Genomic DNA, 57,671 nt, shown 5'->3' on the forward strand with positions numbered 1-57,671 from the left:
ACCCAACTCCAAGGCTGGTCCCGATACGGCCGGGGGAGTCCAGAGGGGGCGGAGCCCCTTTTGGCGGGGGGATTGCCGGGGGGCGGAGCCCCCCGACGCCCGGCCGGCGAGGCCAACGGGGGCAAGGGGGCGAAGCCCCCATAGTGAACGGAAACTGGCTTCAAATCACAGGAACAACAACAGGGGCACGGGGCGAAGCCCCGCAAACTCAAGTCGTCAACATCACGCCGCCATAAGACGCCGCAGCAATCACAACCCAAGAACACAACCCCAGAACGGCAACCCGCCCACCCGTACGAGCCAACGACGGCAAATGCACCGCACTACCCAGCCCGAACAACGCAGCGGCGAGCAACACTTCCTGCGCCCACGCAGCCCCGTCGAGCACCGACACCGGCACCCACCCCGTGGTCCGCACGGCAACCATCACCAGGAACCCCACTACAAACAACGGCACAAGAGGCGGCCTCTTCACACCCCCAACGCCAGCCGCCCCGCCACCGGCACCAGCACCGGCCGAACCGGCACCAGCCGAGCCCACGGCGCCAGCCGAACCCACACTCTCGGCGCCAGCCAAAGCCCCGGCGCCAGCCGAACGCCCGGCGCGAGCGGAACGCCCGGCGCGAGCCGAACCCGCAGAAACAACGCGAGCCCGAACAACAAGCACCATCCCCGCCACCAACGGAGCCAACATCATCACACGCAACAACTTCACCAGCACGGCCTGCTGAAGCGCATCAGGCCCGGCGGTCTGCGCGGTGGCGACAACCTGCCCGACATCATGGACCCCCGCACCGACCCACCGCCCAAAGCCGGAGGCATCCAGCCCCAGCGGCTGCTGCAACAACGGCAGAACGGCGATGGCCAGGGTCCCGCACAACGTGACGAGCGCAACGGACGTAGCCGTGTCTTCGGTGTCCCCCTCATAGCGGGGCCGCACCTCACTGACGGCACCGATAGCGGACGCACCGCAGATCGAGTAGCCGGTGGCGATCAGCACAGGCTGATCGCCGGGGAGCCCCAGCTTCCGCCCCAGCCACACGGTGCCGAAGAACGTGGCGGTCACCACACCGGCAACCATGAGCACGGTGGCCCAGCCGATACCCAGCACGTCACCAAGGCTGAGCTTCAGCCCGAGCAGCACGATTCCGACGCGCATGAGCCGTTTACCGGCCACCGTGAGGCCGGGCCGCGCGATCCCGCGTACGAGCCCACGCGTACCGGGCAGATGGGCCACGGCGATGCCGAGCACGACGGCGGCGGTCAGCATCGGCACGCCGGGTACCAGCAGATGGATGCCGGAAGCCGCGGCGACCCCGAACGCCGCGAGAGCGAGCCCGGGAAGCCTGCTGGGCTTCCGTACGGGCGCCCCGTCTCCGGGAGGAGACGCTCCGGGAGGAGACGCCGGCGCCGACCGCGCGGCCGAACGTACGCGAGCCCCGAGGAGTGCCATCAGGCGTCGGCCGGCAGGTCGTAGACGCGCCGGACGCTGCTGCCGAGGCGCGATATGTCGGCGCCGTAGATGTGCAGCGAGATGGCGGTGCTGTCGCAACCGTTCCACACGCGGTGGATGTCGCCGGGCGGCGCGAAGCCGCAGACGGAGCCCTCCGGGTTGACAACGTCCTCGGTGGCGACGAGACGCGCCGTACCGCCGGGGCTCTCGGCGGGCAGCAGACGGTAGCGCCGCTCGTGTTCCTCGCCCTGGTGCACGCCGGTGACGCACCAGGAGACATGGTCATGGATGGAGGTGCGCTGCCCCGGCAGCCAGACGAGCGCGACGACGGAGAAACTCCCGTCGCCCTCGGCGTGCAGCAGGTGCTGGCGGTAGCGCTCGGGATCGCCCTCGCGCTGGGCCTCGGTGAGGAGTCCTTCGGCGCCGAGATGGGGTGCGAGCTTCTCGCCGACGAGGTACGCGGTGACGTCCGGCGGCAGTCCGCGCCCGACCGCCTCACGCACGTCCTGGACGAGGGCGTGCAGACGCTCGGTCGTACGGACGGGGTACGGGTCAGTGGTAGCGGCCATACGGGCAGCGTGGCGACGCTGAAGTATCACGTCCAACGACGGTTTCTTGGACGTACCCCGCTTCCCGCTTATGGATGGGCCCGGTCACACAGCCCGGCGACGGCCGAGAGGTCCGCGACGAGCGACGCGCGGAGGCCCACAACGAGCGCCGCGACGGGCCCCGTGAACACGGGCTTCAGCAACCGCCCGGCTCAACAGCCGACCCGCCTCAGCAACCGCCCGGCTCAGCAACCGACCCGGCGCTCAGCAACGACACGCAACTCGTCGAGAACGAGCGCCGTGGCCGGTATCTCCAGGTGCTCGCGCAACACATACGCGGAGACCTGGCGCCGCGAGGCGGGGTCCAGGGCGCGGCCCGTGACCTTCTGGTGCACGAGGAAGGACAGCACGAGGCCGGGCATCATGGCGATGCCGAGCCCCTCGGCGACGAGGCTCTGCACGACGAGGTTGTCGTCGGTGGTGAACGCGATGTCCGGCGCGAAGCCCAACTCCGCGCACTCATGCAGGAAGTTGGCCCGGCAGCGCAGACAACCGGCGATCCAGCGCTCCTCGGCCAGTTCGCCGAGCTTGACGGCACGGCGCCTGGCCATCGGGTGCCCGGTGGGGAGCAGCACGGTGAGCTGGTCCTCCAGCAACGGGATCTCGACCAACTCCTCGGGCACCTGCTCGTGCAGCCCGGGATAGGTGAAGGCGAGCGTGATGTCACACTCGCCGCGCACCACCCGGCGCAGGGAGTCGGGCGGCTCGCCCTCCTGGAGTTCGATACGGACCCCGGGGTGCCGCGCGTCGAGCCCGGCGAGTGCCTCCGGCACCAAGGTGGCGCTGGCACTGGGGAACGCGCACACGCGTACCTTTCCGGCCCGCAGCCTGGTCAGCGACGCCATCTGCTGCTGTGCCGTACTGATGGTGTCGAGGATCGTCTCGGAGTGCCGCGCCAGTGCCTCGCCGGCCTCGGTCAACCGCATACGGCGCCCGACGCGGAGGAACAGGGGCGTACCGACGGACCGTTCGAGCGCCTTCATCTGCTGGGTGATCGCGGGCTGCGTGTACCCGAGTGCACGGGCAGCGGCCGAGTACGAACCGGCGCGCACCACCTCGTGGAAGGTCTTGATGTGCCGCGAGTCGAACATGACAGAACCATAAGCGGAATTTGGGTTGCACCGGCAGTCCCATCTCCAAGCTTTTGGATCAGGACACACTCCACAGGGCTCCGGCGCCGCAAGGCGCAGAAGGACCACGAGCCGCACACACAACACGGCGCGTACACACAACAAGGCACAAGTCCCGCAAGGGGCAAAGCACAAGCCGCAAGGCACAGGCCACAAGTCCCACAAGGCACAAGCCTTAAGACGCAAGCCCCACAAGGCACAAGGCACAAGGCACAAGCGCTACAAGACACAAGCCCTAAGGCACAAGCGGCAAGGCACAAGCCACAAGCGGCAAGGCACAAGCCGCCAGGCGCAAGCCTCAAGGCGAAGCTCACTTCCGAAGTCGCCCCGCGACCCCGACCCCCGCGAGGGCGACAACAGCGGACACGGCATAAATGGCCGTGAACGCGCCAGGCTGCGCGGCGCCGCCCCCCGCGGCACCGTGCGCCGCGTCGGCCGTGGCCGAGACGCTGACGGAGCCGCCCCCGAGGGCGGCGAACAGCGCGCCGGTGAGGGCGAGAAGCAGCACGTTGGACAGCCCGTCCGACAGCTGGAGCGCAGCGGAGTTGCGCCCGGCCTCCTCCGGCGCCGACAGCCGCAGCAGCAGCACGCTCAGGGAGGAGATCACCAGCCCCATGCCGAAGCAGCCCAGCGCCATGGCCAGCGTCAGCGTCCATACGGGTACGGACTCGATGAGCACCAGCGGGGAGTAGGCGAGGGAGAAGGCGACCAGCGCCATGCCGCCGCGTACCAGCCGTTCCCTGTGCGCTTCCAGCCCGGCCCTGGACTGGATGAACGAGCCCAGTGCCCAGGTCGCGCCGCCCGCCGCGAGGGTGAGCCCCGCCATGGTCACCGACAGCCCGCGCTGGGTGACGAGCATCAGCGGGATGAAGCTCTCGGCGACGATGTACGAACCGGCCGCCATGCCGCGCAGCAGCACGACGGCGGGCAGGCCGCGTGCGGCGCGCAGGGTGCCGGTGGGCAGCAGCGCCCGTACGGACGGTACGAGCAGTGCGGCGCCGGCCACAGCCGGTACCAGCGCGATCAGCCGCAGGTCCTGGCTGGCGTACTGGAGGAGCCCGGCGCCGACGGCGACGGCGAGCGCGAGGCGGATGCGCCGGGTGTCGGCGGGCGGCTGGTTCTCGGCGCCCTCGGGCGGGCCGGACGCCTTGCGCTTGAGCGGCGGCAGCATCACCACGAGGGGCACGACGACGAGTACGGGGATGCCGAGGAACACCCAGCGCCAGCCGAGGTGTTCGGTGACGGTCCCGGAGATCAGCGGCCCGACGATCGCGGGAACGACCCAGGAGGCGGCGAATGCGGCCATCACCGTGGGGCGCAGCTTCTCGGGGAACGCGCGGCTGACGGTGACGTACAGCGCGACGATCACGAGCCCGCCGCCGATGCCCTGGACGGCACGGCCGAGCACGAAGATCCACATGGTGACGGCAGTACCGGAGAGGACGAGCCCGGTCGCGAACGCGGCGATACCCGTCGCCAGCGGCGGCAACGGCCCCCGCTTGTCGCACCATTGGCCCGAGCTGACCATGCCGACTATGGAGGTGGTGAAGAACGCGGAGAAGGCGTACGCGTAGAGCGCTATGCCGTTGAGTTCGTCGGCGGCGACCGGCATCGCCGTACCCACAGCCGTCGCCTCGAAGGCGATCAGCAGGACGACGGAGACGATGCCCAGCGTGAGCGGCCGGTAGGGCCCGGAGAGCACCGTCTCCTTACCCGTCCCGCCCTCGTACGGCGGGGCCACATCCTCGGTACGCGCACCGGACCCCGACTCATCGGCGCGCGCGCCGGTGTTCCCCTCGCCAATAGCTGCCATACCCACCAAGGTAAGGGTCAGCTCACCGCAACGGCTCCTACTCAGGGCGCGGAACGGGTTCAGCCGCTTGCCCTAGGCCGCCCACCCCGCACCTCAACTCCCGCCCCACGCCATCCAGTTACTGCTGGTGACCAGGTGGCCACAGTTGTTACGGTCGGCGCGCAAGCACGCACGGTAGGTGAAAGGGCCGCCGGGAGCGTGCGGGGCGGGGACGGAGCCGGGTCCGGGAATCGGTCCGGGGATGGGGGGCACGGCATGACGAGCCGCGACGCGGAGGAGGGCCCGCGCCCCATACACCCCGAACCGGGGGCCGGTACGGACGGGCCACGGCCGGGCGAGGGGTACGCGGTGGAGATCAACTCACTCAAGAAGATCCTCCTCCCCATGGAGGAGTCGGTGGTCGCGGCCCGCAGGATCAAGAACGGCTGGGAGCCGATGGTCCGGCGCATCCACAACTCGGCCACGATCGACATCGTCGCCCCGGCCAAGGACATGCTGTCGTCCTGGGGCCTGGGCATGGGCCGAGTCGCCGACCGCACGGACGTCGTAGTGGAGACGCTCAGGAAGGTCATCTCCGCCTACATGCTGGCCGACCTCCTCAGCGCGAAGAACTTCTCGCCGACCGAGGACAACATCGCCAAGCTGCCCATGGGCAAGCACGGGCTTGAGGAGTGGCAGAAGGGGAACCGGCCCGAATTCGAAACCCCACCGAGGATCACCGGCGATCCGCTCCCCGGCGGAGACATCCCCTACGGGCCGTCGAAGAAGGGCACTCAAGAGCCTTTCCCGGGCGAAGGCGGGCCGGGACAGGGGCCGATCGCATGACTTCGCGGGACGCGGTGGACGCCGGCAGCGGCAGTGGCGGCGCCGGGGAGCGCATACCGCCGGGCGCCAAACCCGGGGACGTCATCTTCGGCAACCCGTCCGATGTGGACGACCTCGTCGTCAAACTCCGCGCTTACGCGGGTGCGTTCAAGGACGGTCACGCAAAACTGGATGTCCTCATGCTCAAGCGGTGGACGGGAGCGGCCTCGGAGGAATTCGAGGCCGCGACCAAGACACTGCCGAAGGACCTCGAATCCGCGCACACGTACTTCTCCGCCGCAGCCAACGCACTCGACTCGTACGCCGACAAACTCCGCTCGGTCCACAAGCGCGTCAAAACCGCTCATCGAGGACGCGGACGAGGCGCGGGCCGAGTCCAAGCGCTACTGGAAACGCGTCAAGACGTACAACGCGGCGCTCGAACGCGGCGACGACCCCCTGCCGGAGCGCCCGCCCGAGTCCGACCCCGGCGTGGCGGCGATGGAGTCGTGCCACCGCCGCCTCGACAGGCTGGAAGAAGAGCTTCAGTCGGTCGTCGACCCGGCGAAACGCAAGCTGGAGAAGGCTGCGGAGAAGGCCCCGAAGGGCCCGCCGGCGAACATGCTCGACAGGCCAGAAGGAAACGGGGACAAGGAATTCCTCAAGGGGTTGGGGGACTGGTACGAGGGATTCGACGGCAACGTCCGTTTCTGGGAGGAGCAAGGGCTCGGCGACGGCGCCCGCATGCGACTGGCCGGCATGAGGGACGGCGCCGCCTACGCGGTCGACAATCCCAAGGAGTTCGCCAAGGCTGCCGCCAACTGGGAGGAATGGCAGCGCAGTCCGGTGCGCGCGTTCGGCAAGATCTCCCCCGAACTGCTGCTCTTCCTCGCGACGAGCGGCGGGAGCGGGGCCCTGACCGGCGTCCGCGCTTTCCGCACAGCCGCCCAGCGCCTGGCGGGCCGGGAAGGAGCGCTGCGCAGGAACGGCAGCGCCCGTGACCGCGCGGACGGCGAACCGGCCAAGAACGACAAGCAGCAAGGGGAACGGCAGAAGACCGGCGAACCGATCGACGTGGCGACGGGCGAGATGGTCATGTCGGCGACGAACATCGCCCTGCCCGGCGCCCTCCCCCTGACCCTCACCCGGCACTACGTCTCGGGCCACCCCTGCGGCGGCTGGTTCGGCCCCACCTGGGCCGCGACCCTGGACCAGCGCCTCGAACTCGACGACGCGGGGATCGTCTACGTCGCCGACGACGGCATGGTGCTGACGTACCCGATCCCGGAGGCCGAGGTACCCGCCTTCCCCGTCTCCGGGCCGCGCTGGCCCCTGCTGTGGGACGGCAAGCCGGACGGCGCCATGACGGTCACGGTCCCGGAGCGCAACCGCACCCTCCACTTCGCGCCCCTCCCGGTGAGCCGCCGGGAACTGGCACTCCAAGCGATCACGGACCGTACCGGCGAGGGCGACCGCGTCACCTTCACGTACGACGCGGAGGGCACGCCCGTCGAGATCGCCCACTCCGGCGGCTACCGCGTGGCGGTGGACACGGACGAGGCCCTGCACCGCATCACCGCGCTGCGCCTCCTGCACGGCGAGCACCACGAGCACGGCACGCCCCTCATCTCGTACGCCTACGACGCGGCGGGGGACCTGACGGAGATCGTCAACTCCACGGGCGAGCCGCTCCGTTACCGCTACGACGACGAGCACCGCATCACCTCATGGACGGACCGCAACGGCACGTCCTTCGCGTACGTCTACGACCACCGCGGCCGGGTCCTGCGCACGATCGGCCCGGACGGCATGATGTCGGGCCGCCTCCACTACGACCCGGCGGCCCGCACGACCCGCTACACGGACTCGCTGGGCCGCACGACGACGTACGTCTACAACGAGGCGTACAAGGTCACGTCGATCACCGACCCGCTCGGCCACACCACCCACACGGAGTGGGACGCGGCCGGCCGCCGCCCGGTGAGGACCACGGACCCGCTGGGCCGCACCACCCGCCACACGTACGACGAGGACGGCAACCTCACCGCCGTCGAACGCCCGGACGGCACGGTGACGGAGGCGACGTACGACGCCTGGGGCCTACCCCTGACGATCCGGGACCCGGGCGGAGGCGTGTGGCGCCACACCTACGACGAACGCGGCGCACGCACCTCGACGACGGACCCGGCGGGCGCGCGGACGGCGTACGCGTACGACGCGGCAGGCCACCTGTCCTCGCTCACGGACGCCCGGGGCCACACGACGAGCGTGACGACGGACGGCGCGGGTCTCCCGCTGACGCTGACCGACCCGCTGGGCCATACCACCCACGTACGCCGCGGCCCACACGGCCGCATCACGGCTCTCACCGACCCCTTGGGCCATACCACCCGCCAGGGCTGGACCATCGAGGGCAGACCCGCCTGGCGCGAAGACCCGGACGGCGCCCGCGAGACGTGGGAATGGGACGGCGAGGGCAACCTCCTCACCCACACCGACGCAGCAGGCCACACCACGCAGTACACCCACACCCACTTCGACCTCCCCGCCACGCGCACCGACCCGGACGGCGCGTGCTACGCGTTCGCGTACGACACCGAGTTACGCCTTGTGGGGGTCACCAACCCCCAGGGCCGCCAGTGGAGTTACGACTTCGACGCGGCGGGCCGCCTGGTCGCCGAGACGGACTTCAACGGCGCGCAGCGTACGTACGAACTGGACGCGGCAGGCGGGCTGCTCGCCCGTACGAACGCCTGCGGCGAGACGCTGCGCTACGAACTGGACGCGCTGGGCCGCGTACAGCGGCAGCACTGCGAAGCGGACGGCGAGGTCACGACGTACGCGTACGACGCGACGGGCGCACTGACCCACACCGCGAACCCGTCGGCCTCGGTCACCCTGGACCGCGACCCCGTAGGCCGCGTCCTGACGGAGACGGTCAACGGCCGCACGGTGACGTACGCCTACGACGCAGCGGGCAACCGCACCAGCCGCACGACCCCGTCGGGCCACACCTCGACGTGGACATACGACGCGGCGGCCCGCCCCATGACCCTGGCGACGGAGGGCGGCGCCCTCTCCTTCACCTACGACGCGGCGGGCCGCGAGACCCACCGCCGCCTGGGCGAACGCGCCACCCTCACCCAGCGCTGGGACCCGTCTGACCGCCTCACCCAGCAGCACATCCAGGGCCCGGACGAGCAGATCCTCCAGCACCGCGCCTACACCTACCGCCCCGACGGCTACGTCACCGAAATCCGAGAACTCACCACCGGCACCCGCCACTTCGCCCTGGACAAGGCGGGCCGCGTCACAGGTGTCCAGGCCCACGGCTGGACGGAGCGCTACGCCTACGACGCGGCAGGCAACCAGGCGGAAGCGTCAGCCCCGGCCCACCCGTCACCGGGCAAGCGGGAACACACCGGCACCCTCATCCACCGCGCCGGCCACACCCGCTACGAACACGACGCGGCAGGCCGCCTCACCCGCAAGACCCGCCACCTCCTCAACGGCCAGACCCAGACCTGGACCTACACCTGGAGCCCCGAAGACCGCCTGACGCGGGTGGTGACACCCCAGGGCGAGGAGTGGACGTACACCTACGACCCGCTGGGCCGCCGCCTCACCAAGTCGGGCCCTCACGCCTACGGGCTGACCTTCACCTGGGACGGCACCCGCGTAACGGAACAGACAGCAACCGACAACACCACCCTGACCTGGGACTACACCCCAGGCACCCACCGCCCGCTAACCCAAACGACCCACGACCCCCTCCTGAAAACCTCCGAGTTCCACGCCATCGTCACGGACACGGTCGGCACCCCCACGGAACTCATCTCTGCCAACGGCCAGTTGGCCCACCACCCCCGCACCACCCTCTGGGGCACCCGCCTACCCGCCCCACCCGACACAGTGACCTGCCCCCTCCGCTACCCCGGCCAGTACGCCGACCCCGAAACGGGCCTCCACTACAACTACTTCCGCTACTACGACCCGGAAACGGGTCGATATGTGACACCGGATCCGTTGGGGCTTGGGCCGGGGCCCAACCAACACGCGTACGCCCACAGTCCCATGACGTGGACGGACCCGTTGGGACTAAAGAAATGCACCCACTACGAGGCCACGGCAGGTGAAACACTTGAGTTTCTTAAGCCCACGCAGAAGACACGCACATGGGAGCAAGAGGCGGGGCAAGAGAGTCTCTCGAACGAGGAACTGCTCGAAGCGATACATAACCCGAGGGATGGAGACGAGATCCTCATTCTCCGTGACGGGAGACAGCTTGGAGGGCATCACAGAATTGATGAGCTGAGAAGGCGCGTGGAAGATGGAAGGATCTCACCCGACACGCCTATAAAAATCAAGTGGTACGATCCGGACGAGGATGGATAGGAGATACCAGCAATGGAAAACGATTCGCAAATCCGTCGGCAGACGAAAGTGCGCTGGAGCGATGAGGATTTCACCATCCGGAGCGTCACCATAGAGCAGTTGCTCGACATCCAGCGTGCCGACGTCACGCAAGGATGGAGTAGGCGCTGGTCGTCAGAAGAAGAGCTGCTGCGACAGGTGTCACCAGAAAAGAAGATGTTCCTCTGTCCCCTCTTCCGAAACGGCGGCCCCATCAACTCCCCGGAGTCCTATCGTTGCTGGCTTTGGTTCACCATAAACCAAGAGGTTGAACCCAAGGGAGTCACACTTCTCGACGTGGGCAAAGATCTTTACTGGACGCTGCCCGAGATGTCCACGGAAAGCGACCTCAAACGGGTCATCAGCATCATGTTCAACGGCGTCACGCATGGGTGCCGTTTCGAGTCCATTTGGTGAGGAGTCATCCACGGATAGAGAGCCCGTTTAATGAATGACCGGGTACAAGAAATGACCTACCTCGTCATGGAATGACAGTTGATGTGACCACGTGGCTCGCGGTGCGCCACTGCAACGCGAGTAGTTCAGCATGATTCTCGACGTTACAAAGGGGCCCCAACTCACTTGCCGACACACCTCATGATTAGCACAGGGGCCACAATGCAATACGAACCTGTTCCCCCCTTACTTAAACAGGAAGCCGAAGAACGCTTTTCTGGTGGTGACTCAACGGTCATCGTTGAAACGCTTCTTTCGGTCGCACTCCATTCACCCGACCGGGACTGGGCAGAGGCATGGATCGTCCACTTCTCCCACCATGAGGCATCGGATGTGAGACGTGCCTGCGCCGTCGCGTCAGGCCACCTTGCTCGACTACACCACTGCATCGGAGAGGCCGGACTAGCGGCTGTCCGTAGGCTGACCGAAGACCCTGACGTATCCAGCTCAGCCCTCGAAGCACTTGAGGACATCGAGATCTTCACCTAGAAGTTCTCGCCTAGTATGCCGAATTCCTTCGGAACAGGCCGTCAGGCGGAATGCGGCTGCGATGTCGACCAGGCAATGGGACATCGGCGACTTCTACATCCAGGACGATGGCCAGGTAGTGAAGATCCTGGAGACCGGCATCTACGACATCTCGTGAAGGGACCGCCCCGCCCAATCCCGGCGGAGACGCCGACAATGATAAGGAACGCCACTCAAAAGATATGTGGGCAATTGAACGGGGAAGGGCATGTGAGAGTGACGGGCCAGCGCTTGCGCTGCTGCGTATGCGGCTGCGACACGGCCGACGGGACAGACTACGTGCGCCTCGAACTCACCACGGAATACGTCGCCACTCGCCAATGGCTGGGCGCCCACGCTGCCTGCCTCAATGGTGTCCTGGCCCCCGGTTTCAGCGTCGAGGTGCACCTGATGTGACGGGATACAAATGAAGTACGTCGCCGTGAAATGGGACCCAGAATTTCGCGGGTTCAGCATCGACCCCACCCACTACGAGGATGAGCTGCCCGCCCTTTTGCCCGCATTGCCCCCCCGGTGCCCGCGCCTTCGCCGCGGAACCCGGGCACTACAATTTCAGCGACCTCCGGTGTGTGAAGGATCTGCGACTTGAGAAGGTCACCACTCCCGCCACCAAGAAGGACACACTGTCCCTTCGGTTCTCTCCGAATCAGTGGAAACATGAAGAGGGCCTGCTGCTCCGCTATTTTGCCATAACCCGCTTCGAGCTGGAATTCAAGCGTGGGGCCGACTGGATGAGCGACGAAGCGATCCTCATGGACGAGATTCTGCCCCGCAAGAACGGCGGCTGCTCCCACGAGATCGAGCTCTCCGACTCCCGGATCCGTATCGAGTGCGAAGACCTAACGGCACACTGGTCCTGAACCTGAATATCCTGGGCCACGAAGAAAACTGCACTACCTCGTCGCCGAGCCCTCGTGCCTCGCCCCACAAAGAATTGCTACCGGCGCGGCTCGCCCCAGCATTCCTTTCGCCCGGCGAGGAGAGGCGTGAACACCATCCCCGCGGAGCACAGTCCTCGCGATGAGCCCCGCGTCACTTGAGGAACCCCAAGAGGCCGGCCAGCGCCTGCGGGGTGAGGGTGAGCACGTCGGACGGGGCCTCGCTCTCACGGAGGAAGAGCGCACTCGCTCCCTCAGCCACCTCTACACAGTTGGGCGCGTCCTCGTCGCTGGAGAATGACGACTTCACCCATGTCAAGTTTTCCACGTCGACACCTTTCAGAGTTCGCGGGTCAGGCCGAGCACTAGATACCTGCCCCCCCATACTGTTCACCGATTACCGCTCCGTCCCTTCAGGGAATTCAAAAGCCTTGCGAGGGCTCTTCGTTCCACATACAGAACTTGGGACGGTGACTCGCTCTCCCGAAGGAGTATGGACGCCCTCGTCGCGCCCAGTTCCAGGCAATTGGGAGCGTCACTCGAACCGGAGAACGACGACTTCTGCCACCTGATCGAGAGTGGCATGCGTGGCCTCCCGTTCGTTGTGCAGTGTTGACTGGGTGACGCTCTGGGCCCCTGGTACGTCCAGAGCCACCCGTTCCACTCTGCCGAGTAGCCCTTGGCCACCGTGAGTTGGGGCCTGTGTCCAGGGTTGCGGGCCCCATTGCCAGCGTCAACGGGAGCGGCAGTCAAGCCAGAGGACAGGAAGACCTCCGACCCACGCGCAACGGCCCTCGCAGTGAGCCCGTACTACTTGAGGAACCCCAAGAGGCCGGCCAGCGCTTGTGGGGTGAGGGTGAGTACGTCGGACGGGGCCTCGCTCTCGCGGAGGAAGAGCGAACTCTCCCCATCGGCCACCTCTAGGCAGTTGGGCGCGTCCTCGTTCCCGGAGGACGAGGACTTCACCCATCCCCGGGGTTCCACGTCGATACCTTTCAATGTTCGCGAGTCAGCAGAGGCACCAGTTATCCGCTCCCCCATACCGTTCACTGATTGCCGCTCCGTCCCTTCAGGGAATTCAAAAGCCCTGTGAGGACTCTTGGTTCCACGTCCAGAAACTGGGACGGCGACTCGCTCTCCCGAAGAAGTATGGACCCCCTCATAGAGCCCAGTTCCAAGCAATTGGGTCCGTCACCCCCACCGGAGAATGACGACTTCTGCCACACGATTGCATCTGTCATGCACTGCCTCCTAGAGATTCCGTAGAAGTGACTGGATGAAGTCCCTGGAGTGCTTTTCCTCCAGAGACATCGACTGCACTCGATTGAGCAGCCTCTGGTACCGCTTGAGTTGTAGTTCCGCATCCAGAATCGCGGCCCCATGGTCTGCGTCAAGGTGAACGGTGTCGAGCTGAGGCACGGGCCCGCCCATGTACAACAAGGAGTAGCCGATACCGGCGAACCCATCGATGTCGAAGGGGACAACCCGGAGATTCACGTGCGGGTACTCGGACATCGCAAGGATATGGACGAGCTGTCGCTTGGCAACAGCCCGGTCGGCGGCGCGGATGCGTAGGGCCGCCTCGTGGATCACCACGTCGTACGGCTTCGCCACCTCGGCACGCAGGACTTCCTGCCGACGCAGGCGGTAATGGACACGAGCATCGAGTTCACCGCGGGGCAATTCCGGCACCGAACGAGCGTAGATCGCCCGGATCTGCTCCTCCGTCTGCAACAGCCCTGGGATGCGCACGGTCTCGAACGTCCTCAAGTACGTGGCATGTGCTTCGAGTTCGGCCAAGTCAAGAAAGACGTCTGGCAGCGTTCCCCGGTACTCCTCCCACCAGCCACGCTCGCGCTCGGCGGCCATGCGCGCGAGCGCATCAATGAGGGCGTTGTCGTCACACGCGTATTGACACGCGAAGTGGCGTACGCGATCCGGGCTGACACCGACCCGCGCGGCTTCCGTGTTGGAGAGTTTGGTCTGCGCGATACCCAACGCTCGCGCCGCCTCCTGGACTGACAGCCCAGCCTTTTCCCGTAGCTTGCGCAGCTCGGCGGCAAGCCGTACCTGACGTGCGGTAATGACCTGGCGCGCTGGCATGTCCCCCTGCTCTCCCAGTGGTTGGTGCGAGCAGGTTACGCGACCAACTTGACCAGGGTCACATGTTACCCATACCTTGAGTGACGCGTCGCACACGCTGTGGAACCGCCCTGGAGCGAGCCCGGAAGCGCACCGCACCGTCACCCCATGACGGCCCGGCACTGCCACCACTCGACAGCGGGGCCACCGTTGCCCCGCACCAACTCACCCCCACCTCCCTCACGTGGAGTCCCCGCATGCCCGAAAAGCCCTGGGAATATACGCTGCACATCCCCAACGACCCCCGCGCGGTGCCGATCTGCCGCCGTACGCTCCGGCTCGTACTGGCCGCGCACGCGCTGCCGCACCTCTCCCACGATGCCGAACTGCTCGGCACCGAGCTGGTCACCAATGCCGTCACCCACACCAAAGGACCCGTCGCGTTGCGGGTCCGCTGGACGGGAGCCGCTCTCCGCGTCGGCGCGTGGGACGCGGAGCCAACTCCGCCCATGCCAGGCCCCTTTGGCGTAAGGGCAACCGGCGACGGGGCCGAGGCCGGGCGTGGGCTCGCGCTTGTGCGGGCTTGCGCGGATGACTGGGGGTGGCATCGGCTGACCTACGCAGGGAAGTACGTGTGGTGCGAGTTGGCGGGCGTTGCGCCTCGTACCGGGGCGTCCGCGAACCGTACCGGGCCCAGAGCCTGACGAAGCGCTACTGGGCCCGGTAGGGGGCGTACCGCGTGGGGTTCAGCCGGTTCAGCCTGTGACCAGGCCCATGTAGGTGTCCCAGTTCCAGTTCGGGCCCGGATCGGTGTGGTCGTTTCCGGGGGCCTCGCTGTGGCCGATGATGTGGTCGCGGTCGAGGGGGATGCCGTGCTTGTCGGCGAGGTGGCGGGTCAGCTTGGCCGAGGAGCGGTACATGGCGTCGGTGAACCAGGACGGGTCGTCGACGTAGCCCTCGTGCTCGATGCCGAGCGAGGACGCGTTGGCGCTGCGCGCGTGGTACGCGGTGTCCGCGTCGCGGACCATCTGCGTGACCTCGCCGTCGGAGGAGCGCACCACGTAGTGCGAGCTGACCTGCGCGTCGGGGTTCTGGAACCAGCTGATGGAGCCGGCGTACGAACCCTGCGTCACATGGATCACGATCTTGCTGAGCGCCTCGGCGCGGCCCGCGGCGAAGTTGTTGCCGTCGGCGGGGACCCACACCGCGTCGGGGTAGTCCTCGCTACGGGTGCGCGGCCCGGAGGAGCCGGTGCCCTTCTTGACGGGGTCGACGTCCCGGGCCGTGACGGAGATCCGTTCGCCGCCGGGCGCCGTACCGCGTACGCCGTCGGAGAGGAACGTATAGACGCTGTCGGCGTACATCCGCGCCGCCGTACCCTTCGCGCCGCTGTACCGGGCGACGACCGGGTACCACGCGTCCACGTCACCGCGTTCGGCCGCCTTGAGCCCGAGACGGTCGGCGTGCTCGCGCAACACCGCTGCTCCGCCCTTGATGTTGGTGTCGGTGTCGCGCCGCAGTTCGGCCACGGGGCGGCCGGTGAGCTTCGCGGCCTGTTCGAGCGTGTTGCGTGACGGGTTGCTGACGAGGTGCATCACCCCGTACCCGTTGGCCTGGCTGGGCTTTCCTGCGTGGCCGTCGAAGTGCGTCTCGCCGTAGCCGACGGCGGCGAGCACATCGCGCGGAACGCCGTACTCCTCGGCCGCCGCATTGAAGGACTCGTTCATCGTCGGGGCCTGCGCCGGAGGTTCTGCCGTCGCGGAGGGGCCGGTGGCGAGGACGGCGGCTGAGGCGAGCACGGACAGTGCCGTGAGCACGGTGGCGCGGCCGGTCCTTCTTGTGCCGTCTCTCGTACTCTTCCTCGTGCTGGTGACTCGGGGCATGGCTGCTCCTGCTGGTGGTGGGGGGAGCCGGCGGGCGCGCGCGCCGCCGACCTGTGGGGGGGGGGATGGAGCTGGGCGCCTGAGTCCGGTCAGGGTACCGATGTGGTAGGAGCATGACAACGACATCTACGCGCGTCCTGCTGTTCTCCGCCCCATCGTCCCATCGCCCCACCAACGAGTGACGGCACGTCAACTCCGCGCCGGGCGCGGCGCCCTTGGCGACCGCCGCGCCACTTCGCCACTCCGCCATCGCCCCGTTCCGCCGTTCCGCCGCCCCACCCACCACGCGCCTGACCCCCGTACGCCGTCGGGAACGGTGTACGGGGGTCAGGGAACGGTGTACGGGGTCAGGGATCAACGCCCGCGCGCTTGCGAGGCACCTCCGTGCGCATGCGAGGCACCTCGCTGTGCGCTACCTCGCTGCGCGCTACCTCACACTGCGCGAGGGTCCTCAGTGTGCGAAGGAGTCGCCCAGTTCGGCGCGCTTCTCGGGGAGGCCGAGCGTGGCGGGGCCGTAGGAGACGACGCCGTCGGTGGTGAGCCCGGAGGTGCTGCCGCGCAGCACCCAGACGGCTCCGGCGTCGACGGCCGAGGCGCCCGCGCCGTCCTCGCCGGGGGCGCCGACCGCGAGGTCGTCGCGTCCGTCACCGTCGGTGTCGTGGAGGGACAGGGCTGAGCCGAATCCGTCCCCGCCCTCGACGGCGCCGGGCACACCCGCGGTGCCCTGGTCGTAGTTCTTGGCGCCGGTGCCGGACAATCCGCCCTTGCCACCGAGGAGTTGGACCACGGCGCCGGCGTCCTTGCCCGCGGCGCCGCTGCCGATGTCCTCGCCGGGCACGCCGACGGCGATGTCCGCGTAACCGTCGCCGTTGACGTCACCGGCGCTGAGCGACTTGCCGAACTCGTCGCCGTCCTCGTTGACTCCCGGCACGCCGGCGCTGTTCTGGGTGAGCGTGGTGGCCCGCTTCGCGCCGGGGCCTTCGGGCGAACCGTAGAGGACCTTCACCGTGCCGTGGTCGTACGGCAGGTCCTCAAGGACGCCGCCGGGGACGGTACGGATGACGAGGTCCTCGTAACCGTCCTTGTCGACGTCCGCGATGACAGCGGTCGCGGCGTCGTCCACCTCCTTCGGCTTGTTGACGAGGCCGGTCTTGGAGCCGGTGAAGAACTCGCTGCTCTCGGACATCTCCTCGAAGGCGTGGGTGGAGACGAGGTCGTCGATCCCGTCGCCCGTGATGTCGCCCGCGACCAGGTCCTCGGGGTTGAACGTGTGCCCGGGGGTCACGCTGGCGGTCCGCGCCGACTTGCCGTCGCGCGTGAACGGTCCGTACATCGTCTCCACGTCGCCGCCGGAGGTCGAACCGGCGATGTCGGGCGTGCCGTCCCCGTCGAAGTCGCCGCTCGTGATGCTGCCGCCGCCCTTGCTGTCCTGGAACGCGCTGCTGGACGTGAGGCCCTTGCCCTTCTCGCCCCACAGCACGTGGAGGGTCCCGCCCGAGTTGACGGCGAGATCGGTGATGCCGTCACCGTCGAAGTCCCGGGCCAGGCTGCGGCCACCGAAGTTGTCGGTGCCCGGCATACCGAGGCTGTCGGAGGCGATCACCTGGCGGTTCGCGGTGTCGGCGCCCTTGGCCGAGCCGTAGGTGATGGTGAAGACGCCCACGCCCTTCTTGCCCGCGACCGTCGCGCCGGGGGCAGCGGCGACCGTGTCGGCGTAGCCGTCACCGTTGAAGTCGGCCTTCTCGGCGGCGGCGCCGGCCTTCTTGGCCTGAGCCTTCTTGGCCTGGGCAGCGGCTGCGGGCTTGCCGTCGTCGGTGGCCGCGCCCGCCTGGGTCATGGCGAGGGCGGAGCCCGCCACCAGCGCGGTCACTCCGACGACGCGCGCGACGGTGAGAGCAGCGGAGTTCCGCTGACGGGCCCTGTTTCCTTGACGCACTTGATCCTCCTGTGATCGACGCGCCGGCCCTGGGCAACAGGCCGACGGGAGTCTGCTGCAGAGGGACACCCGAGGGTCGGTGCGTGCACGTACGCCTGTGCCCGCCGCATGGACATGCATGCGAGCACTGACATCACGTGAGACACATGAGGCCCTCGCGTGGTTGCACCTTTGGCCCACGGTCTCGCCCCGGCAAACTGGCACCTATGCCGCACTTCACCTCTTACGACGGCACGCAGCTCGCGTACCGCGTCCTGGACGACTCCCGCGACGGCAAGCCCCCGCTGGTCTGCCTCGCCGGCGGGCCCGCGCGCGACGCCGCCTACCTCGGCGATCTCGGCGGGCTCAGCGCGTTCCGTCCCCTCGTCGTCCCCGACGCACGCGGTACGGGGGGCTCGCCGCCCGCCGACGATCTCGGCGCGTACGCCTTTCCCCGGCAGGCCGACGATGTCGAGGCCCTCCGCGCCCACCTCGGCCTGGACCGCTTCGCGCTGCTGGCACACGACGCGGCGACCGCCACGGCACAGGCGTACGCGGCCACCTACCGCGACCGCCTCACCCACCTCGTACTGCTCAACCCGGGCTCCCGCCTCCAGGGCGAACTCCCGGACGACGCACGGCAGATCTTCGAGTCACGCGCAGCCGAAGCTGACTGGTGGGAGGACGCCTACGTCGCCGTCCAACTCCTCGCACACGCCACCGACCTCGACGAGATCCGCGGCCTCCTCCTGCGCGCCGCCCCGCTGGCCTACGGCCGCTGGGACCCGCCCCAGCAGGAACACGCCGCTGCGGAGGGCGAACAGCTCAACCCCGTGCCGCGCGCCGCCTTCTGGCAGGGCGTCACCGAGGAAACCCGCCTCGCCCTCCTCGGCCGTCTGCGCGCTGCCCGCGTCCCCGTACTCGTCGTCACCGGCGACCTGGACGGCGTCACGGGCCTCCGCACGGGCGAGGCCGTCGCCGCCTCCTTCCCCCACGCCCGCCTCCGCCCCCTCCACGGCGTCGGCCACTACCCCTGGGTCGACGAACCGGAGATGCTCCGGCCCCTGGTCGAGGACTTCCTCACCGACACCCTGGAGCTGTGACGCCGCCGACGCCCTGGGCATGTGACACCGCCGACGCCTTGGAGCTGTGACGGTCCGTGGTACGCGCTCAGCCAGCACACCGACTCGCCCTCGGTATCGGCCAGTTGTCGGTATCGGCCAGTTGTCGGCGTCGGCCGGTTGACAGTCGGACAGCGGCGCCCGTGGGATTCGGACCCTGCGGAGGGCCCCCGGCCCCTGGGGGGTCATCGTCCGGAGGGCGCCCGGCAGCCGTGCCGTTCGGCCGAAGCGGTGGCGAAGGCCGACAGCGCCCTCTTCTCCAGGGGCGGGTCCGCAGCCGCGAACCGGTCTCCGTCGTCCAACGGCTCGATCACGTAAAGGGCCTTGCTGCCGGGGCACGTGGCCGATGTCCAGTACGTGCCGTCCTTGCCGCCCTTGCCGTCCTTGCCGCCCGACAGCCCCTGGAGCGTCGATCCTCTGATCGTCTCCGAGCGGACCGCGTTCACGTACGGGCCGTAGGAGGCGGAGAGCCGGAACCGTGGGTTCCCTTTCGCGTCGGCCAGCAGGCAGTCCTCGATCGGCGCGCTCCCGTCCGCGGCCGTCTCGTAGCCCCTCGATCCGGTGCCCGCGCAGGTGCCGGTCATCTCGGGGGCGCGCTTGAGCTGACGGACGGTGTCCTTGGGCACATGGTTCACCGGGCTCGCCCCTGGGGCCGGACAGCCCTGCCGGTTCGCGGCGCTCCTGAGGGCTCCTGTCACCGTGCGTGCCAGCGAAGCGCGCTGGTCAGGAGTGTTGAGGGGCTGCGCTGAGGGATCCCTGTGCGCGGCGACGCTCACCACGAAGTCGTCGCCCGTGCCCTTGTCGCAGGCGAGATACGCCCCGGCGTACGCGCTCTCGTCCCCCGTGTTGAGCACGGCCGGCCACGTGCCGCCCACCGGGGACACCGTCTGAGCGCCACGGTGCGTGTCGGCCCTGCCCAACGCCGCGAGCACACGCTCGCCGCTCCCGGCCCGCTGGACGCGGACATCGAGCGAGGCGAGTCCGTCCCCCGGGTCGGACACCTCGCAGGACAGTGCGCCCTTCTTCTCGCCCTGGAGCCGTGGGGCACCCAGGAGTTGCTTCGCCTCCGTGTGGTCGAGCAGTTCCCCGCACGCGGAGGACACGGACCGAGAGTCCCGCCAGTCGTCAAAGGCACCCGCGGCGAACGCCACGCCACCCCCGGCCAGCACCAGTCCCAGGACCCCCGAGACCACGATCCCGGTCTTCTTCTTGCGCGATGCGCCGCGCAGCGTGAACCCCATACGGATCAGCCCCCGCCGAGCGCGGAGAACGCCGACGTACGCGAAGTGATGGACGACCGGGACGACTCGTCCCGCAGGTTCTCAATGATCGTGTCCTCCAGGGGTCTCTTCCACGGCCGGACGCCCGCTCGTTGATCGGGTCTCTGGAACTGCCACGCCGCTCAGTCGCGGTACTCCGGCTTCGCACAGCCATACGCGGTCGCCGCGCGCTCCGTGTACGCGCGCAGCAGCGCCCGCCGCAGCGAGGCGTCCCCGTCCACGTCACCGAGTGCGCGCAGCGCAGTCAGCCCCGACCCGTGGTAGCGGGGGCATGCGAAGGTGGCCGTGCCGCTGTCGAGGACGCTGCTCTCCCCACGGACGAACGGTCCGTGGTACGTGGTCAGCCAGTACACCGACTCGCCCTTGGCGTCGGTCAGTTGGCAGTCGGTCAGTGGTGCCTCGCCGGTGGGGCTCTCGACGGCGCCCGCGACTCCGGCCCGTTCACGCAGGTCAGCCGCCATGGAGGCCAGCGGGCGGCAGGCGCCGCGCGCCGTGTCCACCGGAACGGTCTCGGGCCACACGGCCTGGGGGACGCGTACACGCTCGACGGATTTCCCGAACTCCGCCTCGCACCCCCACTTCTCCGCCGCCCCACGCACGGCACGGGTCACGGCCTCCGCCAACTGCCCGGCACGTTCCGGGGTACGCAGCCCGGTCCCGGAACGGAAAGCGTCGGCGGTCACCACCAGCCCCCTGTGCTTCTTACGGCTGTCCGCACAGGCCAGCACAACGGCGGCCTTGGCCGAGTTGCCGTTCTCCGGCAGCACCACACCGTCCCAACCCCGCCCGACGGGCACCGCCGGCGGCCTCAGAGGCCCGGTACGTCCGAGCGCCTTCATCGGGAGAGCGGGCCTGGCCGACCAGTCGATCCGGAAGACCACGCTGGCCCCGCCCCGCTCCAGCGCACACCGCGCCAACTCCCCGGACGACTCCGGCCCCGGCTTCTTCCCCTCCCGCACGTCGTCCCCACCCAGCAGTCCGGCAGAGTCCCCCGCCGACACGGCGCCCCCACACACCTTGCCGGACGCGTCCTGGACGGCCCCGGTCCAGCGGCCGAGGGCGCCGGTGGCTATCAGGACCCCGGCGAGGACAGCGAGGGCGAGCAGCGCTGCGGCGACGATTCTGGCCGGGCGCGGCACACGGGTGAGCAGGTGCGGAGGCGAGGGCATGGGTCAGCTCTGGTTCGCTTCGTGAGGTGGAGGTGGTTGTCGGCGAGGCCATCGCCTGGGAGGTCGTTGTGCGCGAGTAGTTGCCGCCGTCGTCAGCGTTGAGCGTGTCGACGGGGCCCCGGCTCCCGCGAGTTGTGGCGGCGCTCAGCAGCCGTGGGCGTCCCTGTACACGCCTCGGATGAGGTTCGCACGGGGCCAGGACGCGTGGTCCACCGGGCCTGCCGCCTGCTCCGGACTCCCGGCCCCGGACACCCAGTCCCCTCGGACATCCGAGACCTTGGGCCCGGGGCCCAAGGTCCCGACTCCCCCGACTCCCGCGCCGCTCGGCCAAGTACGGCCGGTCAGTCGCGGCGGCGGCGTAGTTCGCGGGCTGCGAGGCCCCCGGCGATGATGAGGAGGGCGGCGACGATGCCCGCGACGAGGGTTTCGGAGGGCGGGCCCGTTTCCGGGAGTGAGCCGGAGCCGGCGCCGCGGGAGTCCGAGCCGGAATGGGAACCGGCCGGTGTGCGGGGGGCGGAGGGCGTCGACTTCGTCGATTCCCGCTGCTTCGTCGACTCCCGCTGCTTCTCCGATCCCGGCTGCTTCGTCGACTCCCCCGGCCTCGTCGCGCTCCCGGTCGGGGTGGGCGCGGTGGGCGTGCCGGTCCTCGTGGGTGAGGTCGCCGGGGTGGTGGCCGGGCGTGCGTTCGGGTGGGGGGTGATGGCGGCGGCGGGGGCTGCGGCCGTCAGCGGCGACAAGGTGAGCAGGACGGCGAGGAGGGTGCCGAGCGCGCCGAGCGCGCGGTGGGGTGACTGGCAGGGCAGGTACTTGTCGCTCTTCATGGCGGGGCGCCTCCGTTCCGCGAACCCCACCACGGTGGGCCAGGGGGCGGCCCCGACACCGGGTCTTTCCATGGCAATACGAACAGTTCACCCATAAGAGGCACCGTTCGGCCCCGATTCGGCCCCGGTTCGGCCCTCTCCCGCCACGGGGGTCGTTCCGCGTGCCCCGTCCGACTCCGCGTGCCCCGTCCGACTCCGCGTAGCCACTCGGAGTCCGAGTGGCCCGTCGGAGTCCGAGCCGGAGACGGCGGCGTCAGACTCCCGGCTGGCTGGTACCGACCGCGGCCTGGGGGCGGATGGGAAGCCGGTTGGCGGGGCGGCCCGTTGCCGCGCGTACGGCGGAGGCGATGGCGGAGGGCGTGGTGACGACGGGCACGCTGGAGGCGGCCTTGGCGCCGAACGGTGCGACCACGTCCCGTTCCTCGATGAGCTTGACGATGCGGATGTCGGGGGTGTCCAGCGCGGTCGGCAGTGCGTACACCGTCAGGTCGGCGTGCCGCACGACACCCTTGGACACGCGCAGGTGCTCCGTGAGCGCCGTGCCGATGCCCTGGGTGACGCCCGCCTCCAGACGGGCGCGCAGCTGGCGGGGGTTGAGGACGCGGCCCACGTCCTGGGCGAGCGCGACCTCGACCACGCGTACGGAACCCAGTTCGATGTCGACGTCCACGACGGCGCGTACGGCGGCGAAGGAGAGGCCGACGAACGCGTCGCCCTGGCCCGAGCCGTCCAGCGGTTCGGTGGGGTGGGGGCGGCACTGGGCCGTGGCCCACAGTTCCTTGCCCTCCAGGGCCTCCACGACAGTGGTGGACAGCACGCCGTCGTACGACGTGATCTTGCCGTCGGCGATCGACAGCAGCTCCGTCGACATCCCGAACTTCGCCGCGAGCGGCTGGAGGAGCTGGGTGCGTACCATCTTGGCCGCGCGTTCGACGGCGCCGCCCGACACCCAGGTGTGCCGTCCGCGCGAACCCGCGCCCGACGGCGGCTGGTCGGTGTCGACCGAGGCGACGTGCACCTCGTCGATACCCAGCGTCTCCTGCACGATCTGCCGCGCGAGCGTGTCGAATCCCTGGCCGGCCTCGACGGCCGCGCACATGACGGTCGCCACGGAGCCGCTGACCTTGACGGTCGCCGTCGACACCTCGTCGGTGCCCTCGGCGCCGAGCATGTGCACCATGCCGAGCGCGTACCCGACGCCGCGCCGTACGGCGGACGGTTCGCCCGCGCCCTCGGGCCCGCCGGGCAGCAGCCACTCGTGCTCCGGCGCGTCCTTGGGCAGCTCGGGCAGCGGCGCTTCCCTTACGGCGGTGAGCAGTTCGGCCACGGGCGCCGGGCAGGTCACGGTCTGTCCCGTGGGCAGCAGGTCACCGGTGGCCAGGACGTTGCGCATCCGCACCTCGACGGGGTCGAGGCCGAGCCGCTCGGCGAGCTTGTCCATCTGGCCCTCGTAGGCGGCGCACACCTGCATGGCGCCCTCGCCGCGCACATGCCCGGACGGCGGGTTGTTGGTGCGTACGACCCAGCCGTCGATCACCGCGTGCGGGACGACGTACGGGCCGGCGGCGAACGAGACGGCGGCGGCGAGCGCGTCGGACGACGTGTCGGCGTACGCGCCGCCGTCCAGCAGGATCTGCGCCTCGACCTTGAGCAACGTGCCCTCGGCGTCCGCGTGGTGGCGGTAGCGGAGCAGCGTGGGGTGGCGGTGCGGGTGGCCGAGGAAGGACTCCTCGCGGGTGACCGCGATCTTGACGGGACACCCCGTACGCATCGCCAGCAGGCCCAGCGGGATCTGGAGCGCGGCGTCCTCGCGGTCGCCCATCGCGCCCGGCACCCCGGTCACCACGATCTTGACCTGCTCGGGCGGCAGCCCGAAGCAGGCAGCGGCCAGGTCGCGATCGGTGTGCGGGTCGGTCGAGGCGGTGTAGATCTCCACGCCGCCGTCGGGACGGGGCACGGCGAGCGCGGCCTCGGCCCCGATGGGCGCCGGGTCCTGGCGGCCGATGCGGTAGAGCCCCTCGACGACGACCTCGCCGACGAGGTCAGGGTCGCCGTACCGCAGGGGGATGTGGCGGATCAGGTTGCCGTCGGGGTGCAGCGGCTCGGACTCGAAGGAGACCTCGGGATCGGTGACCGGCTCCAGCACCTCGTACTCGACGGCGATGGCCGCCGCTGCCAGCCGCGCCGTGTCCGGGTGGTCGGCGGCGACGGCGGCGATGGGCTCGCCGAAGTAGCGCACGATGTCGCGTGCGAAAGCGGGCTGGTCGGCGACCTTACGGCCGTGCGCCGAGTCGCCCGGCACGTCCGCGTACGTCACGACGGCACGCACGCCAGGCATGGCGGCGGCCTGTTCGGTGTCGATGGAGACGATCCGCGCGTGCGGATGCGGCGCGCGGTGCACCGCTGCCCACAGCAGCCCCTCGGCCCACAGGTCCGCCGCGTAGGGGAAGGTGCCCTGCGCCTTCGCGTAGGTGTCGGTGGGCATCACGGAGGCGCCGAGGCCGTGCGGCTCGGGCTCGTTGCGGGAGCTGGGCGGCAACGGGTTGCCTCCTGGCCCCGGTTCGGGCGGCACCGTCGCGGCGCCGCCGGGACCGGCGCCGGGGCCTTCAGCCATGTCCGTCATGCCGCCGCCTCTCTGTGCGGGCTTCTCCGCGCACCGTGCGCGGTACGCGCTGCTGCTGTGCGGGCTGCCGTCGGGGGTGCTGTGTGTGTCCGGGGTGCTGTGTGTGTCCGAGGTGCTGTGTGTGCGGCGCCGTGCGGGGTGTTGCCGTCGCCGCCCGGGGTGTTGCCGTGACCGCTGTACGGGGCGCCGCCGGGACCGTCGTGACCCGGGGCGCCGTGCGGGGTGCCGCGCCGGCCGTCGTCGTGCGAGGGCGGGCCCGCATCAGGCGCCGCCCCTGTCGGGGTAACGGGCCTGCTGCGGGATGTGCGTCCCGTACGTGCCGTCGTGGGGAGCCCCGTCATGGCCGTCGCGGCCGTCATGTGCGGGGTGCCCGTCGTGCGCCGGGCCACCGGCGGGGGGCGCGTGGCCCGCGCCGTGGTGGCCTTCGGCCTCGGCGGCCTCGCGCTCGGCCTTCGCCGCGCGCTCGGAGACGACCGTACGGACCGCGTCCAGAACGCCCCGGTAACCGGAGCAGCGGCACAAGTTGCCGCTGATGGCCTTACGGGTCTCCAGCTCGCTGGGAGCGTGGTTGCCCTCCAGCAGGTCGTGCACGGTCATGGCCAACCCCGGCACACAGAACCCGCACTGCACCGAACCGCTCTCGGCCAGCGCGCACTGCACGTCGGAGGGAGCCCCGTCACGCGAGAGGCCCTCGACGGTACGCACTTCGCTGCCCGCCGCCGTCGCGGCGGGAACGAGGCACGCGGCCACGAGCCGCCCGTCGACCTGCACCGAGCAGGCCCCGCACTCGCCCTGCGCACAGCCGTCCTTGGCACCGGCGAGCCCGAGCCGTTCGCGCAGCACGTACAGCAGGGACTCGCCGATCCACGCGCTGGTGACGGGCCGATCGACGCCGTTGACGTGCAGGACGTACGAGACGTGGGGGTGCTCGTGGTCGGCGACGAGCACCGGTTCGGCCGCCTCGGGCACGGAGCCGGGTGCCTCCTCGCCCTCCGGCTCGGTCCCGGCACCTTCGTCACCGTCGATACCGGTGGCACCGATCCCGGCGGCTGCCTCGGCGATCTCGCCGCTTCCGGAGTCTCGGGCGCCGTCAGGGCTGTCAGAGCCGTCAGAGCCTCCGGCGACCGGCTCGGCGCCAACGCCGCCGCTCCCAGGCGCCGTTCCCGGCCGCGTTCCGGCCCCGGCTCCCGGCTCGGCTTCGCGCTCCGCCGCCGCGTCTGATTCCGTGCCGGGGCCCGCCGTCGTACCGGGGCCCGCCGTCGTGCCGGATTCCTCAGCCACGGACAGTTCGGGCCCGGACAGTTCGGGCCCGGACAGTTCGGCTCCGGGGCGGTGCTCGGGCTCCGGTACGGCCTCGGGCAACGCGCCACCGGGCGGCAACATGCCCTCCGGCGGCTCCCCTTCGGACCGTTCTTCGGACCTTCCCTCAGACCGCTCCTCGGTACGTACGCCGTGTGACGGCACGCCGCCGGAAGAGTCGGAGGGTGCGGACGCGGGCAGCGGCGCCGCGCCCTGCTCGGGTGCGGCCTGCCCGGGTGCGGCCTCGTCCGTGGTGCCGCCCGGCTGTTGTACGCCGGGCGCCTGGGCGAGGGGCAGTTCGGGCGGGGCCGACGCGTCAACCGGCCGCAGCACGTGCTCACCGGGCTCGGGGTCTGCGGTGTGCCCGGTGGTCGCCGCCTGCTCGGCGGTCCCGGGGGCCTCGGTGGCCCCGTCGGGAGCCCCCGCCGCTCCCGGTGTACCGGGCGCTCCCGGTGCCCCGGGCGACGGATTGGGCGCGGTGTGCCCGGGGGTCTGGCCCAGCATGCGGTCGATGACGGACTGTCCGGGCGACACCCCGGGCGAGACCTCGACGATGTGGTCGGGCGCGCGTCCGACGGGCGGCGGTGCGGGCACATGCCCTGGCTGCGGCGCCGGCATGTGCCCCGGCATCGGGCCGGGCCCCGCACCGGTTCCGGTGCCAATGCCCGTGCCGGAGCCGGGCTCGGAGGGGAATCCGGACTCAGAGCCGGTGCCGGTGCCCGCTTCGGTGCCGGTGCCTGCGCCGGTATCGGAACCGGTGCCGGTCTCGGAACCGGTTCCAGGTGCGTGCGGCGGCTGCGCCTGGGGCTGTTCCGGCAGCGGCATGGGCCCCGCGTCGGACAGGCCGTGCGCCTCGCCCCAGCTCGGTGCGCTCACGGGCCTCGGCGCCGGGGGCGGCGTCGGCTGCGTCCAGTTCTGGGGCTGTCCCGTACCGGCGGCGCCACCCGTGCCGAGGGGGCGGCGTTGGGTGCGGGCCTCGTGGGAACCGGCGAGCGCGGCTGCGGCTCCCTGTCCGAGCGCCGCTGCCACGGAGGAACCGGCCTCGCCCTGCGGCTCTCCTCTGTGCCCCGCTTGCTGGCGTGCCGCTTCCTGCTGTGCCGCGTCCAGGCGTTCCGTTTCACCTTCCGCTTCCGGCACCGAGGGTTCCGGCTGTGCGAACGGCATGACCCACTGGCCCGTCGCCGAGGGGTCCATGCTGGCTGCGGGCGTGAGGGGAGCGTTTCCTGGCGTACCTGCACCACCGGCCGCGCTCGCCTCGGACGGGTCGATCGGCGGCGGGGTGTAGCCGCCCTGGCCGGTGCCGGGCGCTGCCAGCGGCATGCTCTCGGGGAGGCCGCCGCTGGGCATCTGAAGGAAACCCGTGGCGTCGGCGTCGTACTCGCCGCCGCCCCAACTGCGCGGCACCTGTTGCCCGTACGGGTCGTAGGGCGCGGACGGGTCGTGCGGGCCGGGCTGTCCCTGCGGCACGGCCCGACCGTGCGGAAGCGGCTGCTCCTGCGCCACCGGCGGCGCGTACGGGACATGAGGGGCATACGGGTCGATGCCGTAACCGTCCGTGCCCTGCGCACCGTTCGGGTTCCGGTGCGCGTGCCCGTCGGGGCCCTGGAGCGCGTGCCCGTTGGCGTCCGGGAGACCGTTGGCGTCCTGGAAACCGTTGAGGTGCTGGCCCTGGAAGCCGTTGGGGTCCTGGAAGCCGTCGGGGCCCGGGTAACCCTCGGGGTCCTGGTAACCGTTGGGGTCCTGGAACTCGCGGGGGTCCGGGTACCGGTGCGCGTCGGGTTGCGGGTTCGCGTTCGGTTGCGGGTTCCCGTTCCGGTCGGGGTTCCGGTCCGGGTTCCCGTTGTCGTGTGGTGTGCCGCTCATGCGAGAGCCCTCCCGAGTCCACGGCGGGCCAGTGTCGCCACCGTACGCCGCAGGTGCAGCGCGGCGGGCGGAAGTGCGGGTACGGGCCCGGAGGCCGGGTCGGCACCCTCCTCGGGGGCCGGGTCGGGAATGCACGCCATCGCGACGTACTCCCCGAAGGCCGACAGCGCTTCGGGCGCGAGCCCGCGCTCTCCGTCCCAGTCGATCAGCGAGGCGATCCAGCGCTCGGCCTCCAGCGGGCGCAACGGCATCGGCGCCACGGCACCGACGGCGCAGCGCACTCCGCGCCGCATCGGGTCCAGCACGACGGCGACGGAGGCGAGTGCACGGCTGGGGCCCGTTCTGCTCGTCGCCTTGAGGAACGTCTGCGGCGCGTGCAGCAGCGGCACACGTACGTAGCCCACCACCTCGCTGGGCCGCAGCATGTCCACGTTGGCGAGCAGATGGCTCACCGGCAGCTCACGGCGGGCGCCTTCGGGCCCCGCGATGGACAAGGTGGCTTCCAGCGCGGCGAGCACGGGCAGCGCGTCGCCGGTGGGCGCGGCGCTGACGACGTTCCCGCCGAGCGTTCCCGCGTTACGGATCTGCGGCGGTCCAGCGGCGCGCGCCGCTGCGGCGAGCGCGGGGATGAGCGCCGCGAAGTCGGGCCGCCCCATGCGTGCGTGGGTGAGCCCGGCACCGAGGACGGCGTGCCCGTCCTGGTACTCCCAGCCGCGGATCTCGCTGATGCGTCCGAGTCCGACGAGCGCACCGGGGCGCAGTTGGCCGGAGTTCACGTCGGCCATGAGATCGGTGCCACCGGCGACGGGAACGGCCGCGGGCACGGCGGACAGTGCCGACACCGCTTCGTCCAGCGTGGTCGGCAACATGACAGACGGCACAGCCTGCGCGGCTCGATCGCCGTGTGGTGCATGCTGCACGTGCGTGCTCAACCTGGCTGCCCCTTCCCCGACGTCCCCGGGCCTCTGCACTGCCGTACGGTACGTGCTCACAGCCCGGACGTGGCAACTCTGGCACATCTCGGCGGGCTGGTGACACGAGGGTCCGGGAAGGGTACAACCACCACAATCGCCACAAACCATGAACCCTCCCCCGGCCTCCGCCACCACATGCCCCGCGCATGTGCGCACCCCCCACGACGGCACGTTTCCGTGCCGCGGAGAGGGACGCGAACGGTACGGAGGAGACGGGAACGGACACGTACGACGTGCCGGGTGCGGCGAGGTTGCCTTCGCGCGCGACGCACGTACGCGGGCACCTACACGGCACATACGAGGCACGTACGTGGCCCGCACATGGTCCGCACAACGTGAGCCACAGACGGTGCTGACGGGTACGGACGGTGCGGCGAGTGCGAACGGGCCAGACGGGGCGATGGGCGCGGACGGGCACGGACGGGACGGCGAGCGCGAACGGGCGCGGCAGGTACGGGACGGCGAGCGCGAACGGGCGCGGCAGGTACGGGCAGGTACGGCAGGTACACGGCGTACCGAGGCCCGTACGTACGCCGTGCCGTGCCGTGCCGGGGCGGGACGGGCGCCCGGCGAGGGGGGCGCTCTAGGCGCCGTCGGGCTCCAGGGGGCGCCCCGGGATGCCGGGGCGCCGTTCCCAGGGGCGCGGCCCGTCCGGCCGGCGGTAGTTGACACCGAGTGCGTCAAGGCGCGCGTAGTGCGCCTCGTTCATCCGCCGCTCGAAGTCGCTGAACGCGTCGCCCTCGCCGGGCTCTCCCGAACCACCTGAACCCCCTCCCCGTGAGGGTGACCAGGCGACCTCCGCGAGGGCGGCGAGACGGGGGAAGACCTGGTAGTCGACGCGCTGTGCGCTCTCCGTGCACTCCGTCCACATGTTGGCCTGGATGCCCATGACATGACGGGCGTGCGGGGTGCCCGCGAGTCCGGGCGGGAGGGGTTCGAACTCGTGGACGTCGCGCAGGGTCGAGACGTGACCCAGCGGTACGGGCTCGTCCTCGCCGGGCGCCTGGCGGCGGTCCAGGTACAGCTGGTGTTCGGGGCACATCACCACGTCGTGGCCCGCGGTGGCGGCGGTGACGCCGCCCTTGTCACCGCGCCAGGAGGACACGGCCGCACCGGAGGTGAGCCCGTCCTTCAAGGTGCCGCCCTCCAGGATCTCGTCCCAGCCGATCATGCGGCGTCCGCGCGCGGCGAGCCAGCGGTCGAAGTGCCGCACCATCCACGCCTGGAGCGCGTCCTCGTCGGCCAGCCCCTCCGCCGCGATACGCGCCTGCGCGACGGCCGACTCGCGCCACTCCTCCTTGGGCGTCTCGTCGCCGCCGATGTGCACGAACGTCGAGGGGAACAGGTCGAGGACCTCCTCCAGTACGTGTTCGTAGAAGCGGAGGGTGTCGTCCGTCGGCGTCAGCAGATGCGGGCTGACACCCCAGTCGGTCCACACGCCGAGCGACGAGGTGTCCAGGACGTCGGTGTTGCCCAGTTCGGGGTAGGCGGCGATGGCCGCCTGCGAGTGGCCCGGCAGTTCGATCTCGGGGACGACGGTGATGTGCCGTTCGGCGGCGTACGCGACGATCTCGCGCAGGTCGTCCTGTGTGTAGTAGCCGCCGTGCGGGCGTTCGTCCCACAGCGGTGAGGCACGGTGACCCACTCGGGTACGGGGCCGCCAGGCGCCGGTACCGGTCAACTCCGGGTAGCGCCTGATCTCCACGCGCCAGCCCTGGTCGTCGGTGAGGTGGAAGTGGAGGACGTTCAGCTTGTGCGCCGCCATCAGGTCGATCATCCGCAGCACGCCGTCCTTGGGCGTGAAGTGCCGTGCCACATCGAGCATCAGGCCGCGCCAGGCGAAGCGGGGCGCGTCCTCGACACGCGCTGGCCGCACGTGCCACTCCCGCACAGTGCCGACGCTGCGGAATGCCTCGGGCGGCAGCGCCTGGCGCAGCGTCTGCGCACCCCAGAAGACCCCGGCGGCGCTGCCGCCCTCGATGAGGACGCGCTCGGTTTCGACGGTCAGCCGGTAGCCCTCCTCGTCCAGTTCGCCGTCGATCCGCAACTCGACGGCGTTACGGCCCCGGGCCTGCCCCGCGCCGCCGCCCGTTCCCGGTACGGGGTCCTCGAACGGCAGGGCGGCCTGCGCCCGCAGCCACCGCGCCACCCCTTCCGTCCCCGGACCGGCGACAAGCGCGGTGCCACTCCCCCACGCGAAGGGCGTGCCCTCGCGCTCCCGTACACCCTCCGGGCGCGGTACAAGTCCTGACCAGCTCACCTTGGGGCTCCTCTCACGTCACTGCATCTCTCTCACGTCACTGCACCTTCACTTCACCGCACGCTTGCTCACCGGGGCATTCACGTCACCGCGCTCTCACCGACCCTCACTTCACCGCTCCGCCCAGTCCCGAGACGAGGCGGCGGTGTACGCATACGAAGAAGATCAGCACGGGCACGGTCATCACGGTGGAGGCGGCCATGACGCCGCCCCAGTCGGGCGTCTCGGCGTCGAAGAAGACCAGGAGCGCCATCGGCAGGGTCGAGTTCTCGACCTCGCTGATGATGAAGGACTTCGCGAACAGGAAGTCGTTCCAGGTGGAGATGAACGAGAAGACGCTCGTGGCGACAAGGCCGGGAAAGACGAGGGGGAAGAGGATCTGCCACAGGAAACGGGTCCTGCTGGCCCCGTCGATGAACGCCTGCTCCTCCAGCGCCTCCGGCACCGCCTTCACGAATCCGCGCAGCATCCAGATCGCGAAGGGCAGCGAGAAGGCGAGGTGCGGCAGGATCAGCGAGACGAGGCTGTTGAGCGCGCCGAAGTCCCGCATGAGGAAGAACATCGGAATGGTGAGGGCCTCCACCGGCACCATCTGCGCGGCCAGGAAGAGAATGAGCAGCGTCGTACGGAGCCGGAAGCGGAACCGGGTCACGGCCGTCGCCGCGAGAAACGCGATCAGCGCCGAGGCGACGACGACACTTCCGGCAACGAGCACGCTGTTGGCGAAGTACCGGGCGAAATCGCCTTGCTCGAAGACGCGCCGGAAAGAGTCGAGCGACGGCGAGAGCGTCCACGGAACCGGCCGTTCCGAGCGGACTTCCCCGGCCGGTTTGAAGGCCGAGAGCACCATCCAGTACAGCGGAAAGGCGACGACGACCGCGATCAGCAGCGCGCCCACCTCCGCCGCGAGCCGCCACGGCTTCCGAATCCAGCGCCGTACTCCGACGCCCGTCGCACGCTCAACTGCCACTGTACGCCCGCCATTCACGACACGCGCTTCGCTCACAGCTCCTCCCCGTTCCTGCGCAGCAGTTTCAGATACACCAGCGTCACTCCGAGCAGGATCACCAGCATCACGATGCCGATCGCAGAGCCGAGGCTGTACTGCGAGGAGGCGAACGCCTTTTGGTACGCGTACACGTTGAGGACGAGGTTCTGTCCCGCGATGCCGCCGCCGCCCGTCATCACATAGATCTGGGTGAACACCTTGAAGTCCCAGATGATGGACTGGATGGTCACGACAATCAGAATCGGTCTGAGCATCGGCGCCATGACGCTGCGCCACGTACGCCACACGCTCGCGCCGTCCAAGGAGGCGGCTTCCAGCACCTCTTTCGGAATGGCCTGGATTCCCGCATACGTCGTCACCATCACCAGCGGGAATGAGCACCAGACGACCTCGAAGAAGACCAGCGCGAACGCGCTCAGCTGCCCGTACGTCCAGGAGAAGTCACCGAGTCCCAGCACCTTGTTGACGGGTCCGAAGTCGGGGTCGAAGAGGAAGACCCACACGGTCGAGCCGGTGATGGCGGGTGTCGCCCACGCGCCGAGCGCGGCCAGCATCAGCACCAGCCTCGGCAGCGGCCGTATCCGGGTGAGGAGTACGGCCAGCGAGCAGCCGGTCAGCATGGTGCCCACGACGCAGGCCGCGGCGAACAGCAGGGTCGCCAGGAGAACGTCCCAGAACTGGCTGTCGCCGAAGAGTTCGGCATAGTTGCCGAATCCCCGGAAGGTGGTGGGCTCACCACCGCTCACCTGGAGTTGGGTGTATTCGAGGAAGGAGATCAGGCCGAGCTGGTAGATCGGATAGATCAGCAGTCCCGCGAGGACGACGAGGGCCGGCGCGAGGTAGAGCCAGGGTGTCCAGGGCCCTCCCTGGCGGCGTGGTCCGCGCCGTTTGCCCGTGGCACGCACCGGCTTTTCCGGTGACGTGCCTGGCCGCTCGGCGACGGTGGTGGCCGCGCTCACTTCACGAACGCCTCGTCCATCTTCTTGGCCGCTTCACCGGCCGCCCCCTCCACGTCCTGCTGTCCGCTGACGATCTCCTGGAACATTCCCGGGAGAATCATGGAGGCGTCGATCTCTCCCCATGCGGGGCTGGCGGGCACGAACTTCGTTCCCGCGTCCAGCGTCCGGACGAAGGGTTTGACGAACGGCTCCTTCTGGGCGACCTTCTCGCGGGTGTCGGTGAAGGTGGGCAGGAACCCCATCGCCTCGAAGAGTTCCTCTTGCGTCTGCTTTCCTCCCAGCTCCTTCATCAACTCGACGGCGAGGGTGCGGTGCGAGGTGCTCTTGAGAACGCCGACATTGTTGCCACCGGCGAAAGCGGGCGCGATGTCGCCCTCCTTGAGGCCCGGAAGCGGAACGACTCCGTAGTCGCCCTTGACCTTGCCGTCCTCCATGGCCTGCCGGTTGAAGTCGCCGCCGATCGCCATTCCGGCCTTGCCGCCCGCGAACGCCTCGACGGTCTCGTTGCCGCCCATCTTGGCGCACTTGCCCGCGGGGCAGTTGTCGTCCCCGAACAGCTCCGTGTACGCCTTGATGCCTTTTCTGGCCTTCGCGCTGTCGATACCGGCCGAGAATTCGTCGCCGCGCTCCCGCGCCAGTTCCCCGCCGTGCGCCCAGATGAACGGCATGGCGCCGTAGGTGTAGGCGCCGCCGACCGCGAGCCCGTACATGTCCTTGTTCTCCGCCCGGATCTTCTTCGCCGTACCGGCCACCTCGTCGAGGGTCTTCGGCGGCTTGAGTCCCAGGTCCTTGAACACGTCGGTGCGGTAGTAGAGCGCGCGCACCCCGACGAACAGGGGCGCCCCGTACTGCTTGCCCTTGACGGTCACCGACTCCTTGGCCGTCGGATCGGCGTCCTTGGCCGCTTCCCAGCCGCCGAACTCCTCGCTCACATCCGCGAGTCCGCCGTCGGCCACATAACCGGCCGTGTCAGTGTTGCCGTACTCGATCACGTCGGGAGCCGAATCGGGGTCGTTGAAGGCGCCCTTGATCTTCTCCGCGCGGCTGTCGACGGGGATGTACTGCACATCGACCGTGACGTCCTTGTGCTTCTTCTCGAAGCGCCGTACGACGTTGTCGACAACCTCTTCCTTGGGCTTGTTGCCGACCTCCCTGAAGAGCCAGACCCGCAGCTTCCCGCTCTTCTCGTCCCCCTTCGCACCGTCGTCCGATGTGGAGGGCGCGCATCCTGCCAACGCCGACCCGGCCATCCCCAATGCCGCCACTGAAGCGGCAACCCGTACGGACATCCTCACGTCGAGACCCCCAAGCCTCTCGGCGTTGCAGACTGCGCAACGCTTGTTTCGCACTGCACAACTTCCGCAGGAGGCTACGAGCCTGCCGACGGCTCGGCAATAGGTCTCGACCAATCCGTGCCCCCGAACACCTCAGCCGCCCGGAACGTACGGCATGCCCCTCTTGACCCGTTGAAGTACGGGCCAACCGTTTCTACGGTTGACCACTTCAAGGCCCTTGCGGATGGGGCGAGTTGACCCCGGAGGCGCGGGGGACGACCGGCACGAGCCAGAGGGGGCGGCATCGGCACCGAGACCGGGTCCGGGACCGAGTCCGAGACCGCCAACCACACCGGCACCCGCGCCGACACCGGCACCGCCATCAGGGAGAACCGAAGCGGGGGCCTGGAGCGCCTGGTCCGGGCCCTGTGCGGGTTCCCGCTCCTGGTGCTCAACGTGCTGGCCGCAGGCGGCCTCTACTGCGCGCTCACCATCGCCCCACGGGACGAGCTGGACGAACACACCCTGACCGGCATCGAAGTCGCCTGCTTCCTCACCGTCGCCTGCTCGACCGCCGCCCTGCTCCTCGCCTGCCTCCTCCGCAAGACCCTCTCCCCCTGGTGGACCGCCCCCGCCCTCTGCTTCCTCCTCGCGGGCACGGCACGCTGGGCGCACGTCGTGCACACGTACCCGCCGCCGTAGCCGAGTTCACGGCCCAGCCGGCCGTGACGGTACGGGCGAACGCGATCACGCGCCGGAGGCGGGATGCCGGGCCACGCGACCCCCAGGTCAACGCAGGCCCACAACTCCCCCCAGAGCCGGTAAATCCTCGCCCTGTGGGGCGGGACAGCCGGAAGTGGCGTCTAGTTACATGCACTGTGCACCTTGTAGCGTCCGGCGCGGAGCGCGAGAGCGCGGCGTGTGCGACTCCGGCACACGAGCCCCCTCAGCCGTCTCTCCAACCGGTGAACGCCCAGCCCTCTGGAGGCACATCTGTGAACGCGGACCAAGCGCAGCCGGATCGGGAGCAGCCGGACCAAGCACATCCGGGCCGGGAGCAGCCGGACCGTGAACAGCCGGACCAAGCACATCCAATACGGGAGCAGTGGGACATCGTGTCCGGCATCGGGGCCACGGCCCTGGCGGTCGCCACGGGCAGAGCGTTGGAGTCCCGGCGCCCTGACGCGCTGATCAACGACCCGTACGCCGCCGACTTCCTCGCGGCGGCGAACCCGTCCACGCCGCTGCCCGCCTCGCCCGAGGAACTGCGCGACCACGCGGACGCACCCGAGGAGATGTGGACGCTGCTCACGCAGTACATCGGTGTACGGTCGCGCGTCTTCGACGACTTCCTCACCGGCGCTGCCCGTGACGGCATACGCCAGGTCGTCATCCTCGCGTCGGGGCTGGACACCCGCCCCTTTCGCCTCCCCTGGCCCGACGGCGTCCACTGCTTCGAGCTGGACCAGCCGCTCGTACTGGAATTCAAGCTGCGCGTCCTACGGGAAAAGGGCGCCACTGCCGCATGCGCGCACACCCCTCTCCCCTTCGACCTGCGCGACGACTGGGCCGGCGCGCTGGAGGCCGCGGGCTTCGACTCCACCCTGCCGACCGCATGGCTGGCCGAGGGGCTGTTGCCCTACCTGACGCCGGAGGACGAGGAGCGGCTGTTCAAGGAGATCGACCGGCTGTCCCCCTCCGGCAGCCGTATCGCGGTCGAACACGGCAACGGCATCGGCGAGGTGACCGACGACCCCCAGCTGAACGCGCTCTCCCAAGAACTCGACATCCACCTGCCGTCCCTCTTCCCCGAGGGCGAAAAGCGTTCCCCGGAGGCCCAGTTGGCCTCCCTCGGCTGGCAGCACCAAACCCACACCGCCCACGAAGCAGCCCACCACCTCGGCCGCGACCTCTCCCCCGCCCCCGCCCTCATGGACCACATCAGGCACACCCACGCGCAGCGCCCGTGAGTCGAGCGGCCCCTCCGTCAGCGCTCCAGCCCGCGAAGCCGACCACAGAGACGCCGGGCCGGGCTGCCCCCGCCGACCGCACGACCGGACGAGGAGGTGACGGCTGAGAACGGTCGGATACGTGGATCACCGGCAGGTCACCAGAAGCACTCTCACACCTCTTGCAACCGTTCGATCACATGGCGATACGGTGTGCGACGCGGGAGAGCCGCTTGCCAGGGGAGGGCAGAGGTGGCCGAGGGCGGGGAACAGAGCCAGGGCCTGACGGTGCCGGAAGGCGTACTGAGCAGTCCAGGCGCGGAACTGAAGGTTCCGGAGAGCACGGTCAAAGGGCTGACCAAGGGAATCCGCGGCGTACTGAACGAGCTGCGCGAGGTCGGCACCGACGTGGACGCCGCGCAGGGAAGCGGGTTCAACGAGATGTCGCTCACCAAGATGGAGGTCGGCGACGACGCGCTCAGCGAGTCCTTCGAAGGCTTCTGCGAGCAGTGGGAGTGGGGCGTGCGGGGCCTGATGGCCGAGGCGGACGCCATCGCAGAACAGTTGGGCCTCTCGGCCGGGATGACGTGGGAGGAAGACCGCTACCGCAGCATCGCGATCAACGGCACGGTCAACGCTCTGACGCCGGCGGGCAATCCGTACGCCAGCGAGGACGGTCTCGCCGACGTCGGCATCGGGGGAGCGCTCATCGGCCGCAGCGAGGGGAAGCCGGGTGAGGGCGGGGAGCCCGGTGGTGCCGGGGAGACCGGCAGCGCAGGGGCGGCGGGCTGATGGGGCTGGGCGACGCGTTCGGCGCGCTCACCGACTCGGCCAAGGACGCCTACCACGACTTCGTCCCCGACCCCGTAGAGGACAAGATCGAGGGCGCCGTCGAGACCGGCGGCGAAGTGCTCAACAAGGGCGCCAACTTCGCTGCCGACCAGATGGACAAGGCGGGCTGGGGAACGGCGGCCGACCTCACCCGTTCCGGTGGCGACGTCATCGCCAACAAGACCGGCGGCAACGTCGCGGAGCGCGAACTGGGCGAGACGGAGGAAGCGAACAAGCTCATCCACGGTTCGCCCACCAAGCTCCGTTCCACGGCCGACCACCTGCGCGACTTCCAGAAAGCGTTCAACCAGGTGGGCCGCGGCCTGAAGGGCCTGGACTCGCAGCACCTGAAGGGTGAGACGGCGGACGCGTTCCGAAGATCGGTCGAGGCACAGCCCAAGAAGTGGTTCAAGGCGGCCGACGCCTGCGAGAAGGCGGCCAAGGCACTGGCGGACTTCTCGCGCACGGTCGACTGGGCCCAGGCAGAGGCCGCGGACGCCATCACCCTGTTCAACAAGGGCAAGGCGGCCTCCGACCGCCACCAGTCGAACGTCTCCTTCTACAACGACGCTCTGAAGGCGTACAAGGAGATACCGGAAAAGGAGCGCGTCCCCGGCTCCCTGCCCGACAGGCCCCCGGCCGACGATCCGGGCGAGGCCCAGATGCAGGAGGCCCGCGAGAAGCTCGCCGAAGCACGCCGTCAGCGCGACGAGGCCGCACGGGCAGCGAACACACAGACGGAGGCGGCCCGGGACGCGGCGCCGCCCAAGCCCTCCTACGCCCAGCAGGCACGCAGCGGTCTGACGGGTGGGCTGCTGGCCGTCGAGCACCGGATCGGCGGGTTCGCGAACACCGGGTCCAGCGCTCTCAACTTCGCCAAGGGCATGAGCCCCATCACTCCGCACAACGTCCTGAACCCCGACGAGTACCAGACCAATCTCAACAGCACGGCCGCCGGATTCAAGGCCCTCGCGAACGACCCCACAGGCGCGGTGAAGCAGGCGTACCAGTCCTTTCTCCAGGACCCGGAGGCGTTCATCGGCGGTGGCGCGTTCGACGTGATCACGGGTGGTTCCGGCAGGGCGGCGGGTGTCGCAGCCCGCGCGAGCCGTTCGGGCGCGAGGCACGCCGACGACCTGGCCCCGTCCGGGCGCCCGCCGAAGTCAGGTCCCGAATCCGAGCGTCCCGGGCGCGAGTCGCTCGACAAGGAACCGGACAACGCCAGCCGCGAGGGGGGAGACAAGGAGACCGGCAAGGACCCGGTCGACTTCGCCACCGGCCGCATGCTCATGCCGCAGACCGACCTGACCCTGCCCGGGGTGCTGCCGCTGGTCTTCCGCCGCCAGTTCGAGTCCTCCTACCGTGCGGGCCGCTGGTTCGGACCCACCTGGTCGAGCACCGTCGACCAGCGCCTGGAGATCGACGCGGAAGGCGTCGTCCTGCACGGGGAGAGCAACCTGCTGGTGGCCTATCCCCACCCCGAGCCTGGCACGCCCGTGCTGCCGGAGAAGGGCCCCCGCCGCGCGCTGGAGCGGACCAGCGAGGGTGACTACGTACTGACCGACCCCGGCACGTGCGAGGTGCTGCACTTCACCGGGCCCGGAGGCCCGGCGGGCTGCGAGGGCGTGGCACTGCTCGAAGAGATCTCCGACCGCAACGGCAACCGCATCACGTTCGAGTACGACGAGCACGGCGTTCCGCTGTCCCTCGTGCACTCCGGTGGCTACCACGTACGGGTCGAGACGGACCAGGAAGCGGGCCGCATCGCCGCTCTCCACCTGGCAGCCGCCGGACCGGACGGCCGAGACCTGGAGGTCGTGCGCTTCGGCTACGACACACACGGCAACCTCACCGAGGTCACCGGCTCCGCCGGCCGCCCGCTGCGCTTCGGCTACGACGCCGAGGGCCGCATCACCTCCTGGACCGACACCAACGACTCACGCTACGAGTACGCCTACGACGAGCACGACCGCTGCGTATGGCAGTCCGGCGTCGACGGTCACATGTGCGTCACCTTCGAGTACGGCCCGGTCGACCCCGCGACCGGCCACCGCGTCACCAAGGTCACCGACGCGCCGGGCGACGTCTCGTACTGCCTGGTCAACGACAAGGACCAGGTAGTCGCCTTCACCGACCCCACCGGCGCCACCACCCGCACCGAACGCGACACCCGCCACCGCGTGCTCGCCCACACCGACGCGCTGGGCCGCACCACCCGCCTCGAACGGGACGCCGAGGGCCGTGTCGTCCGGGTGCTGCGCCCGGACGGAACGGCCGTCACCTGCGCATACGATGACGCCGGGTTTCTGAGCCGCTACGCGGGACCGGACGGCGCCGCGTGGGAGCACGTGCACGACGAGCGCGGCAACCGCGTCCGCAGCACGGAGTCCTCCGGCGCCACCACCCATTACACCTACGACGACGCAGGACGCCTCACCTCCGTCACCGACGCGCTCGGCCATGTCACCCGGGTTCACTGCGACGAGGCGGGCCTGCCCCTGGAGATCACCGAGCCTCCCCCTGCGCCTGACGGCCCCAGCCCCGTCACGACGTACCTACGAGACGCCTTCGGGCGACCCGTCCTCGTCACCAACCCCCTCGGCGAGACCGTCCGCCTGTCCTGGACCGTGGAGGGAAAGCCGCTCATCCGCACCGGCCCGGACGGCACGGCCGAGCACTGGGAGTGGGACGGCGAGGGCAACTGCACCCGCCATGTGGACGCGGCGGGCGGCGAAACCACCTACGAGTACACCCACTTCGACCTCCTCAGCGCCCGCACCGGGCCCGACGGGGTGCGCTACACCTTCACCCACAACGCCCGCCTGCGCCTGACCGAGGTCACCAATCCCCAGGGGCTGACCTGGTCCTACGACTACGACGCGGCAGGCCGCCTCGTGGCGGAAACGGACTTCGACGGCCGCCGCCACTCCTACGAACTGGACGCGGCGGGCCAACTCGCGTCACGCACCACGCCGTTGGGTGAGAGAACCTCCTACGAACGGGACGTGCTCGGCCGCACCGTACGCAAGGACGCCGCCGGCGCGGTGACGACGTACACGTACGACCCGGCGGGGCGCCTCACCCACGCCCACAGCCCCGACGCCGAACTACTGCGCCAGTACGACAAGGCCGGCCGTCTCAAGACCGAACTCGTCAACGGCCGCGCCCTCACCCACGCGTACGACACGCTCGGCCGCCCCACACGCCGCACGACACCGACCGGCGCGGTGAGCACGTACACCTACGACGCGGCGGGCAACCGCACAGCCCTCACCGCCGACGGCCACACCCTGACCTCCTCGCACGACGCGGCCGGCCACGAACGCGAACGCACCCTCGGCGACGGGGCGTCTCTCTCCTGGACCTGGGACCCGGCGGGCCGCCTCACCGGCCAGGCCCTCAACCCCCGCTCTGCCGAGGAGGGTTGGCAGCGTTCGTACACCTACCGCCCGGACGGCCACCTCATCGCGGTCGACGACTCCCGCGAGGGCACCAGCCGCTACGCACTCGACGCGACCGGACGCGTCACAGCCGTCAGCGCCCGGGACTGGACGGAGTCCTACGCCTACGACGAGGCGGGCAACCAGACCGCGGCGCACTGGCCCACCACGCACCCGGGTACGGAAGCCCAAGGCCCCCGCACCTACGCGGGCACCCGCATCCGCACCGCAGGCCGCCTCCGCTACGAACACGACGCGGCAGGCCGCGTCACCACCCGCCAGAAGAGGCGCCTCTCACGCCGCCCGGACACCTGGCGCTACACCTGGGACGCCGAAGACCACCTCACCCAGGTCACCACCCCCGACGGCACCACCTGGCACTACACGTACGACCCCCTGGGCCGCCGCATCGCCAAACACTCGGTGACGGAGCGGGTGGACTTCACCTGGGACGGCCCCACCCTCATCGAACAGACCACCACGGGCCCCTCCCTCCCGAACCCGGTCACCCTCACCTGGAACCACCGGGGCCTCCACCCGATCTCCCAAACGGAACGCATCACCGACGAGACGACCCAACGCGAGGTCGACACCCGCTTCTTCGCCATCGTCACCGACCTCATCGGCACCCCCACCGCCCTCGTCACCGAAGACGGCACCACCGCCTGGCACACCCAACGCACCCTCTGGGGCACCACCACCTGGAACACCGACGCCACCACCTACACCCCCCTCCGCTTCCCCGGCCAATACTTCGACCCCGAAACAGCCCTCCACTACAACTTCCACCGCCACTACGACCCGGAGACGGCCCGCTATCTTTCCCCGGACCCACTGGGGCTGGGACCCGCGCCGAACCCGGTGGCGTACGTGGAGAACCCACACACGTGGGCTGACCCGCTGGGACTGGCACCGGTGGATGGGGGATGTCCGAACGGAGGAAGCTGGGACCCGGCCGAGGAACCTTTCCTCTACAGAGGCGTCAGTTATGCAACCGAAAACGATCCCGCTTGGCAAATGAAGATGTACCAGGACGCTCTTGGAGGGAGAGCGGAACCAAGGGGCGGTCACAGTGACGTGCAACGCCACGTCGGAGGAGACGGAGCCACAGACAGCGTATTCACCTCGTGGACCACGGACTACGCAGATATGGCACTTGACTGCAGTCAGATGGGTAATGGTCCCGGCGTCGTCTTGCGAATGCCGAACGCGGATGGCGACGGATTTCACCGCGTCCCTGGCGTTTCGTACCCCTACCCGGAGGGTGAAGTGACGATCCGAGGGCCTGTTGGACATGCAGAGATCAGCGTCAACGGTGGTCCTTGGCATCGCCCCTGAAGAGCAGCAAACTAAGAAAAGCTCAATTCAGTCATACGTCTGGCAGCCGTCTCCACATCACTGAAGGTCTCACATCTTGTGGTGCCCCGACCCAGCGATTCATCGGTGACAGCCCAGCTTCCGGCCTGCAGGCCGGAAGCAAGCCCGTGCAGAACTGTCCTGCCGTCTACGTCGGCCGCTACTGCCAGGGGATCGGCATCGCGCACTTCTCCAGGGATGGCCGAAGACTCCCGGAGTCGCTGATCCAGCGCTGCGCGCCTGGACTCCTCCTCAACCAACGACCACTTCTCTCCCCCTCGCACGGGGACCCATTCTCTAAAGAAACTCACTGGGGAGAAGGCGGCGTCTGTTCGCGGCACCTTACCGCCGTAAGTGGCCACCCAAACTTGAAGAAAAGCTATGAGGTCCAGCTCGGCCGGAGAACCCAGTTCCGAAATCCAGGAGGGTTCGGTAGACCTGATGGACACTGACTCAAGAGTCCCCTGTCGCTCAGCGTGATGGTGCTTCCACCCTGCCAACGCCCACCCAAAGGCACTGTTCGACCTTCCTTCGTCTAGGGACTTTTGAATGTAGTCCTGCAGGAGGGCCATGTCCTGCGGCCTAGCAAAAGAGGTAAGAGCAAAACTGTAACCTTTGGCGGCCCGCTCTTCTTCTCCGCTCACCAAAAGTGATCCGATCAGCTCCCCGAACCAGTATCGCGAGGTCATCGCAGCCATCCAGGATGCGGTGATCTTAGCCCTCCAGTCGCCGTGCAGGAGGAGCGTGATGTCGGCATCCGTTGCACTTTCGGAAATACGGTGGAAGCTGATGCCAAAATCTCGGGAAACATCATCCGGAACGTTCCGAAGATTCCAACCTTGCAACTTCATGTACGGCCGCCCCCGCATCACATACCTACGGGCCGCAGCAAGCACCTGAACGTCGTGATTGGGTGGCATCATGACCCCATTGTGCCCCACCTCTTGACCCCAGGAAAGCTAACGCAGCTACGAACGCCGCTGCTCGCATATGTGCACAAGACACGGCCCAGGAAGCTCCTGATGTGCACCAGCCTGCGTACTGGCATCGACCGTTCAGGTCTGGGCCTACACAGCCAGCCACTCAACTTCTCCAGCGGCCTCGCACCACTCGCATCCAGGGCGATCCAGATCGGCCTCTCCCGGGGGGCGGTTGACCTCTACGCGGACAGGTGGATCACAGATATCACCGACATCACAGACCTCGTACGTGAAATACACTCAGATGTACGCGCGGGCAAACCTGACGTGGCAATGGGCAAGCTTCCCCCCGAGAGGGTCTACCCACTTTCCGAACATATCCGCCAAAGGATCGGAGCCGATCAGAACAGCACTCAGTAAACCCCGTGTGCACCACCTGGCTTCTCGCTCCCTGACGCACGGCACTGCTGGCAACCGCAACCGCAAGCGCGTGAAGCCGAAGGGACGGGGAAATTCCGCCGTCGTCGGCCTCCGTGGCAGCGGGGAGAGGCTCGCGCCACCGGTGGCGCCCTCCGCCCCGCCGGTGCAGGCGAGGCGCATGTCGTCGCCGAGCCCTCCGCCTCCGCCGGGCCCTGTGCCTCCGCTGAGCTTTGAGACCTCGGTGCTGATCCTTGCGGTACACCGAGGAACCCCTCCCGCACAGCGAAGCCCCGTCCAGCGCGGGGCTTCGATCGTTTTCGGTCGATTCCGGGTGACGGACGGCGCATGCGGCATCTGACTCCAAGCCCTTACATCCGCCCAAAGTGACCGGGCGCCGGGTGATCTCGGTCACGAGTAATCACCGTTCACCTGTAAACGCCCACGCCGCACCGTGTCCGCATATCAGCCACACCATGTCCGCATATCGTGACCGAACATGGAGGAGCGGCGACACGGAAGACGCTCGCATCCGCCAAACTCCTTCCCGCAACCACAACTTCGAGTGAGGGAGTGCTCACTATGCGCAAGAAAGCCAAGGGAATCGCGGCCGTGCTGACGGCGACCGCGAGCTGTCTGGCCGTGGCCGCCGGCACCGCGGGGACGGCCGACGCCGCGCCTCAGCCCAAGGACTCGCAGTCCAAGCTCGTTCTCGCCGTCGGGCCCACCGGGTTCACGGGAACCATGATTCCGGAGCGTGTCGTCACGCTGGAGTGCGGACCCGCGGGTCCGGCCAGTGACCACCCCAACGCCCTCAAGGCGTGCGACGACCTGGAGCGCGTGGACGGTGCGTTCCAGAGCCTGGTGGGTCTGAACCAGAGTGGCGCCTGCACCCAGCAGTACGACCCGGCCACCGTCACGATCGACGGCTACTGGAAGGGCAGCCGCGTCAGCTTCGAGCACACGTTCCCGAACAAGTGCGTGAAGGACCGCAACGCGTCCTTCCTCTTCCGGTTCTGACGGAAGCGGGCACAGCAGCACATCTGCACAGCAGCACATCTGCACACCAGCACCGCAGCACAGGAGAGGCCCCGGACAATTGTGGTGTCCGGGGCCTCGGCCTGCCTGTGGTCTACCCACGGACCCCGGTGGTTAATTCACTCTTCACTCACCCACCGGCTCGCCGCCCCTCACCCGCTGGTTCAGCCCGAACTGAGGCCGTCACTCCGTTCCCGTTCCACGTACCCCGCTACCGCCATGGCCGCGCGCCACCCCTTGCCTGCACGCAGAACGGTGACGGGGCCGCCCGGGCAGGGCTCCGCCCGTGCGACCGGGGGCGTTCCGGATGCGGCGGGCCGCTCCTCCAGTACGGCGGGCCACTCGGCTGGTACGGGTGGCACGTAACGGAGGAGACGTGCCCGCACGAACCCGTACGGGCAGTGGACGCCCTCCGGCGGCAGCCCGTGTGTGACAACGGCGCGCAGCGTCTCGGGGCTCTCACCGCGCAGGAGGTAGTGACCGGCGATCTGGGCGAGTTCGCCGGCCTCCGCGTGCGTGAGGACCAGCGGGGGTGACGCGCTGCGCAGGGCGAGGAGCGTACGTTCCGCGCGCTGCGCGTACGGGGCGAGAGGGCCGCTCAGCTCACCCAGGTTGGTTGGCCCACCCAGGTTGGTTGGCCCACCCGGATGTGAGGGCGTCGGAGCTGTCGGGGTCAGCGGATCCGACGGGGCTGGCGGAGCCGCCGGGGCTGTCGCCGGTGCGGGGACGGGGAGGGGGGTGTGGTGGTCTTTCTCCTTCTCGTCCCCTTGGGGGCGTCGCCGGGTGGGGCGGGGAGCGGGTGAACCGGCGGCCGGTTCAGGACGCGGCGGGCGCGGTGGGACTGACGGGCGCGGTGGGGGCGACGGGCGCGGTGACGCGAGCCACTCGTTCGAGTTGAGGATGCGCACCCCAAGACGGCGCGAGTCCGCCGTGTCCTTGCCGAGCCGCGCGGCCTCCTCCGCCGCGCCCCAACCGGCCGCTGTCTCCGCCCTCGTACGCAACGGCGGGAGGGACGCCAGTCGTTGGTCGCGGATCTCCCCGCGTACGTTCTGCCGCTTACGCGCGTGCCAGTGCCCGTTCTCGCGCAGTGCTTTACGGGCCGCGTTCGTACGGTCCTTGCCCATCCGCAGGCCGCGTGCGACAGCGTCGCTGTTACGGGCGTTGCGCGGCGGGAGCTTCACCATCGCCTGCAGCAACCGCAGCGAGGTGGCCGACAACTCGACGTTGTCGATGAGGGATTCCGGGGTTTGCAGGAAAGGCGCACGCTTTGGCGCGCTACGATCGCTGGGCATCGTTGGTGGCGTCTTCCACTGGACGGTGTAGGCCCTCGATGCGGTGTGGCTAGCACCGTTCGGGGGCCGTCCCCTCGCATGCGGGCGACGAGACGCGCATAACGTAACCCCGCCGCACACCCCTAACGCCCAACTCGCCTGCCGACGCCCCTATTTGATCGGCAACGACAGTTCGGCGGCCAGAAACGCCCCGCCCCCGACGAAGTTCGCCCACGCGCCCCTACTGAACGTGAGAGCGGGGCCTTCGGTGACCTTGGAGTCCCGGACGGCGACGGTGCGGGCAGTCCCGGAGGCGCCGGGGGTGTTGTCGGCTACCTCGACGCAGTTGGCGTTGTCGTTAAGGCTGTAGCTGGACTTGCGCCACGCAGTGGTTGTCATGCGGAGTCCTTGATGTGGTCGATGAACGAGGCCCAGGCGCCGGGGCCGAAGGTGAGCACCGGCCCCTCCACGGCCTTGGAGTCCCGGACGGGGACGAGTGCGGGGGTGTTGTGGGCCACCTCAACGCAGTCGTCATTGTCGTTACCGCTGTAGCTGGACTTGCGCCACGTGGCCGGCGTCATGAGGGGTTCTTGAGGTGTCCGATGAAGGAAGACCATGCATTGACGCCGAAGGTGAGAGCGGGGCGTTCGATGGCCTTGGAGTCCCGGACGGGGACAAGGGGGAGGATGCTGTCGGCGACCTCGACGCAGTTGTCGTTGGTCGGTCCGCTGTAGCTGGACTTGCGCCACACGGTGGTGCTCAGGTCGATCATGAGTAATCCTCGATGGCCTTCTCGATCAGCTCTGTGGACGCGTCCGCGCTCAACGCGTTGGCGTGCAACCGATCATAGACCCGCTGGAAGTGCGCAACACTGCTCGATTCTTCGGTGTAGGCGCCTGTCTCGAAGCCCTCCGTATAGGCTCCCTGATCGCCGTTCGGCATCGTGATGAGGGAGATGGAACCCGGGATCGCGATCGCCGTTTCCGGGAGGAACTGAACATTGACCTGCGGCCTGTCGCACATCTCGCGCAGCCTCGACAACTGATCGCGCATCGCTTTCCTGTTGCCCATGAGGCGACGCAATACGGCCGCGTCGATGACGGCCCACATCCACGGGGGCTCCTCACGGGCCCACACTTCCTGCCGAGCGATCCGGCGTTCGACGTAGCGGTCCACCTCGGCCTGATCGCCTGTCTGCACGTCGAGCATCAGCGCCCGCGCGTAAGCCTCCGTCTGGAGAAGCCCAGGGATGACGATCGAGAAGTCATGCATCGCAGTGGCCTCAAGCTGGCGGGCGAGGTACGCCTTCGCATAGTCCCGGAACTGGGCCCTGGCGAGGAGCCTCGACAGGTACTCCAAGTCGTTCCCCAACCCCAGCACTTGGTCCAAGCGACCGGCGACAGCCGGGTTGGGCGGGTCGGTGCCCAGCTCGATCTTGGTGACGCGTACACGGGAGATGAAGACCTTGGCGGCAAGGTCCTCTTGCCGCCAAGCCAGCTTTTCGCGTTCGCAGCGGACCTTGTGGCCGAGGTAGGCGGCTACGGAATCTGTGGGGTCCAGCTCTCGGGGTGCGGGCATCGGCGATGTTCCTTCGTTCCCTCGCACATGGCTACTCCTAGTAAGCGTAGCCATGCGGAGTGATGCTCGTCACTGCGACCAGGAAACAGGCACGACGAGCAAAGGCCCCCATGTACAAGCCAGTTGAGTACGAAGCCGACCTCCCCGAATTCCCCACGCCGCATCCGCCGCTCCCCGTCGCCGGATGCGACGACTGCGTTCGTTACCTGGCGCAGCACGCGGCGGCCGAGCGGGACGGGGACGGGAGCCGCGCGGCGGACGTACGCGTGCTGTGGCGCTCGCACCTGGCACGTACGCACGGGACGGGCGCCGGCGCGCGTACGGGTGCCGCCCGGTGAGGCGGGGCGTACCCGTGTACGACGAGACGCGGCAGCAGCCGGCGGTCGTGGTGCGGGCGGACGGTGTGTGGCTGACCTTGACGCGACCTGGCCGCAGGCCATGGCGTACCCACATCGCGGCCGTACGCACGGCAACCGAACGCGAACGGCGCTCGCTGCGCGCCCTGCGCAGGCTCGTACGCACCCAGCGCGACCGCGAGTTGGCGGCGAAGCTACGCGAGGTCAACGAGCGGAGTGTGCGCGCGTGGATGTGAGGCCGTCCAAGTATTCGTACTCACCGAGTCTCGCGCGCGCCTCACCTCTTGCGACCGCCTCCGGAAGCCCCGTCCGACCGTGACGCCTGGGGCTCGTCCCGCCGTCAGCCGGGTGCCCGGCAGCGTGGGGAGGCGGATACACATTGCGGTCGGATGTGTGCGCACGGATACGGTGTTCGACCAAGCGCCATGCCCATGCCCGTGCCCCATGCCCATGCCCGTGCCCATAGCCGTGCCCGCTGCCCGTCGCCCGGGCCATGTGAAGAGACAGGTGCCATGTCCACACCGCCGCCCCCGCCGTCGCAGCAGCCCCAACCCGGTTACGGGCAGGGCCCGTTCGGGTCTCAGCAGGCGCCGCCTCCTGGCCCATACGCGCAACCGGGCCCGTACGCGGGGCCAGGCCCCTACGGTCAGCCCGGACCGTACGGCCAGCCCGGACCGTACGGCGGACCGCAAGGGCAGCCGGGCCCGTATCCGTCGGGGCCGTACGGGCAGTACCCGGGCGGGCCGCCGTACTGGGGTCCGCCGCCGCCCCGTAAGAGCCGGGGCGGGTGGAAGTACGTGGTGATCGCGCTGGCGGTGATCATTCTGCTGAGTGTGTTCTCGGCGCTCCAGGAGATGCGGAAGTCGAGGACCGGGTCCTCCGGCGCGTCCGGGGGGACGACATACGAACTGTCGCTGCCCAAGCGGGTGGACGGGGGCCGGCTCGCGCTCTCGGAGGACCTGAGCCACGACCCCCGGTTCGCCAACTCCGGCCTCGGACCGGACGACGAAATCCGCGCCGGGTGGTACGAGTCGGAGTCGGGCGACGAGCGCTATCTCTTCCTCGGGTACAACTCCGACCGGGCCGACGCGGACACCTCGGCCGACAAGATCCTCGACGGAGCCGTGGACGCCTCCGACACCTCGTCCCCGCCCCGCCGCCGCACCATCACCCCGCCCGGCGCGAAGTCACCGATCACCTGCGTGGTCGTGCCGCAGAAGAAGGGCGGCCGGAGCTATGTGGCGCCCATGTGTGCCTGGAGCGACGACGGTTCGGCCGCCACGGTGTCCGATGACGGCCGTACGGCCGCGGGCGTCACCCCGGATTCGTACGACCTCGAAACGCTCGCCGCACGCGCCGACCGGATCCGCCAGGACGTCCGCCGTCGGGTCGGCTGAATGGAGCGGCTACCCGCTTCTCCACTGGCGCGTGAGGTGCATGTGGCGGCACTTCGCACTGCTGCGGCCTGGGCGAAGGCCCGGGCCGAGGCCGACCACGACTCCGTGCGGGCACCGGACAGGGAGACTCCGGTTCCGTTCCTTGAACAGGGCGCCCACCTAGGTCCCTACCGTAAGAGCGCGGAACGAGCGGCTCGGCCTCTCAGCAGTACGGCGCCTGGCCCGTCAAGGCGTAGGCGACGCTCATGAAGACGCCGAAGAGGCGGAAGAGGGCGGGCAGGGGGGCGTTGGTGGTGACCGTGCGGTCGTCGTGGCGGGTTACGCCGGGGATGCCGGCCAACTGCTGGGCTACGGAGGCCGATTGCCAGCGTACGGCGAGGGTGTGCGGGGTCGTGTCGGGCGCGGGACGCTGGGCGGTGCGCGCTTCGGTGCGGCGGACGGCGTCGGCTGTGGTCTGTGTGATGGCCTCGCGGGCCTCGGCTGCGGGGCGCAGGCGTGCGGCGAACCGGTCGCGGGCGTACTTGACGGGTGCCGTCAGCACGGTGTCGTCCCAGGCGCGCATCTCTTCGCAGGCCGCGTCGTCGCCGAAGAGGGCGACCACGGGTACGCCCAGCGCCGTGGCGGTGGCGTGTGCGAAGCCGATCTCGCCCATGGGGCGTTCGTCCAGCCACATGTCCTCGATCTCGTGTCCCATGAAGTTGTGGCTGAGCACGCCGAGCGTTCCGGCCCTGGAGTGGTAGCCGACGCACACCATGGCGTCGAAGTCAGCGTCGAGGTCCTGCACCATCCCCATCGGCTTGGGCTTGCCGCGCACCAGGGCGACGCGGGGGTGCAGCTGGTCGACGAGCAGATTCCGCATGGTGCTGTGCGTGTCGTTGACGAGCACTTCGGCGGCGCCGCCCTGAAGCGCTCCGCTGACGGCCGCGTTGACGTCCTCCGTCATCATCGCCCGCCCCCGCTCGTAGTCCCGGCCGCCCATCTGCACGTCCTCGGCCCCGACCAGTCCGGTGACGCCCTCCATGTCGGCGCTGACGTACACCCGCATGTTGCCGCCTCTCACTTCCGTCACAGTGATCCGCAGGTTACCGGCCCAATTCGTCCCACAGGGAATGGTGTTGGCGAGAACACCAACGAGGGCCCACGAGCTTGCTCGTGGGCCCTCGCTTGAGTCCGGGAAACCTGGGGTGTCCGGGGAGTCCGGGAATCCCTGGGCTAGCGGGAGTGTTTTTCGTCGTCGCACATGGTGTCGGCCAGGATGGAGGGATCGGCCGTACCTCCCCACGAGCCGTCGTTCTCGTCGAACTTCTTGTACATGTCGCCGTCCGGATGGACCTCGACCAGGCCGCCGCCTTCGTCGGACCAGGCCGGGTAATCGGCCTGGCGGTACTCATTGTCGTTTGTGGCGGACGCGATGTCCTTCAGACCCACTTCCTGATCGTTGAACAGGGCGTGGGCGCCGTATCCGACGAAAACGCGCGGGAATTCAAGGCCCTTTCCGGCGCTGCCCCGGTCGGCGTTCCAGCTTTCGGCGTCCTTCCAGGAGACCTTCTCATGCCCGCTGTGCTGGCTGAGCCACAGATCAGAACGGGTCCAGTCCGAACCGTTCTTCTTCCAGATGACGTCGATGTGCTCGAAGTCGTGCGGGTGGCCGGCTGATTTGAAACCGCTGGTGGCCTGGTACATGCTGTAGGTGATCCGGATCTCGTCCGCTGTGCACTTCCGGCCGGTCCAGAAGGTCGGGAAGTCGCCGCCGTGCTCCGCACAGCCGCCGTCGCTGTCCGGCCAGAACTTCATCTCACCGCCCGGCTTCGGTTTGCCGTTCTCGTCGAACGGATTCTCCGGCCAGCACGGATCGTTATTGTTGGCGCGGGCGAAATTCCACTCCGGTGCGGACGCTTTGGCGAAGTCCTGCATTTTCGCACCGCCCTCCTTGAGCGACCCGTTCAAGGTGCCGATGTCCGCCTCGTTCTTCCCTTTCGCGCCGTCCGCCTTCCGCCCGTCCGAAGCTAACGAGTCCGGCTTCTTTCCGCTGTCGCCGCTACCACCACCGTCCTCACCGCCGCTTCCGCATGCGGTGAGCAGCAGAGCACCGGTCATGGTGGCCGCCGCCAGTACGGCTGCGCGCTGATGCATTCGGAACATGTGCTTCTCGCTCTCCTCGGCCGATCCGGTCACCCCGGACGATGCCAGGGAGGTGAGCAGCGAGGGGAACTCTGTTCGGACGGGGACGAACCCGCGACAAAGGCCATCCGGTTATGACACGTGCGCTGCAACCGGTAGGCCCCGTTCCGTGTTGCCGAAGCGCTCCCGGCAGTTCGGACGCCGGGTCTCCGCGGCCGGAGCAGTGCATGAACTCAAGCCATGCGGACGGGAGTTGGCCCGCGTGGGATGTGAGGGCGCGGGGCCGGCCTCGCGTCCGATCCGGCGTGCCGGTCGGCGGTCAGGTCAGTTCACCGGTGGGGCAGATGCCTACCCGGCGGCGCCGACAGGCCAGTGCACCGAGGTCAGGTCGGGAACGACCAGGTCGGCCCCGGCGGCAGTGAGGGTGGCGGCCGGCTGGGTGACGGTGACGGCAACGCAGTACGCACCCGCGCTCTTTGCCGCCTCGATTCCGGCGGGGGCGTCCTCGAAGACGACGGCCCGTTCCGGCTCGGTACCGAGGGCGGCGCATGCGGCTAGGTAGCCCTCCGGGTGCGGCTTGCCCCGAGTCACGTCGTCGGCGGTGATCACAGTGTCGAACAGTCCGAGCACCCCGAGGGTCGAGAGTTCGCCGTGTGCGTAGTCCCGGGTGCCCGAGGTGACCACGGCGAGGGGGACGCTGGCCTCGCGCAGACGGTGGAGCAGGGCGACCGCGCCGGGGACGGGCGCGACAGGCGGCAGGTCGGGGTGCTCGGAGTACCCCTTGGCTTCCGCGTACAGTTCCTCGGCCGTACACCCCGGGAAGTCGGCGGCGTGCTCGGCGATGGCCTCCTTACCGGGACGCCCTGCGAATGCCGCGAGCGTCGCGGCCTCGACCGGTACGCCATGCGCCGCGAACAGCTTGACCCAGGCCGACCTGCTGCGCGGCTCGGTGTCGACCAGGGTGCCGTCCAGGTCGAAAAGCGCGGCCCCGTACGGCAGTTGACTCCCCTGTGTTCCCTCGACTTCCCCTGTTTCCTCGGCTCCTCGTGCTTCCTCAGTTCCTCGTGCTTCTTCCTCGGCAGCGCGTGTTCCCTGTGTTCCCTGCATGTCCTGTGCTCCCGACCTCGTCGCTGCCGGCCCCGTCAGTCCTGCTGGCCCGGTCGGCCCCGTTGTTCCCGCTGGCTCTGCTGCCTCTGCTGCCTCTGCTGTTCCCGTCGGCCCTACTGATCCCATCAACCCCATTGTCCCTGTCAGTCCCATCCGCCCTGCCCGCCCCGCTCGCCCCATGGCTCCGTCGTATCCACGGGGCTCACCGTCCCGTCCTGCTCCGCGTTACGGCATTGCGGCGTCACGTCTCATAGGAGGCGTCTCATGGAAGGCGTCACGTCTCATAGGAGAGGCGCCCTTTCGGTTGCGGGCCCATCGTGCGTGCCCGGCGTGCCTCCGATGTCGCCGGAACGCAGGCCAGAGCCGCGGCGAGCGCGAGGGCCATGAAGCCGGCCGTCACGTGTTCCATGGCGCGCTGGGCCGACGCGGCACCGCCGCCCGGGCCCATGGCGGCCAGGAACCAGCCGCCGAAGGCAGCCACTCCGAAGGCGCCCCAGAGCTGACCGTTGGTGTTGAGCACCCCGGACAGATCGGTGGCGTAGCGGGAAGGTACCGCCGCCGTCATGTGGCCGATCAGCGCGTTGTTGCCGAGTCCCAGGCCGAGGCCGCCGGGGGTCAGCAGCACGAACAGCATCGGGCCGGCGCCGTGGCCCGTCGCGAGGTACGCCCACAGGGCGGCGTATCCACCGGCCAGCAGGAGACAGCCGGTCAACGGAACGGCGTGCCGCCATCGTTCGGGTACGCGTGGGAGAAGCGGTCCCGCGAGCCCGAAGGCGGCCACCCAGGTCACCATCGCCATCCCCGAGTACTCGGGACTCTTCCCCAGCCCTTCCTGGAGGTAGAGGGCCAGTACGAACAGGAGCGAGAAGTACGTGCAGACCGTCGCACCGAAGGCGGCCAGGCCCCAGCGCACAGTGGGCTTACGTACCGCTGCCGGGGCGACCAGCGGGCGCCCGCCACGCGCCGCGAGCCGCCGCTGCTGCACCACGAACCCGGCGAAGGCCGGACCACCCGCGGCCAGGCACAACCACCCCCACCACGGCCACCCCAGGTCCCCGCCCAGCACCAGCGGAACGATCACCAGCAGGACGGCACCCGACAACAGCGCCACCCCACCCGGGTCCAACCCACGCCTCCCGTAAGCGCGTTGGGGCCCGGTTCCGTACGCGTCCCCGCGCGGATCGGTCGGCATCCAGCGTGCGGTGGCGAGCAGCAGCAGGATGCCGACCGGCACGTTGATCAGGAAGATCGGCCGCCAGCCTGTCCCCCACAGGTCGGCCGAGACCAGTACGCCGCCGAGCAGTTGCCCCGCCACTGCTCCGGCCGACAGCGCGAGCGCGTAATAGCCGAGCGCGCGGGTCCGCTCGCGGGCCCCGAAGTGGAGCTGTATCCCGCTGAGCACCTGCGGCACCATGAGCGCGGCGCCCACGCCCTGCGCCACCCGCGCGGCGATCAGCGCCCCTGGCCCTGTCGCGAGTCCGCAGGCCAGCGAGGCCACGGTGAAGAGGCCGAGCCCGGCCATGAACACCCTGCGGTGCCCGTGCACGGAACCCAGCCGTGCCCCCGTGATCAGCAGTACGGCGAACGCGATGACGTAACCGGACACGACGAGAGCCACCTGCGCGTCCGAGGCGCCCAGCCGTTCCCGTACCGAGGGTGCGGCCGTGTTGACGATCGCCAGGTCCACGCTGGCCATGAACTGCCCCGCCAGCAGCAGTGCCAACAGGGGCCAGGAAGCGGCACGTCCACCAGCATCGCCATCGGCCGGGCCATCCCCGGCGGGGCCATGCCCGAGGCCCCCCGTCCGGGCCCCGCTCCCCGTCCGGGCCCCGTGCGCAGAATGCCCCATCGCATCCGGTCCGGAGGCCGAGTCGGAGCTCGGTCCGCCCAACCCGTCGTCCGGACCGGCGCCCGGACCAGCCACTTCCCCCGTAACGATCTCTCTCATGCCCTCACCGTGCCGGGCGCACGGGGGCACGTGCTGGCGGAAAGCGGACGTCACGTTCCGCTCGCGCACCCCGTCCAGGCCCCGGGCCCCGGGCGCCCAGACACCCTGGAGGCGCCCTGGACGCACCCCGGACCCACCCCGGACGCCTACGAACGTTCCGGGTGTCTACGAACGTTCCGCGAGCAGCCCCGCCGCGCGGTCCGCGAACGCCGTGCCCCGCTCCAGCCAGGACTCGCCGCGCCCCATCCGGAACCCGTGGCGCCGAGCCCAGAGCGCGGTGTCGACGGCGTGGAACTGGGCCCAACGCCGCACGCGTTCACGGTCGAGTCCGGCGGCCTCGGCGAACACGTCCAGCGTGCGGTGCAGGGCCTTGCGCAGGTTGTCGGCCTCCAGCAGCACCAGCGCGCGCGACTTGAGCAGCGTGCCCCCGTCGTAGGCGGGGTCACCCGCGTACCCCTTGGGGTCGACGGCCAGCCATGGCTCACGGTCGGCCCGCAGGATGTTCCCGGGGTGCAGGTCGCCGTGGACGAGGGTGTCCGGCTGTACGCGCCCCAGTTCGCTGACGGTCGCCAACGCCGCGTCCACGGCTTGCCGCGACAGCCCGTGCGCCAGTTCCTCCGCGTCGCGGAGCAGCTGCTCCTCCCAGGCGTCGGCCCGCTCCCGCAAGCGGGGCAGCCCGGGAGGCGCGGGGACGGCCAGCCGGTGATTGATCCGCCCCGCGACGCACGCCACCCGGTCGTCCTGAGCGTGCCGGCCGCCACCGCCGCTCCCGTCGTCCCCTGGCCCGGTCCCCGCTCCGCCGAGCCCCGGTTCGCCGGCCTCCGCCAGGGTCGAAGTCCGTGCCCGCTCCAGCAGCATCGCGAACCGGTCGTCGTCGCGCTCGTACAGCAGAACGGCCCCGCGCCCGCCCCACACCGCGAAGGCATCCGGCTCGTGGACGTTGCCCGGGTGCGGGAACGACACCTTCAGCACGGCCGTCGTACCGTCGCGGCGCCGCACGGGGACGATGACGCCGACATCCCCGTGCAGGACCCCACCGTCCGGAACACACGACCAGCGCTCCAGCAACTCTTCCAGGATCCCGGGGAGTTGGGCGAGCCACGTCGCGCCGGGCTCCCCTTCGCGGTCGACGGTGGTCCGCACGAACGCCTCTGGCAGCTCGATCATCCGGGCACCTTACGCACATGCGCGAACCGACCCACCCCGCCGACCGCTTCAGCGCGTCCACCAAGAACCTCTCGGCGGCCCCGGTGCTGCCGCACCGAGAGGCACGCCAGGAGAGCGGGACGCCGCCGTTCCAGGGCGGTTGCGGTAAGTGTCGAGTCCACCCTAGGGTCATTACATGACGCAGGTGAGACGGGCGACGCCGGACGACATCGCGGAACTGACCCGGTTGCGGGCCCTGCTGTTCGAGACGCTTGACGGCGACTTCTTCAACTCCCCGACGGCCGGGGAAGGTTGGCGGGACGAACTGACCGCCGTACTCAAGGAACAGTTCACAGCCGAGAATGTACGGATCCTCGTCGTGGACAGTGACGGTGACGGTGACGGTGGCAGTGACGAGGGCGAGGCCGGGAGCACGGCCGGTAACGCGGGAGGCGGGGGAGGCGGAAGCCGTCCGCTCGCCGCATGCGGCATCGGCACGATCGAGCAGCGGTTGCCGGGCCCGCATCTGCGCAACGGGCGGATCGGGCAGGTGGTCGGCGTGGTGACCGACCCCGCGTACCGCAGGCGCGGACACAGCCGGGCGCTGATGCAGGGGCTGCTCGACTGGTTCAAGGCCCGGGAGATCGGGCGGGTCGACCTGTACGCGTCCTCCGACGGCGAACCGCTCTACCGCGCGCTCGGCTTCACCGAACACCCCGACCCCGCACTGTGCTGGCGCCCATGAGCGCGCGGCGGCGCCCGGCGGAGCGTGCACGGGCGGAGCCGGCGAACGGGCAGGAACCGTACGCGTCATTCAGGGCCCGATTCCGCCCCTAGGCTGCGCCTTATGTGGACAGAGAGTGCAAGCGAGGCGTACGACGAAGTGGAGTTCGAAGAGCCGGAGGGTGCCGCCGCCGTGGAGGAGGCGGAACGGCGCCTGGGGGAAGCGCTGCCTCCGCAGCTGGCTGAGCTGCTGGCGGAGACCGACGGCGTCGTAGGGCCGTACGGGCTGGACGTGGTGTGGCCGCTGGAGCGGATCGTCGAGGACAACTTGCGCTTCCGTACGGAGAGTTCGCTGGCGGAGCTGTACATGCCGTTCGACCCGTTGCTCTTCTTCGGCGACAACGGCGACGGCGACCAGTTCGCCTTCGTGCGGCAGCCCGAGCGTTCCGATGTGTTCGTGTGGGAGCACGAGAACGACAGCCGCAGGTGGGTGGCCGGGGGCCTGCGCGACTACCTTCAGCGGTCCCTCACGGCAGACGGCGAGGACTGGTACCGGTAGCCAGGTGCCGACGCCTCCGCGCAGGCGCGGGCGCGGGCGCGGGAATCCGCTCGTGGGGGCGGGGGTCGACCACGTACGTTCTCCGGGACCGCACCGGGCGGCGGCCCGAGCTGTCCGGCCGTATCGAGTGGCCCGAGCGGCCGGCACTTCCGCCGGCGGGCGCCCGGCGCTCCGACCAGAGGGGAACAGCCCGTCATGACAGCGTCCGCCCGCCCTCTGCCCCGTTCACGGGAGGAGGCCGTAGCCGCCGAACTGGCCGGCGAACGGCTGAAGTTCCTGTTCTTCTGGGGGCACCGGCCGACGAAGGGCGGCGGCCCCGGGCCCGGGTGCCTCAGCCAGTGGTGGCGGGCCGATTTCACGGCGGACGGCGTCACCTACCCCACGGCTGAGCACTACATGATGGCGCACAAGGCGTGGCTGTTCGGTGACGGTACGGCGGCCGAACGCGTCCTCTCCTCGCCCGACCCCGGGCACGCCAAGGCGGTGGGCCGGGAGGTGGCCGGGTTCGACGAAACGGTGTGGGCCGCGCGGCGGCAGGAGATCGTGGTGCGCGGGAATCACGCGAAGTTCTCCGGCGTCCCCGCACTCGGGGACTACCTCGCCGGAACCCGAAGCCGGGTACTGGTGGAGGCCAGCCCGCTCGACCGGGTGTGGGGCATCGGCCTCCCCGCCGACCACGCACACGCCCCCTCACCCCGCCACTGGCGAGGACCCAACCTGCTCGGTTTCGCCCTCATGGAGGTCAGAGAACTCCTCCCCGGCCCCAGCACATAGCACCCGAACGGGGAAGGCGCGGCAGAGCGAGAAGGGAGCGCGCACCCGCAGCCTGCGGCCGACCCCCGCATCGAAGCGCGCACCCGCAGCCCACGGTCAACCCCCGCATCACGAAGCGCGCACCC

The 57,671-nt window shown here is 69.5% G+C and carries 49 protein-coding genes and 2 pseudogenes; 19 read left to right on the forward strand and 32 right to left on the reverse strand.

From position 1 onward, the window contains the following. Window positions 1–208 precede the first annotated feature (208 nt). From NMN56_RS29755 to NMN56_RS29770, 4 genes are all read right to left on the reverse strand, one after another. Complete coding sequence (locus NMN56_RS29755; protein ID WP_274046069.1) at window positions 209–1,453, reverse strand: YeiH family protein; 1,245 nt, start codon at window positions 1,451–1,453, stop codon at window positions 209–211. Next, a complete protein-coding gene (locus NMN56_RS29760; protein WP_274046068.1) occupies window positions 1,453–2,022 on the reverse strand; it encodes a cysteine dioxygenase family protein in 570 nt (189 codons plus the stop codon). Before NMN56_RS29760 ends, NMN56_RS29755 begins: the two co-directional genes overlap by 1 nt. 224 nt (window positions 2,023–2,246) lie before the next feature. Then, entirely contained in the window at window positions 2,247–3,152 is a 906-nt protein-coding gene (locus tag NMN56_RS29765; protein ID WP_274046067.1) for a LysR family transcriptional regulator, read from the reverse strand. 349 nt (window positions 3,153–3,501) lie between these two features. Next, complete coding sequence (locus NMN56_RS29770) at window positions 3,502–5,004, reverse strand: MFS transporter (protein ID WP_274046066.1); 1,503 nt, start codon at window positions 5,002–5,004, stop codon at window positions 3,502–3,504. Window positions 5,005–5,259: 255 nt separating this feature from the next. On the opposite strand from NMN56_RS29770, the gene NMN56_RS29775 reads away from it, so the two are divergent. The 5 genes and pseudogenes from NMN56_RS29775 (at window position 5,260) to NMN56_RS29790 (ending at window position 12,065) form a co-directional block, all read left to right on the forward strand. Further along, window positions 5,260–5,829 (forward strand): hypothetical protein, encoded by a 570-nt coding sequence (locus NMN56_RS29775; RefSeq protein WP_274046065.1) that lies wholly within the window; start codon window positions 5,260–5,262, stop codon window positions 5,827–5,829. Then, a pseudogene (locus NMN56_RS43110) lies at window positions 5,826–6,113 on the forward strand (putative T7SS-secreted protein); the annotation flags it as partial. The gene NMN56_RS29775 and the pseudogene NMN56_RS43110, both read left to right, overlap by 4 nt. 196 nt (window positions 6,114–6,309) lie before the next feature. Then, window positions 6,310–10,203: a DUF6531 domain-containing protein gene (locus NMN56_RS29780; protein WP_347178685.1), complete on the forward strand. Its 3,894-nt coding sequence runs from the start codon at window positions 6,310–6,312 to the stop codon at window positions 10,201–10,203. Between the two features lie 12 nt (window positions 10,204–10,215). Continuing rightward, the gene (locus NMN56_RS29785; protein WP_274046064.1) at window positions 10,216–10,638 is read left to right on the forward strand and encodes a hypothetical protein; all 423 of its coding nucleotides are present in this window, start codon (window positions 10,216–10,218) and stop codon (window positions 10,636–10,638) included. A gap of 1,136 nt (window positions 10,639–11,774) precedes the next feature. Then, the gene (locus NMN56_RS29790; RefSeq protein WP_274046063.1) at window positions 11,775–12,065 is read left to right on the forward strand and encodes a hypothetical protein; all 291 of its coding nucleotides are present in this window, start codon (window positions 11,775–11,777) and stop codon (window positions 12,063–12,065) included. A gap of 172 nt (window positions 12,066–12,237) precedes the next feature. On the opposite strand, the gene NMN56_RS29795 is transcribed toward NMN56_RS29790, so the two are convergent. The 5 genes from NMN56_RS29795 to NMN56_RS29815 form a co-directional block, all read right to left on the reverse strand. Beyond that, window positions 12,238–12,411, reverse strand: a complete 174-nt coding sequence (locus NMN56_RS29795; RefSeq protein WP_274046062.1) for a DUF397 domain-containing protein — start codon at window positions 12,409–12,411, stop codon at window positions 12,238–12,240. A 62-nt stretch (window positions 12,412–12,473) separates the two neighbouring features. Continuing rightward, window positions 12,474–12,668 carry a DUF397 domain-containing protein gene (locus NMN56_RS29800; protein WP_274046061.1) on the reverse strand — a complete coding sequence of 65 codons (195 nt, stop codon included), beginning with the start codon at window positions 12,666–12,668 and terminating at the stop codon, window positions 12,474–12,476. A gap of 225 nt (window positions 12,669–12,893) precedes the next feature. After that, window positions 12,894–13,067 (reverse strand): DUF397 domain-containing protein, encoded by a 174-nt coding sequence (locus tag NMN56_RS29805; protein WP_280842890.1) that lies wholly within the window; start codon window positions 13,065–13,067, stop codon window positions 12,894–12,896. 62 nt (window positions 13,068–13,129) lie between these two features. Continuing rightward, on the reverse strand, window positions 13,130–13,447 hold the full coding sequence (locus NMN56_RS43115; protein WP_347178683.1) for a DUF397 domain-containing protein: 318 nt from the start codon (window positions 13,445–13,447) through the stop codon (window positions 13,130–13,132). Further along, complete coding sequence (locus NMN56_RS29815) at window positions 13,335–14,186, reverse strand: Scr1 family TA system antitoxin-like transcriptional regulator (RefSeq protein ID WP_274046059.1); 852 nt, start codon at window positions 14,184–14,186, stop codon at window positions 13,335–13,337. Before NMN56_RS29815 ends, NMN56_RS43115 begins: the two co-directional genes overlap by 113 nt. A gap of 236 nt (window positions 14,187–14,422) precedes the next feature. On the opposite strand from NMN56_RS29815, the gene NMN56_RS29820 reads away from it, so the two are divergent. After that, entirely contained in the window at window positions 14,423–14,869 is a 447-nt protein-coding gene (locus NMN56_RS29820; protein ID WP_274046058.1) for an ATP-binding protein, read from the forward strand. A 54-nt stretch (window positions 14,870–14,923) separates the two neighbouring features. Here the strand turns inward: NMN56_RS29820 and NMN56_RS29825 are convergent. Both NMN56_RS29825 and NMN56_RS29830 read right to left on the reverse strand, forming a co-directional pair. Beyond that, window positions 14,924–16,048: pseudogene (locus NMN56_RS29825) on the reverse strand (N-acetylmuramoyl-L-alanine amidase); the annotation flags it as partial. A gap of 451 nt (window positions 16,049–16,499) precedes the next feature. Next, window positions 16,500–17,984, reverse strand: a complete 1,485-nt coding sequence (locus NMN56_RS29830) for an FG-GAP-like repeat-containing protein (RefSeq protein WP_274046057.1) — start codon at window positions 17,982–17,984, stop codon at window positions 16,500–16,502. 206 nt (window positions 17,985–18,190) lie between these two features. On the opposite strand from NMN56_RS29830, the gene NMN56_RS29835 reads away from it, so the two are divergent. Continuing rightward, the gene (locus NMN56_RS29835) at window positions 18,191–19,066 is read left to right on the forward strand and encodes an alpha/beta fold hydrolase (protein WP_274046056.1); all 876 of its coding nucleotides are present in this window, start codon (window positions 18,191–18,193) and stop codon (window positions 19,064–19,066) included. 203 nt (window positions 19,067–19,269) lie between these two features. Here NMN56_RS29835 and NMN56_RS29840 read toward each other — a convergent pair whose 3' ends face one another. From NMN56_RS29840 to NMN56_RS29885, 10 genes are all read right to left on the reverse strand, one after another. Continuing rightward, a complete protein-coding gene (locus NMN56_RS29840) occupies window positions 19,270–20,325 on the reverse strand; it encodes a hypothetical protein (protein ID WP_274046055.1) in 1,056 nt (351 codons plus the stop codon). Window positions 20,326–20,486: 161 nt separating this feature from the next. Further along, entirely contained in the window at window positions 20,487–21,533 is a 1,047-nt protein-coding gene (locus NMN56_RS29845) for a hypothetical protein (protein ID WP_274046054.1), read from the reverse strand. A 341-nt stretch (window positions 21,534–21,874) separates the two neighbouring features. After that, window positions 21,875–22,354, reverse strand: a complete 480-nt coding sequence (locus NMN56_RS29850; protein WP_274046053.1) for a hypothetical protein — start codon at window positions 22,352–22,354, stop codon at window positions 21,875–21,877. Window positions 22,355–22,607: 253 nt separating this feature from the next. After that, window positions 22,608–24,968, reverse strand: coding sequence for a xanthine dehydrogenase family protein molybdopterin-binding subunit (locus NMN56_RS29855; protein WP_430542741.1), 2,361 nt, complete (start codon window positions 24,966–24,968; stop codon window positions 22,608–22,610). 270 nt (window positions 24,969–25,238) lie between these two features. Further along, window positions 25,239–28,139 carry a 2Fe-2S iron-sulfur cluster-binding protein gene (locus tag NMN56_RS29860; RefSeq protein ID WP_274046051.1) on the reverse strand — a complete coding sequence of 967 codons (2,901 nt, stop codon included), beginning with the start codon at window positions 28,137–28,139 and terminating at the stop codon, window positions 25,239–25,241. Further along, window positions 28,136–29,008: an FAD binding domain-containing protein gene (locus NMN56_RS29865; RefSeq protein WP_274046050.1), complete on the reverse strand. Its 873-nt coding sequence runs from the start codon at window positions 29,006–29,008 to the stop codon at window positions 28,136–28,138. Before NMN56_RS29865 ends, NMN56_RS29860 begins: the two co-directional genes overlap by 4 nt. A 688-nt stretch (window positions 29,009–29,696) precedes the next feature. Then, window positions 29,697–31,373 carry a beta-N-acetylhexosaminidase gene (locus tag NMN56_RS29870; protein ID WP_274046049.1) on the reverse strand — a complete coding sequence of 559 codons (1,677 nt, stop codon included), beginning with the start codon at window positions 31,371–31,373 and terminating at the stop codon, window positions 29,697–29,699. 106 nt (window positions 31,374–31,479) lie between these two features. Then, entirely contained in the window at window positions 31,480–32,343 is an 864-nt protein-coding gene (locus NMN56_RS29875) for a carbohydrate ABC transporter permease (RefSeq protein ID WP_274046078.1), read from the reverse strand. A gap of 32 nt (window positions 32,344–32,375) precedes the next feature. Then, window positions 32,376–33,287: a carbohydrate ABC transporter permease gene (locus NMN56_RS29880; RefSeq protein WP_274046077.1), complete on the reverse strand. Its 912-nt coding sequence runs from the start codon at window positions 33,285–33,287 to the stop codon at window positions 32,376–32,378. A gap of 50 nt (window positions 33,288–33,337) precedes the next feature. After that, window positions 33,338–34,591 (reverse strand): extracellular solute-binding protein, encoded by a 1,254-nt coding sequence (locus NMN56_RS29885; protein ID WP_430542742.1) that lies wholly within the window; start codon window positions 34,589–34,591, stop codon window positions 33,338–33,340. Between the two features lie 480 nt (window positions 34,592–35,071). Between NMN56_RS29885 and NMN56_RS29890 the strand changes: the two genes are divergently transcribed. The 4 genes from NMN56_RS29890 (at window position 35,072) to NMN56_RS29905 (ending at window position 42,173) form a co-directional block, all read left to right on the forward strand. After that, window positions 35,072–35,317 (forward strand): hypothetical protein, encoded by a 246-nt coding sequence (locus NMN56_RS29890; RefSeq protein WP_274046047.1) that lies wholly within the window; start codon window positions 35,072–35,074, stop codon window positions 35,315–35,317. Window positions 35,318–35,730: 413 nt separating this feature from the next. After that, window positions 35,731–36,585, forward strand: coding sequence for an SAM-dependent methyltransferase (locus NMN56_RS29895; protein WP_280842889.1), 855 nt, complete (start codon window positions 35,731–35,733; stop codon window positions 36,583–36,585). A gap of 231 nt (window positions 36,586–36,816) precedes the next feature. Next, on the forward strand, window positions 36,817–37,356 hold the full coding sequence (locus NMN56_RS29900) for a hypothetical protein (RefSeq protein ID WP_274046045.1): 540 nt from the start codon (window positions 36,817–36,819) through the stop codon (window positions 37,354–37,356). Next, entirely contained in the window at window positions 37,356–42,173 is a 4,818-nt protein-coding gene (locus NMN56_RS29905; protein ID WP_274046044.1) for a putative T7SS-secreted protein, read from the forward strand. Before NMN56_RS29900 ends, NMN56_RS29905 begins: the two co-directional genes overlap by 1 nt. 11 nt (window positions 42,174–42,184) lie before the next feature. Here NMN56_RS29905 and NMN56_RS29910 read toward each other — a convergent pair whose 3' ends face one another. Next, complete coding sequence (locus tag NMN56_RS29910) at window positions 42,185–43,114, reverse strand: DUF6000 family protein (protein WP_274046043.1); 930 nt, start codon at window positions 43,112–43,114, stop codon at window positions 42,185–42,187. 99 nt (window positions 43,115–43,213) lie between these two features. Here NMN56_RS29910 and NMN56_RS43395 point away from each other — a divergent pair, with 99 nt between their 5' ends. Continuing rightward, a complete protein-coding gene (locus tag NMN56_RS43395) occupies window positions 43,214–43,531 on the forward strand; it encodes a DUF4291 family protein (protein ID WP_430542739.1) in 318 nt (105 codons plus the stop codon). 579 nt (window positions 43,532–44,110) lie between these two features. Then, window positions 44,111–44,548, forward strand: coding sequence for an SSI family serine proteinase inhibitor (locus NMN56_RS29915; protein ID WP_274046042.1), 438 nt, complete (start codon window positions 44,111–44,113; stop codon window positions 44,546–44,548). 182 nt (window positions 44,549–44,730) lie between these two features. Here the strand turns inward: NMN56_RS29915 and NMN56_RS29920 are convergent, their stop codons facing one another. The 5 genes from NMN56_RS29920 to NMN56_RS29940 all read right to left on the reverse strand — a co-directional run bounded on the left by NMN56_RS29920 (window position 44,731) and on the right by NMN56_RS29940 (window position 47,415). Beyond that, window positions 44,731–45,858, reverse strand: a complete 1,128-nt coding sequence (locus tag NMN56_RS29920; protein ID WP_274046041.1) for a hypothetical protein — start codon at window positions 45,856–45,858, stop codon at window positions 44,731–44,733. Window positions 45,859–46,008: 150 nt separating this feature from the next. Further along, window positions 46,009–46,236 (reverse strand): DUF397 domain-containing protein, encoded by a 228-nt coding sequence (locus tag NMN56_RS29925; protein WP_274046040.1) that lies wholly within the window; start codon window positions 46,234–46,236, stop codon window positions 46,009–46,011. Further along, window positions 46,233–46,418 carry a DUF397 domain-containing protein gene (locus tag NMN56_RS29930; protein WP_274046039.1) on the reverse strand — a complete coding sequence of 62 codons (186 nt, stop codon included), beginning with the start codon at window positions 46,416–46,418 and terminating at the stop codon, window positions 46,233–46,235. The genes NMN56_RS29925 and NMN56_RS29930 overlap by 4 nt, the downstream gene beginning before the upstream one ends. Then, window positions 46,415–46,609: a DUF397 domain-containing protein gene (locus tag NMN56_RS29935; protein ID WP_274046038.1), complete on the reverse strand. Its 195-nt coding sequence runs from the start codon at window positions 46,607–46,609 to the stop codon at window positions 46,415–46,417. The genes NMN56_RS29930 and NMN56_RS29935 overlap by 4 nt, the downstream gene beginning before the upstream one ends. Beyond that, complete coding sequence (locus tag NMN56_RS29940; protein WP_274046037.1) at window positions 46,606–47,415, reverse strand: helix-turn-helix domain-containing protein; 810 nt, start codon at window positions 47,413–47,415, stop codon at window positions 46,606–46,608. The genes NMN56_RS29935 and NMN56_RS29940 overlap by 4 nt, the downstream gene beginning before the upstream one ends. A 110-nt stretch (window positions 47,416–47,525) precedes the next feature. On the opposite strand from NMN56_RS29940, the gene NMN56_RS29945 reads away from it, so the two are divergent. From NMN56_RS29945 to NMN56_RS29955, 3 genes are all read left to right on the forward strand, one after another. Then, on the forward strand, window positions 47,526–47,753 hold the full coding sequence (locus NMN56_RS29945) for a hypothetical protein (RefSeq protein ID WP_274046036.1): 228 nt from the start codon (window positions 47,526–47,528) through the stop codon (window positions 47,751–47,753). A 14-nt stretch (window positions 47,754–47,767) separates the two neighbouring features. Next, window positions 47,768–48,007, forward strand: a complete 240-nt coding sequence (locus NMN56_RS29950; RefSeq protein ID WP_274046035.1) for a hypothetical protein — start codon at window positions 47,768–47,770, stop codon at window positions 48,005–48,007. A 276-nt stretch (window positions 48,008–48,283) separates the two neighbouring features. Next, complete coding sequence (locus tag NMN56_RS29955; RefSeq protein ID WP_274046034.1) at window positions 48,284–49,168, forward strand: hypothetical protein; 885 nt, start codon at window positions 48,284–48,286, stop codon at window positions 49,166–49,168. Between the two features lie 202 nt (window positions 49,169–49,370). Here the strand turns inward: NMN56_RS29955 and NMN56_RS29960 are convergent, their stop codons facing one another. The 5 genes from NMN56_RS29960 to NMN56_RS29980 form a co-directional block, all read right to left on the reverse strand. Next, window positions 49,371–50,213, reverse strand: coding sequence for a M55 family metallopeptidase (locus NMN56_RS29960; RefSeq protein ID WP_274046076.1), 843 nt, complete (start codon window positions 50,211–50,213; stop codon window positions 49,371–49,373). A gap of 167 nt (window positions 50,214–50,380) precedes the next feature. Beyond that, window positions 50,381–51,343, reverse strand: coding sequence for a hypothetical protein (locus NMN56_RS29965; protein ID WP_274046033.1), 963 nt, complete (start codon window positions 51,341–51,343; stop codon window positions 50,381–50,383). 294 nt (window positions 51,344–51,637) lie between these two features. Further along, entirely contained in the window at window positions 51,638–52,396 is a 759-nt protein-coding gene (locus tag NMN56_RS29970; protein ID WP_274046032.1) for an HAD family hydrolase, read from the reverse strand. A 274-nt stretch (window positions 52,397–52,670) separates the two neighbouring features. Further along, a complete protein-coding gene (locus tag NMN56_RS29975) occupies window positions 52,671–54,119 on the reverse strand; it encodes an MFS transporter (RefSeq protein ID WP_274046031.1) in 1,449 nt (482 codons plus the stop codon). 390 nt (window positions 54,120–54,509) lie between these two features. Next, window positions 54,510–55,511 (reverse strand): aminoglycoside phosphotransferase family protein, encoded by a 1,002-nt coding sequence (locus NMN56_RS29980; RefSeq protein WP_274046030.1) that lies wholly within the window; start codon window positions 55,509–55,511, stop codon window positions 54,510–54,512. Between the two features lie 175 nt (window positions 55,512–55,686). On the opposite strand from NMN56_RS29980, the gene NMN56_RS29985 reads away from it, so the two are divergent. From NMN56_RS29985 to ybiA, 3 genes are all read left to right on the forward strand, one after another. Then, on the forward strand, window positions 55,687–56,235 hold the full coding sequence (locus tag NMN56_RS29985) for a GNAT family N-acetyltransferase (RefSeq protein WP_274046029.1): 549 nt from the start codon (window positions 55,687–55,689) through the stop codon (window positions 56,233–56,235). 102 nt (window positions 56,236–56,337) lie between these two features. Further along, window positions 56,338–56,772, forward strand: a complete 435-nt coding sequence (locus NMN56_RS29990; protein ID WP_274046028.1) for an SMI1/KNR4 family protein — start codon at window positions 56,338–56,340, stop codon at window positions 56,770–56,772. A 195-nt stretch (window positions 56,773–56,967) separates the two neighbouring features. Beyond that, on the forward strand, window positions 56,968–57,546 hold the full coding sequence (gene ybiA / locus NMN56_RS29995; RefSeq protein ID WP_274046027.1) for a riboflavin biosynthesis intermediates N-glycosidase: 579 nt from the start codon (window positions 56,968–56,970) through the stop codon (window positions 57,544–57,546). Window positions 57,547–57,671 lie beyond the last annotated feature (125 nt).

Source organism: Streptomyces iconiensis (assembly GCF_028657195.3).
Lineage (GTDB): Bacteria > Actinomycetota > Actinomycetes > Streptomycetales > Streptomycetaceae > Streptomyces > Streptomyces iconiensis.

Coding starts and splice junctions, on each gene's coding strand:
- NMN56_RS29930 (WP_274046039.1), bottom strand. CDS start 46,418: ATGACGCCGGCCACGTGGCGCAAGTCCAGCTACAGCGGTAACGACAAT.
- NMN56_RS29860 (WP_274046051.1), bottom strand. CDS start 28,139: ATGAGCGGCACACCACACGACAACGGGAACCCGGACCGGAACCCCGAC.
- NMN56_RS29840 (WP_274046055.1), bottom strand. CDS start 20,325: ATGGGGTTCACGCTGCGCGGCGCATCGCGCAAGAAGAAGACCGGGATC.
- ybiA (WP_274046027.1), top strand. CDS start 56,968: ATGACAGCGTCCGCCCGCCCTCTGCCCCGTTCACGGGAGGAGGCCGTA.
- NMN56_RS29820 (WP_274046058.1), top strand. CDS start 14,423: ATGCCCGAAAAGCCCTGGGAATATACGCTGCACATCCCCAACGACCCC.
- NMN56_RS29755 (WP_274046069.1), bottom strand. CDS start 1,453: ATGGCACTCCTCGGGGCTCGCGTACGTTCGGCCGCGCGGTCGGCGCCG.
- NMN56_RS29935 (WP_274046038.1), bottom strand. CDS start 46,609: ATGATCGACCTGAGCACCACCGTGTGGCGCAAGTCCAGCTACAGCGGA.
- NMN56_RS29785 (WP_274046064.1), top strand. CDS start 10,216: ATGGAAAACGATTCGCAAATCCGTCGGCAGACGAAAGTGCGCTGGAGC.
- NMN56_RS29905 (WP_274046044.1), top strand. CDS start 37,356: ATGGGGCTGGGCGACGCGTTCGGCGCGCTCACCGACTCGGCCAAGGAC.
- NMN56_RS29915 (WP_274046042.1), top strand. CDS start 44,111: ATGCGCAAGAAAGCCAAGGGAATCGCGGCCGTGCTGACGGCGACCGCG.
- NMN56_RS29940 (WP_274046037.1), bottom strand. CDS start 47,415: ATGCCCGCACCCCGAGAGCTGGACCCCACAGATTCCGTAGCCGCCTAC.
- NMN56_RS29845 (WP_274046054.1), bottom strand. CDS start 21,533: ATGCCCTCGCCTCCGCACCTGCTCACCCGTGTGCCGCGCCCGGCCAGA.
- NMN56_RS29780 (WP_347178685.1), top strand. CDS start 6,310: ATGGAGTCGTGCCACCGCCGCCTCGACAGGCTGGAAGAAGAGCTTCAG.
- NMN56_RS29765 (WP_274046067.1), bottom strand. CDS start 3,152: ATGTTCGACTCGCGGCACATCAAGACCTTCCACGAGGTGGTGCGCGCC.
- NMN56_RS29925 (WP_274046040.1), bottom strand. CDS start 46,236: ATGACAACCACTGCGTGGCGCAAGTCCAGCTACAGCCTTAACGACAAC.
- NMN56_RS29885 (WP_430542742.1), bottom strand. CDS start 34,591: ATGGCCGGGTCGGCGTTGGCAGGATGCGCGCCCTCCACATCGGACGAC.
- NMN56_RS43115 (WP_347178683.1), bottom strand. CDS start 13,447: ATGCGGAACTACAACTCAAGCGGTACCAGAGGCTGCTCAATCGAGTGC.
- NMN56_RS29770 (WP_274046066.1), bottom strand. CDS start 5,004: ATGGCAGCTATTGGCGAGGGGAACACCGGCGCGCGCGCCGATGAGTCG.
- NMN56_RS29775 (WP_274046065.1), top strand. CDS start 5,260: ATGACGAGCCGCGACGCGGAGGAGGGCCCGCGCCCCATACACCCCGAA.
- NMN56_RS29945 (WP_274046036.1), top strand. CDS start 47,526: ATGTACAAGCCAGTTGAGTACGAAGCCGACCTCCCCGAATTCCCCACG.
- NMN56_RS29960 (WP_274046076.1), bottom strand. CDS start 50,213: ATGCGGGTGTACGTCAGCGCCGACATGGAGGGCGTCACCGGACTGGTC.
- NMN56_RS29910 (WP_274046043.1), bottom strand. CDS start 43,114: ATGATGCCACCCAATCACGACGTTCAGGTGCTTGCTGCGGCCCGTAGG.
- NMN56_RS29980 (WP_274046030.1), bottom strand. CDS start 55,511: ATGATCGAGCTGCCAGAGGCGTTCGTGCGGACCACCGTCGACCGCGAA.
- NMN56_RS29800 (WP_274046061.1), bottom strand. CDS start 12,668: ATGCCACTCTCGATCAGGTGGCAGAAGTCGTCGTTCTCCGGTTCGAGT.
- NMN56_RS29855 (WP_430542741.1), bottom strand. CDS start 24,968: ATGGCTGAAGGCCCCGGCGCCGGTCCCGGCGGCGCCGCGACGGTGCCG.
- NMN56_RS29955 (WP_274046034.1), top strand. CDS start 48,284: ATGTCCACACCGCCGCCCCCGCCGTCGCAGCAGCCCCAACCCGGTTAC.
- NMN56_RS43395 (WP_430542739.1), top strand. CDS start 43,214: ATGTGCACCAGCCTGCGTACTGGCATCGACCGTTCAGGTCTGGGCCTA.
- NMN56_RS29835 (WP_274046056.1), top strand. CDS start 18,191: ATGCCGCACTTCACCTCTTACGACGGCACGCAGCTCGCGTACCGCGTC.
- NMN56_RS29970 (WP_274046032.1), bottom strand. CDS start 52,396: ATGCAGGGAACACAGGGAACACGCGCTGCCGAGGAAGAAGCACGAGGA.
- NMN56_RS29985 (WP_274046029.1), top strand. CDS start 55,687: ATGACGCAGGTGAGACGGGCGACGCCGGACGACATCGCGGAACTGACC.
- NMN56_RS29865 (WP_274046050.1), bottom strand. CDS start 29,008: ATGTTGCCGACCACGCTGGACGAAGCGGTGTCGGCACTGTCCGCCGTG.
- NMN56_RS29990 (WP_274046028.1), top strand. CDS start 56,338: ATGTGGACAGAGAGTGCAAGCGAGGCGTACGACGAAGTGGAGTTCGAA.
- NMN56_RS29760 (WP_274046068.1), bottom strand. CDS start 2,022: ATGGCCGCTACCACTGACCCGTACCCCGTCCGTACGACCGAGCGTCTG.
- NMN56_RS29920 (WP_274046041.1), bottom strand. CDS start 45,858: ATGCCCAGCGATCGTAGCGCGCCAAAGCGTGCGCCTTTCCTGCAAACC.
- NMN56_RS29850 (WP_274046053.1), bottom strand. CDS start 22,354: ATGAAGAGCGACAAGTACCTGCCCTGCCAGTCACCCCACCGCGCGCTC.
- NMN56_RS29815 (WP_274046059.1), bottom strand. CDS start 14,186: ATGCCAGCGCGCCAGGTCATTACCGCACGTCAGGTACGGCTTGCCGCC.